Raw genomic sequence first — 57,671 nt, forward strand, 5'->3', positions numbered from 1 at the left:
AAGCGAGTACAACCGAGGAGCCGGATGAGGGAAAACTTCACGTCCGGATCTGTGTGGGGGGTATTGGGCAACCGGTATTCCTACCACGACTAAGACAAGGAAAGATATAGTGAGTAGACCATCTATTCCTGCGGAATTAAAACGTGCCATTTTGGTAGAGGCTGGTCACCGATGTGCAATACCGAGATGTGGACAAACTGAAATTGATATTCATCATATAGTACCTTGGGAGACATGCAAAAAGCATGAGTATGATAATTTAATCGCCTTATGCCCAGTTTGTCATAGGCGTGCACACAAAGGTGAGATTGATAGAAAGTCGTTACAACAATATAAATTTAAATTATCACAAGATTCACTTAAATTTGATCCAAACCAGTTTAGCGAGAAAATAATAGAAATTAAACGATGTATTTCAGAAGTCAATGAGGCACCTCCAGGTTATGACTTTAACTTCGAATTTCCAGATTTTAACGAGCCATCTGAACGTATTGCATCGAAAAATATAGAAGCATGGGGTAATGAGCTACTTGTCTCAATGCGTCAAGAGCATTTGAACCATATCGAAGAAAATAAGAAAGATTATATTTTATCTTCTTTAATAAGTTGGCTTAGAGGTAAATACGAAATTATCCGTCGTGATCCCGGTCTTATAAGTATAAAATATACAATTATTCGATATGTTACCGGCGCAGCTCACAGAGGGCAGAGCACGCGCGTACAAAACTTTCTGTTAAACCCTTTTACTCCAGTAACGTTAGACAATTTGATAATTCAAGGCAAATTGGTTAATTTATCGGATTTGGTAAGAGAAAAATTACTTTTAGACTCCGAAAAAGATGAAAGTTGTGTAAAAAGTGGTACACAACCAAATAATGAAAATTTTCAATACTTCAACTTACATAACTGGGGTGTAGTGTTTACGTTTCCAGAATATCAAATTGACTGTTATGCTGCTGGTGAACAGAATATTTTTGTTGGATATGATGAATTAGATGGAATTTTCACTCCAGAAATACTTAGTGCGGTTAAACAAAATATCTTATAACAATAAAATTGAGAGGGACTTTTTAAAGCTGCACTCGTTCCTCGCTTCACTTTAAAAAGTCCCTCATTTAGGCGTTAGAGGAATAGTCGTGAGAACAAGTTTACTCGAATCATTAAAAAAATATTGTCCACGTGAAGGAAAAGATTCTTTAGAAAATTTTATAACGGAGGCTTTTGCATGGCTATTGCAAAATTTTCCTGACTTTTCGGAATACTTTCTTGAAGTTCTAAAATCTTATCCTAATATGAAACTCGATAGTTTTGACCCAACGAATTGCGAATGGATAACACAATATAACTTTGAGGGTCTTTTTCCTGATATGGTATGCCTTTCAGGCGACAACGCAATCGTATTTGAGCATAAAGCTTGGAGTAACCTTCATGAACACCAATTAAAAAATTATGTTAATTATTCAGAAAATCATTTCAAAACCCATAAAATGGTTCTCATTACAGCCTCGCAGTACCAACATGAACAAGATCCAGACTTAGCTTTATGTTGGCATGATATTCACGATATTATTACGCGTTGGATTAACCGACAAAATGACAATTTACCCTTTATTTTTAAAGATTTCTTAGATCTACTAAATAGTGAGGGGATGGGGCCTCCTGCACCAATAAGTCATGAATCTATCAAGTACTATTATTCTTCAGTAAACTTGAAAAACGAAATTTCCAACTTAGTAAGAAATGTAGAATCAAGAAAATGGTCTTCGAATATCAAAAATGGTTATTCCCTTTTTATCGAAGAGAGAAAAGGTTCTGTTTACGGTGAAGCATGGGGAAGGATTGGACTAAACTTATTGGACAAATGGAGACCGGGTATTTTTGTGGGAATCTTAGTAGATGGGAATGACCATCATACAGATCCTATAAACCTAAACAAAGGACCTGACTTTTGTTTAATTATAAGTTTTCACAATGACTTACATAACCTTTACAGAACAAACGCATCATACATTGAGCTAATCAACAATTTATCCAAGAAAATTTCCAAATCAAATGAGGGTTGGCAGTTTTATGACCATTTATCCGATTCTAACCAAAAGTCTAAAAATAAATGGCATCCCATACACATACGAAAGCCAATGTTAGATGTTTTTTGGGGAACTTCCACAATAGAAGATCAATCTGAAAAGTTTTATCAAGAAGCAATTAAATTAATCAATCTCGTCACTGAGGAACCGAGTTTTTGGAAATTGAGAGAAGAATACAAATAATCCTCTAACAAGGCTATTTCAGCCGACGCAAAAAGCCGCGCGGCTGAATAGCAACGTTAAGCCCCTTTAAGGTATCGAAAAAAATGCGAGTATTACCCATTACTGCAACAGATACAGAGATAAAAAATTTGGTAGTTGAATGGAATGAACTTCTCTCAACAGAAAACTATGAGGAGGCACTTTCCATGTTTCCTTTTTCTGTTGAAGAGAATGAATGGTCACCAGAACTTTTAGAAAAATGCATCAATGGTTATGGGGTAATCGACGGAGATAAAGAGACCCTTGAATTCATGCTTGACGAATACGAAGTAACAGAGTTCAAAATTTCATCTCTGATAGGAAGAGATGATCGAGATATAATTAGCAATGATAGCATTGATGTAGATCGTGAAAATTTATACGGATTAGACCCAGATGAATATTTGGGAATGGTTCATTTTAATGATGTTCCATTGAGTGGTTATCTTAGTGATCTAACCGCAAGATTCCACATCAAAAGAATTAACGACCTGCAAATCACACTGGAATTTTTAGATATTCACGTTATGTAAAGGCTTAACAAAACGCTGCAAGGGACGCCAAAAAGCTGCGCTCGTTCCTCGCTCCACTTTTTGACGCCCCTGAGCGCAGCGTTATAACAAAGGTACATCATGAAGATTACACTCAAAAACAGTCTTATCTTGTTGTCGATTATCTTCTTGATTTCTTGCCAAAAACCAAAGAATCCACAAGAAATAATTGGCTTCAATATTCCAAGCAGTGGGTGGAATACAATCATTTATATAAATGATGATCCAATCCAAAGAACAAACGGGGATTCCATATTTTCAACATTTTCCACTTGGCTTGTTAGTGGTGAAAACAAGATAAGTTATCACGCTACAAAATCACAGGGTACCAACTTACTTCCAAGAAATTTTGATATTATATTTATCAAACAATTGTTAACAGGTAAGCAGGTTAAATCAGAACAGGTATATGGTTTTTCAGCTGACCATATAGCCGAGTTTTATACAGATAGATTTACCTTAAATTCAAACAACGCAAATGAAAATGCTCTTAAGCAAGCTGAATCGATCAAAGAATTCTCAGACACTGATAAAAACCAAATATATATTCTGATTGAAAAGTACTGTGCCCTCCTTAGAACAAAGCAAACTAATCAAGCTTTCGAATTCGGAGAGCCCCTTGACCCCAAATACAAAAACATAAAAATAAAGAAACTTGCATTAAAACAATTAAATGAGATTCTTAGTGTTGATAATTATATTGTAAAGCTATCAACTATTGATCAGTTAGAGTTTGTGGTAGGTAAAAGTGTTGTTCTTGTCTTTTTAAAAAATCCAGGTCCTATTTATTCAAGAGAATCTATTGTTTTTGCAGGTAAAAACCCAGAAAGCGTCAACAAAACAAACAATTGGAATCATGGTATATTCCTTGATAATGCCCATTTCATCAAAATTAATGGTAGCTGGGTTATGTTAAGAGTTTAAGGTTATAACAAATAAATTGTGTCGGACCGCCTTCCGCTGCGCTCCAGGTACCCTCGCTACGCTCGTGTGTCATGAACGAGAGACTGCGGTCTCTCCTGCTGTACTAACGATGAGGGTAGGCCCCTCGGACTCGATCACCAGAGATCGGGGCCAAACCGCCCTATGCGGCTTTCATTAAGAGTGATGGTCGTGAGCGATAGGGAAAAGGCAGAAAGAAACCTGTCAGGTGTGTTCTGAAGAGATGAATGCAAATGAACCACTGATGAGGTGTCGATATGAGTACAAACGCTGTCAAAACCGGGGACCGAGCGTATTTCCGGGATGAGCTTCGACGTGATCTGGAAAACGGGCGAAGTGGCAGCCGGCATTCAGGTGGCATGAATTCAGAACAGGCGTTGATACGGAACATGAGAACCTGTCGTCCTGATGTTAAGGGAGAACCGGTGTGGTATCAGCATCGTAAGAGTACCAATGCAGGGCACAGGGGGCGGACTGCCTCGTAGTAGTGTTGAAGCTTCTGTAATGGAGGTGGAGCGAAGGTGGCAGCCTGTCCAGTTGAGAAACGGAGGTCAATCAGGAAATGGGAGGAACCTTCGGATCAAGACAAAACCGTTTTACATTTCTAAGCAAGTCGTCTTTGAAGCATATCAACTAAAAGGGGACAGGCTCTTTATGAAAGATATCGCGAAGCATTTTGTGACATAGTATGCTGTATCGATATCATGGTTAAATGGCCGGTGATGAACCTGTCCCCAATCGATCATCGATCATCCATAGCGATAGCGGGCACGTTCTATTCGATCACTTCGATCCTGACGTTGATCACACCGGAAGCGGTGTTACCGATATTACTGAATGCCGATCGGGACAAATCAATGATGCGCCCTTTAACAAAGGGGCCTCTGTCATTGACTTTGACGATAACGCTTTTGCCGTTTTTAGTGTTTGTCACTTTGACCTTTGAGCCAAATGGAATCTTTTTATGGGCGGCTGTCTTGGATAACTGATTGAACCGTTCGCCACTTGCTGTTTTTCTGAATTGGTACTTCATGGCGTAAAAAGACGCTTTGCCTCGTTCGGTATAGCCAATCCATTTCGAAGGGCTTTTCTTGGGAAGGCTCGTGCAACCTACGGTGAAAGCCACTATCATACAAAAAAATAATTTATTACGTACTGCCAAAAAAACTCTCCTTCCAGGCTGTTTCTTTTATATAACCAATAATATCAAGGGCCGTGATTGATGTGGGGTATAACGAAAGTTCCCTTATTTATCACATTGACCAATCCTCTACCATGAAAAGGTGTGTGTGCTCTGTCAATCGCTGATCCGGCTGGTCTTTCGCCTGGTAATGTCGAAAAAGACCGAGATGGGCAGCCTCTGTGTGATCGATTGCGCATGAAAAGCCTGTTGCTTGGATCATTGTGATGAACGTCTGAAACGTTTACTTCAACATCAGTCTGGAGGGGTGGTCCTGGAAACGGGGTTATTCGCCAGGCTCGTTATATTACTTAAATTTTATCATTATCCCCCAAATGGGTGATGCTTTATTCCCGTCGCTTGAATTATAATCTTCCCTGTCAAAATCAATCTGAAAAACTAAGCGGAGGATCACGTATGGATTATTTTCACATGACTGCACCCTGTGGCCTTGATTGCTTTAATTGCCATTTCTATTTGGCCCTTGAAAATAAGGAAGCAAGAGCTGCTGTCGAAAAAATGTCCGAAGACTATAATGTGCCTGTTGACATAATGCTGTGCAAAGGATGCCGAAATCACAATGGTAAGATACCACTGCAAAAGCATATCTTCGGTGACTCGCATCGTTGTGCTGCTTATGAATGCTCTAAGAACAAGGGCTTTGATTTATGCGGAGATTGCAACGAATTTCCATGCGACAACTTACACCCTTATGCTGACAGGGCTGCTGAGCTGCCGCATAATATGAAAGTTTTCAATTTGTGTTTAATAAATAAGATGGGGCTGGAACATTGGGCAAAGTCAAAGGCATCTGTGGTTCGCGAAACCTACTTTACCAAACCTTGGACACTATCTGATTAATAATATCATCTCAGGTGAGATAACGCGCCATTGTGGCGGAGTAGATGTCGCTTGACAGGTGAGGGCCACGCTATGCCTCAGGTCATACAAGGAGATATTGTTATGGATCATAGTGACTTGAAGGAATCATATAAGAAGACATTTAATGCTGTTTCTGATGGATATGGACATTCAGCCATGCGGTTTTTTTCTGAGGCTCCCAAGAAAATCCCCTCATTTTTAAATTTGAGGGGAGATGAGCATGTCATTGATGTGGCCACAGGAACTGGCTATATGGCACTTGCTATTGCCAAAGATTTGCCGGATGGACACGTGACGGGTATCGATTTTTCACAGGGTATGCTCACACAGGCCATGAAACACAAAAATGAACTTGGAATACAAAATGTTGTCTTTGTTGAAATGGATATGCAGGCTATATCTTACAAAGATAATCATTTCGATGTTGCAGTAAGCGGCTTTAGTCTTTTTTTCGTCGAGGATATGGAAAAACAACTAATCCATATAGCCAGCAAAGTAAAAGCTGGAGGCACAGTCCTCATCACAACATTTTCCAATCATGCCTTTACTCCTCTTTCCGATCTGTTTTTCAATCGAATTATAAATTATGGAATTGAAGTGCCAACCATGACGTGGAAACGAGTTGCTACGAAAAAACAATGCACCTCTCTTTTTGAAGAAGCCGGATTGCAGGATATAAAATGTCAGCAGATAGAGTGTGGTTACTATTTAAGGGATCCCTCGGACTGGTGGTACATAATATGGAATGGAGGGTTTCGCGGATTGGTAAATCAACTTTCCAAAAATGATTTCACAAAATTCAAAAAAGAGCATTTGGCTGAAATAAAAGAGCTTGCATCAGAGAAAGGCATCTGGTTTGAAATGGGTGTGTTATATACAATGGGCGTCAAACAGTATAACAACTCAACTTAGTGGAAGAGGGACAGGTCGTTTTGATGATAGATTTGAACCGGGCTCTGTTCATGGTTTTTCGTATCCATATCATATCTGACGATATTACTGAAAAGGTTGTCCTGTTATGGCCGTTCTGACCGAAAGAAAGGGAAGGGTACTCACCGTAATTATTGATAGACCCGAAGTCAAAAATGCTGTTGATGGCCCAACCGCTACAGCTCTTGCGGATGTATTTCGTGAATTCGAACATGATGATTCCTGCTCCGTTGCTGTATTGTGTGGCGCAGGCGATACGTTTTGTGCCGGTGGGGATTTATCCACAAGCAAGGATGAGAGCCGAAGGCACCGTTTCGAGCCGGATGGCGATGCCCCTCTGGGACCCAGCAGGATGGTTCTTTCGAAACCGGTTATTGCTGCAGTTTCGGGTTATGCTGTTGCTGGTGGCTTGGAGCTGGCATTGTGGTGTGATATGCGGGTGGTGGAAGAGACGGCTGTGTTTGGCGTTTTTTGCAGGCGCTTTGGCGTTCCTCTGATAGATGGGGGGACTGTAAGGCTACCTCGGCTGATCGGGATGAGCCATGCCATGGATTTGATCTTGACTGGCCGACCCGTTGAGGCTGTTGAAGCAAAACAGATGGGGCTGGCCAACAGAATCGTGCCCCATGGTACATCCCGCGAAGCGGCAGAAGCCTTGGCGGATCAGATAGCACATTTCCCTCAGACATGTATGTTGAATGACCGCATGAGTGCCTATGAACAATGGGATAAAACCTTTGAGGAGGCCATGAAAAACGAATTTCAACGTGGCATGACTCCTATCAATAGCGGGGAGACACTTCAAGGTGCTACGATGTTCACTAAAGGCGTTGGAAAGCATGGGGCGTTTGAATAGTCCTGTTGGGATCCGAGAATCAGGAGTAACAGGATGCAACATGCAGTATTTTTGACCGTTTGTTATTCGGGGTTACTGTTGCCAATTAATCAAGGATATAAAAAGTTGTCGTCATATGAAAGAGATTGAACTCATTCGAGATACGATAAAACGGTTTGGGGAGAGAAAAGAATACCCGAAAAAAGCACGGCTTTTAAACGAGGGCGATGTGTCTGAATATGCGTTTTTCATTGAACGAGGCTGCATTAGATCTTGGTTTAATGATGACGGCAATGACATTACAGTCCAGTTTTTTTTTGACGGCGGTTTTATCTCTTCTTTTGAAAGTTTAAGGCTTTGCAAACCCAGCCTGTTCAATATCGAGACCATAGAACCCTCCATTTTGCATGCGGTGCATAAAGATGCACTATTTTCGGCGCTGAACGATTCTCCAGACTTGAAGGAGGCGGTCAATGAGCTTATCTATCATCGGTTTTACCACTATCAGAGGTTGTTTTTATCAAGAATAAAGAACAGCCCGAAGCGCCGCTATGAAGAGTTAATAAGGGAAAATCCTGAAATTTTCAGACGTGTGCCACATCATTACATTGCGTCTTACCTGGGGATAACCCCTGTCTCTTTGAGTCGGATTCGAAACAAAGATCGGCATTAACAATTGTTAATGCAGCCTGTTTGCTGTGTATGCCATTATTCGGCTCTCGGTAACCACATAAACAGCAAAACAGGATGCATGATGAAACAAGAATTCAGAATCGGGTTTATCGGTCTTGGGAAAATGGGTTCAGCAATATGTGCCCATATCCTAAAGGAAAAGTATCAGGTAAGCGTCTACAATCGCACATGCGCAAAGGCAGAGCCCTTTGTAAGAAAAGGGGCCGCAGTTGTAGGTTCCCCCCGTGAAGCTGCTGAAAAATCGGATATAGTCCTGACAAGCCTTATGGACGATGCTTCGGTTTTTGAGATGTGCGCAGGCGACGATGGTGCTATCGCCGGCCTTAAGCCCGGTGGTATTCATATTGGGTTGACAACCATTCTGCCGTCCACAGCAAACAAGCTTCGGGATCTTCATAAAGAAAACCACACCCATTATCTTGCAGCACCGGTGCTTGGAAGACCTGATGCCGCTGCCGCGGGATCACTTATCAGCATCTTGGGGGGGGATTCTGGCTCTATTGAAACTGTTCGCCCCATTGTCGACTGCTATTCGAAAAAAATCATCCCCATTCACGGAGCACCAGGTCGAGCCAATGCATTAAAAGTGTGCGTCAATTATTTTGCTATGACGCAAATGGTTATGTTTGGTGAAGTCTTTGCCTTTACAGAAAAAAGTGATCTTCATAAAGAGATTATTTTTGGGTTTGCCCAAATGATTTTGGTGAGTCCGGCCCGATGATTGAGTATGTCGAAAAAATCAAAAACAGAACCTTTGATGATGCCGGATTCGCGCTTACTGGCGGTTTGAAGGATTCGCTGCTGTTTGAAAAGGCCTTTGCAGATGTTGGCATAAGAGCCGGTGTGGCTTCACTTGCAAAAGAAAGCCTGATGGCAGCTGCAATGAACGGCTTAGGCGATAAGGACTGGAGTGCATTGACGGAAATGATTCGCTTGTCGGCGGGTTTGGATAGTCAGGCTGAAATGAAAAAGTCCGCCCTGTAAAAAAGAAAAGAAAAAAGGAAAAAAGGGGACAGGCTCTTTAGGGGCTTTGGTATCGCCCGGGCTGTTCGATTTCGGCGCGGAGGTTTCCTCGACGCGGCTCAGGACATACCATGCGTTCCGGTACAATGCCTGGGCGTATAAGATGCGAGGGCAAATCGAAGGTGTCTTTACCCGGATATTTCAGGATTCAACTTATTATTCCATTCGCCCACGCTGCATCCGGGTGCGCAGCCCATCAATCGCTCATATCAAGAGCCTGTCCCTTATCTTTTTATCCTCTTGAATATGGGCGCACTCGTCTCGTAAAATATCCGGGTTAAGGGAATAGGAGGGGGGTATTCTCTGAAGCGCTTTACAGAGACCTGACCGTACAAGTTGCTGTAAGTGTCGGCTGTCCACCCAGGGGCTTCCTCAGCACCCATGGTAAAATGTGCCCATTTTATTCCTTAATAGATGATTTTATCTTTGTCCTATCTGTCCTCCCTTTTTTAACTCGGTTGATCCTACTTTCTCCCCCCAAAAAACATGAGCCATTTCGTGGAATGTTTGAGAAGAGAGCGTTAAGGCCTTTTTATGTGTTGAGTCCGCAAAAAAGAGCCTTGCCCTATCTGAGTTTTCTGTTCTGCCGGCAGTGCGCCTATAAAAATGATTTGACATCTAACTATCAGTCGTCTAATTAAACTCTCCGTGATGTTGCACATGTACTGAAGGCAATGTCTGCACACCATATTAAAGACCTGCTTTCATGTTTTTGTTTTTGAATACCGCTTTGTTGGAGGACTTGGTTAAAGCACACCACAGATTGATTGCAGCTGTATCTTTTCACGAGCACCACCATTTGGCGACGCCCGTAACTCCAATGCCGCCCACCGATTTCGAAAGGCCCGAACACCCTTTCGGAAGGTAAATCTCCAAACCAAACAGGAAGGGTATTGGCAATGCCCTTCCTGTTTCAATTTGCCGGGATGGTCACAGTGCTTTTTTCGTGGCATTACGATAACTATACTCTGCCTGGTAAGGCGGCCAAACCCATACGAGGAATTTTAATCATGTCTGTTTCACCCATGGAGATCTCCTTTTGCGGCCTTTACTTTCCCCCCCTCCTTCCCATTGTTACCGGTGGTCTTGCAGGGGCGATGGTAACGCATCGTGTCCTTGAGGCATGTAACCTCATGCGCCGCTTTTGCCATCCGATGCTTGTCGTAACGGCCATGGCAGCAGGATACAGCGCCCTGTTGACCCTTATCACCACAACCCCGTAAGGAAAGAGCATGAAGTTCCATAAAAACAGCGCACATCGGTTGCTCGCCACAGGTGGACTAATTCTGGTAGCAGGACTGCTCATGCTGACGGCTTACCGCCGATATGAGCTTCGTCCATGGACCCGGCATGGCCTCGTCGAAGCGGATATTGTGGCCCTGGCCCCTCAGGTTCATGGCAAGATTTCTGAAGTAAAGGTCACAGACAACGTAGAGGTCCGCAATGGAGATGTGCTTTTTCGCATTGACGCAAGGCCTTACATCCTGGCACGGGACAGCGCAAAATCTGCTCTTCGGAAGGCCCGACAAGAGGCGGCAACCCTGAGGGCAACGGTGGACATCGCCACGGCTCGCGTTAAATCGGCCGAAGCAGCCTATGTGAATACCAAACGTAACAAAGAGCGGTTCATATTCCTTTTGGAGCATAATAGCATCAGCCAGAAGAGCCTGGATGATGCTGTGAGGGCCTTTGACGAATCTGCCTCTGCACTTGACGCTTCACGGGCCGCACTGAAGGAAGCAAAAATGCGCCTTGGTGCCACAGGGGAGGACAACGTGCTTATCGAAAGCGCACGCCTTCGCCTTGAGCAGGCGGAGCTGAACCTCTCGTACACAGAAGTGTGCTCTCCGGTGAACGGGCATGTTGTCAACGTAAGGATCAGCCCCGGAGATTATGCCGTGGCAGGCCAACCTGTGATGGCGGTTGTGGATGACCGGAGTATTCATGTGATGGCAGCGTTTAAGGAGACCCAGCTGAAATCCATTGAGATAGGGAGCCCTGCCACGGTGTCCCTCATGACCATGCCCGACACCCCCCTGACGGGTCAGGTTAAAAGCATTGGCTGTGCCATTTCTCCCAGTGAGTTTTCTGCCTCAGGTGGGCTCGTTCCAAGCCTTCCGGCTGTATTTGACTGGGTCCGCCTGGCCCAGAGGGTGCCGGTGGAGATAACTTTTTCATCAGCAATCAAGGGTCTGAGGGTCATTCCCGGAACTACGGCATCGGTCGCCATCCGCACCGGATCCTGACACATCGCAAGGAGAGTAACATGCATATGCATATAAGACAGGCGGGGTATGCGTTGCGTATGGGGCTTGCTGTGGCGGGGGCTCTGTATGCTTCGCTGTGGCTTAGACTGGACAATCCCTATTGGGCACTCACAACAATTCTCGTAGTTGAGGGGATGAATTATGGTGCCGTTTCAGACAAACTCTTTAAACGCCTCATTGGAAATATCGCGGGAACACTAGCCGGGCTTCTTCTCGTCGGTCTTCTCTCCCAGGCAGGCCTGGTCTACGCCCTGGCCTGCGGTTCACTGGCCATGTTCGGAACCTACGCCATGCTGGAAACACGGCATCCTCAGTTCTGGCGTTGGGCTGTTGTGGCCGCCGGGCTTGTGACCCTGACCCGAGTTGACACACCAATTATAGCGTTTTATCTGGGCATGGACCGTGTCTGCGGTGTGTCCATCGGTCTTGTGGCCGTGGTTATCTCCCATCAGGCGATTTTTCCCAGATATGCAGGCGAGGATTATCGGGACAACGTCATTCGTCTCATTGAAAAACTCTCCGAATTGTCCAGCCTACGAGCCAATCAGGCAATCCAGGATAGCATTGCCCCTTTGCTTCAACCTGGAGATTTTTCCGGCTCCATTGCTCTGCTGCGGGATGAACTGCGCCACGCCTGCCGTGACACGGAGGCATTCCGAAAAAAACGTATGGGGCATGAACGCGTTCTATCTATTTTGGACGATCTGGCCACTCACCTTACTCTGATCTGCACCGAACCGCCCTCAGCCTCATTTGACTTGAAGTCCCGAAGCCTTTCTGCATGCTATCTTCGCACTCTGGCAAACAGGCTGAACACTCTTCGTACGGCACTGCCTCATATGGGCGAGCCACCATGTCCGTTTCATGGTGACAACGATCCCGGGCCTTTGCCATCTACCGCATTCCAGGGCCCCTGGTGCGAATTAATTCCTTTGGCCCATGAGTGTCTGAACCGCCTTGAATATGAAGCCAGGCAATGTCCCTTTACTGAGGCTGCTTGCACGCAGACGGCACCCCAACCAAGAAGGGAGAATCCTTACGGAGGTCCCTTTCACAGCGCATTAAAAGCACTTCTTGCCGGAGCAGCAACAACCCTTGGTATGATTCTCTGGCGGTGTACGGGCTGGCCCGGAGGCTCCGGGATCCCCCTTCTTGGCACCCTTCAGATCATTTTCTGCACAGCAGGACCCGCACTGACATTGCCGTTTGTTGTTGTCATTCAGTTTGTTGCAATCGTTTTGAGTGCGTTGCTTCTTTTTTTCGTCCTCCCGGCCATCCACAGTACCGAGTTCTTTTTTATTGTGATCGCATCGATTTTTACGTTCTGGGGATGGGTCATGCACGCACCCAACCCCCGCATTCGGGGCTTAGGGATGCTGGTGGGGGTGCTTATGAACAGCTGCGTCTACAGCTATTCAGCGAGTATGGCTTCATTTGCCGTCGTCACAAGCTATGCCTGGTGTATGGTTGGAGGCACTTTGGTCTCCGGGCCTCTCATCGCGCTTTTTTACCCCTCGTCCCCCAAGCGTCGGTTCCACCGGTACGCATCCTGTTGCCTTGAACAGATCAGGCTGGCCCTTTCTACGTCATCATCGAAAGAAGCCCTTGAAAGCCTTGATACAGCTCGGCAACATGCCCGGCTCATGATGGCATGGGCCGGGCCCGCCAGCCGTGGGATGTGCCCCACCAAAGCAAACCATGCCGCCATGGCGGCGCTGGCTGCGGATAGCCTTTCAAGGTGCCTGGTCCATGGATTGGCTCTTGGGAAGGGGGATCACAAACGCAACGGAATTATGGGCGGTCCCTCTAATCAGGCCTCAACAGAACTGCGCCGGATTTATCGTGGTCATGCAGACCAGCTTGCCATGGGGCGTATGCAGCCATAAGTACCTTGGCCTGACTCGTCGTATACCTTTGCCAGAGATCAGCAAGGCGACCCGGACATCTTTCGTTGACACCGGTTGTTAAGATTTTTACATATAGGCACCTCAAGGCAAAGCTTCAATAAACTGTAACAGGCGGACGGTAACATGAAAAAAGAAGAGATGCTTCAAGCACAACTCTCTTATGTACGTGAACATCAAGATATTGATGAATCCCTCTTTGAGAGGACAATGAACTGGTTTCTGGAAGTGGAGCGACTCCACGAGATGCTGAAGCTGCTGACGGAGACCATCAGCGGCCAGCCAAAGGGTCGTTTCGATATGCTCAGGGGGCTTTTTCTTCACCACGAAGGCATCATGAGACCCGCTGAGCTTGCCATTGTGGCCGACATGACCCGGGCATCCTCTTCCCACAATCTCGACATTTTGGAACGGGACAACCTTATCCACCGAAAAACCGACCCCAACGACCGACGCTCAGCCATGGTCAGTCTGACGCCAAAAGGGCACAAGCTCATGTCCGAAATCCTGCCCAGTTACCTGAAAGCCATTGAAGCCGTTGCTCAAACCACCTCGTCTCCCTTAACCGACGCTTCGGTTCTAAGAATCAAAGGCTACAACGCCCACATTGAGTCCCTGGTCCAGTCCATTAAGGATTCCCAAAATAAATAGTCACATCGGGCTTTCGCCTTACCGGGAACATGTGATCTTAGATATGAATCAGATATAGCCCGGATATTTCACGAGTCGCGCGCACCCATATTCAATGTACCAGAGCCGTAGACGTAGTGATTTACCTCAACGTTCTGGCAACGCAGGAGATGGGTATACTCGACTCGCGCGAGGGGTGAGAAACTCGATCAGAAAACGGTGAATTACAATTTGCAGTTTTGAAGCATGGCGATTTTTTCTCCATAACCAGGCGTAATGACATTTATCTTTTTTAAGATCCTCGTTTTCTTATGAAATGAACGGGATAGGCTCTTTTTTGAGTATTCACTCAGGATATGAAGAGCCTGTCCCTTTTATTTTTTCCTTTGATAAATCTGATTTCCTGTGAGTTCAATTCTCGGTTGATAGTTCAGAGGGGTAATAGAAAGAGACAACATAGACTTGACCTCTCTTTCTCCTTGTGAAATGCTTCTCTTTCGCAAAGAAGAAAAATAGCTAGCATGAAGTCAAATCTTTTAGCGTGCACCCCAGTTGAGGCCCAGGTTTTGATATCCCGAACGAAGCGCCTTGAGTTTTCCCTGATGTTCTGGTCCGATTAAGTATTTGGTAGATGACGTCCCCCCTTTGTAGGCTTGCCTCCGCAGGGATGTGATAAAATCACATCCGATCATGTTGTCACGTCACGTTTTGATGCAAAGATAAGGGAATTCTTCAAGGTGTTCTTTCCGATTTGATCCAGGTCCTTTTAGCGGTTGTCGCGAGTAAATCATGGCCGATAATTCAAAGAAAAATGCTCTGCTTTACACCAAACTTCAAAGGCCCCCCGTTGCGCCCGATATTGTGCGGAGAAGCCGTTTGCTTTCTCTGCTGGAAGAGGGGCGACAGCGCCCTTTGACCTTAATATCGGCACCGGCCGGTTACGGAAAGAGTACCCTGGCCAGTCGCTGGGCTGCAGCCTGCGACTGGCGGGTCGCGTGGCTTTCGTTAGACGGGGAGGATGATGACCTTCGCCAGTTTCTTACTTATTTCCTTGCTGCTGTTCAAGAGGCGTTTCCGGAGTATCGTTTCAATACCGAAGTCCTTCTTGATGCCGGACAGCTTCCTTCCGGCACCGTCCTTGCCCGATACCTTCTGAACGATTTTAATGGGCTGCCCGAACCCTTGGGGCTTGTGCTTGATGACTACCATTACATTACGGAGCCATTGATCCATGAAGTGGTATCAGCCCTGCTGAAGCATCCGGCCAGGCCTTTGTCTCTTGTGGTTTTGTCGCGGAGCGAGCCTCCGCTACCCGTCGCCACCATGCGGGGACGCGGGCTTGTCACGGAGATCGGGGCGTCGGATCTGCGGTTGACCATGGCCGAAGCAGCCGCCTTTATGGAGCGTCTTCTCTCCGCTGGGGTGGATGAAAGCACTGTCTCCATTCTCGAAGCCAAAACCGAAGGCTGGGCTGCGGGGTTGCGTCTGGCCGGGCTCTATCTGGATGGCCGAAGTAAGCCCAGGGAGGATGCACAGAAACTGGGCGGCGGTACGTTACATATTGCCAAATACCTTCTTGCCGAGGTGGTTTCAAATCTTGACTCGGACACGATTTTCTATCTTCATGAAACCGCGATACTGGATCGGTTTTGCGCACCCCTTTGCTGGTACATGCATCAGCAGCGCTTTACCTCTCAAGGGAGAGAAAACGCAGAAGCTTTTATCGAAGGCCTCGTGGAAAATAATCTCTTTACCCTGGCTCTGGACGGGGAGGGATACTGGTTCCGATACCACCATCTCTTTCGTGATTTTCTGAACGGGATGCTCGAAAAAGATGTGTCCAGTGAAGAAATCTTCGCATTGCACCGGGCTGCGGGAAACTGGTTTGCCGAAAACAACCTTTTGGAAGAGGCCGTTCACCACCTGCTGGCATCCGGAGACATTTCCGGGGCCGTGGCGCTGGTGGTGGGCAAACGTCACGACTTGCTCAACAGCTCCCAGATAATCCGACTGGATCGCTTGCTGGGCATGCTGCCTGAGAGCGCCTGTGCGAAAGATCCGCTGGTTGCCACCACAAGGGCATTCATTTGCATTGAGCAGGGGAATTATGCAGGAGCCCAGGGTTGGATGGACGAGGCGGAAGACAGGCTGGAAGGTCACTTGCAGGGCTTGGGTGCCCATATCGAATTGACGAGCGAGGTACGCGTGCTTCACAACCTGATGGGGCTTTTTACAGCCTCGGCGGACAGAAGTCGGTTCTACGCCCGTGATGCCTTTGGGGAGTTACCAGCGCAGGCCATATTTATAAAGGCATATGAGGTGGGGATATCGGCTTGCTTTTACCAGATGCGGAGAGAACAAAGGCAAGTCGATTTTGTGATTAAAGAGGCCTTGGCCAATCCAAAGTGGCCAGCCAATATACAGGCACGGATCTATTTTCATCTTTGCATAGCGCTCTACATGAACGGGGACCTGCCGGGTGTCATGCGAACCGTGTCTGCGTGCCGGCGATTTGTCGGGGACGCCTCATTCCATCACACCAGGGCCTATGCACATTACTTTCAGGGAGTGGCCTCATATCTGCAAAACGACCTCAAGGAGGCGGAAACAGACCTGTTAAACGTTCTGGATGCACGCCACACGGCCAATGCCTCCTATGTGGCTGAGGCCGGTTTTATCCTTTCATGCATTTACCTCTCGGGTGGCGATGAGACGGCCGCCCAACTGGTTCGTGAGCAGATTATTACGCATTGCCGCCGGAATGGTCATGAACGGATAGCATCCATTGCTTTAGGGTTTGAAGCGGAGACCGAGGTTAGACAGGGAAACCTGGAAAAGGCCCGACGAATCAGTGCCCACACAGATTTTAACGGGCGCCCACCCTTGTGGTTTTTTTACGTTCCTCAGCTTACACCCATCAAATGCCTTATGGCCGAAGCCACCCAGGAGAGCCTGGATCAGGCATATACCCGACTCAGGGAACTGGAAGGTCGGATGCACAGCATCAATCGGGTCAACGTATACATCGAGGTTTCAGCGCTTTTAGCTCTTGTCTGCCACATGCAAGGGGATGGTGTTGCTGCCAAGGGGTACATGACGGTTGCTCTGGACCTGGCGGAACCCGGGGGATGGATTCGAAGTTTTGTGGATTTGGGACCTTCCATGACGGCTCTGTTGACATGCTTTGTAAGCGATCACAACGAGCATTTCTTTGGGCAACAGGTTCTGGCGGCCTGTCTGGAATCGGGGACCGTGGGGGAGGCATCGGCCAGGAGTTCGGCGATAAGGAAGCAGGCCTTTGTCCAAGGCCCTGTCAATTTGCTCACGCAACGCGAAACCGAAATCGTTCCGTTACTGGCCGAGGGAATGAGCAACAAAGAGATCGCCGAGATATTGAATGTCTCTGAGGGTACCGTCAAGACTCACCTGAAGAACATATTTAGAAAACTGGGGGCAAACAGCCGCATCGACGCACTGAACAGAGCTCGGGAATTGGGTCTGTTTATCGTAACATGAAGGTCCTCAGTTCATCTGGTGCGTCGCATATGCTGCCTCTGAACTACTTACTTTTTATTAGGATTCGATGGATCTACCCCGAATGGGGGAAACGGACCTGGGCAAAATACCCCATTCGGGGAATTTTCATGGCAGCGCAATGCTGTCTATGTTGTTGGTATTGTCTCCACTGCCAAAGGAAACCTGGTTGTCACCAATTCTCGATAACGAACTGTCGCTGATTGACGACTGGCACCCTGTGGATACCAGGGCGAAAGCTGTAAGGGTCATAAGAGCTTTTAATGCGGGCGTTTTCATTGTTGGTTTCCTTTCGCTTCAAAAGAATCAGGCTTTCTTGGCGTCATTGACGCTTGGGTTGATAAGTCGATCGGTCCACACAGGAATCTCCCCCACAGAAGCAAAAAAAATTTGACGACTGACATGTTGATGAAATCCCGGAGCTGGATTCATGTGAACCCGGCTCCGGGATGAGGACGTTTTTCAAAAGGCGCAGGCTAATCCTTTCCCGGATTTCAGGCGAGGTGCTGTTGAATTCGAACTCATCACCGAAAAAGGTGGCGTATGTTCGGATGCATAAAGGCCGGAAAACCGTGTTTACGAATTATCCATTGCCTGTTGTATTGTCCTCCGGTCAGCTCTCTGGGTCATTGTAATGCACAGTGTCCATAGTGAGTGAAATACGGGCATGCCTTATACTTTTGTCGAAGTGGTTCGTGTTATTGTATGATTTTGTGTAGAAGTAGTTAATCCCCTGGTGACCATAATAGTCTATAACTGCGGTTCGGGTCTCGTCGGCTTTGGCGTACCAGACGCATTCGGAATCGGGTTTGAGGAGCTGGGTGGAAAGGGACGGCCAGCCTCGGACCCGCTCCCCGTTGGGGAAATTAAAATAGAAAAATTTGGCCATGTCACTGTTCCAGTACTCTTCATCAAACAGGTTTAGGGCGTTGATCTCGGTGTCGCCCCCCACGATGTTGGCATTGTGATAGAAGATGATACCGTTGTCTCCTCTGGATTCTGTTAACGTTCTGAAGTCCTTGGATTCTTTGGTGTGGCTTGCGTTCTGGCCGTAGGAGAAGCTGAGGCTTCCTTCGGGCCCTTCGGGGCCGCCGCCCCCCGTGAAACCGATATCCCAACTGTAACCGGCACTGATGGTGACGCTATTCGCCTGATTGATGGGAACATAGTCCTGGATGAACCCTAACGCGTCGTCAACAGGGTTGAATTCGACGGCTGTCACGGATTGTGCCCAGCCCCTGTGTTTATGGTCGTTGCGGATCATCTGTTCTCCACCAGGCACAGGATCGAATCCGAATCCTCCCACCACCGTGTTGAGTATCTTGACCTTGGCTGGTTCGTCGGCTGCGAGCAGCTTGAAGGTAGTCGAGTACCTGAAACGAAGTTTTTGTGTCTTGTTTTGTTGTTCTTCAGACGGATCATTTTTGACGTTGTTGATCCAGTCACTTTCCCAGATGTGGGACCATTTACGGTTGTCCGGAATGTCGCTTTGCTGGAAAGGATCATTTTGCAATGTCTCGAGCTTTCGGTTCACGGATTCCATGTCACCAAGGTCCTCAACAAGGCGAGTCTCGAGCCTGTCGTCCGTGATTTCTGTTGTGGTGGCTGTCGGAAGGGGAGACTCCTGTTGTATCGCTTCCTCCTCGCCGTTGCCTCGTTGGTCCTCCGGGATTTCAGTTTGAACCACTCCACATTCTTTACTTGTTGCGGATGGATCCATGTAGGACACGGAGTAGAAGAATCGGCCTTTTCCCTGGACAATAAGTGCCGCTTCAACTTTTTCTGCGCCACAGCCGGTCAGCTCCGTGAGAAGCTGGGCTGTGGGGCTTTCAATGATGATGGGAACGCCCCTTTCAAGTGCATTTGCCACACGGTTGTCCTGGGTTACTTGGGATTCACCGAAAGACTCGGTATCGATGAACAAAAGGTTGTGGCCGTCGACCTGAGACGTCCGGGGGGGGGCGTTTTGACGAATTCACCAGAGACGCTGTTGTTTTTTTCAAGGGCGTCTCGGAGGGCGGAATGCTTGTTGCTCAAGATAACCAGGTTACGATTCATGACTTTTGACTCCTTTCACGTTATGGTGTTGATGAATTATCGCCCCGGATCAGGCATCGGGATTGATGGACCTAACCCTTAAAGCGAATGGGGCCTGTAGAAATCGTTGAATAATGAATTAAGGTGTGTTCTCTTTTTTTGAGACTTGAGTTCTAAAACGTTTGATTTTGTTTTCAGGTGCCTTTTATCTACTGGGCTGTATGAACCGCTTATGTCTTTTTCGCAAAAGGATAACGTAATTAACTTTCTGGAGGGCGATCAGAGGTGTTTGGTTCTCTTTTAACTCAGAGTCATTGATGGGTAAATCCCCCAAAAGGGAGGTTTTTTAGAATTTTTTCTACCTATTTGGGGGTAGGTTGTGCTGCAGTGGCTTGAAAATTAAAAATTTTTGTCTTGAATGGGTGGGGGGCGAAACGGAAATTTACTTTTCTATTAGCTCTTTACAAATAGATAAAAGATTTCTGGGTATGGCAAACTGAATTGCAGCGATGCAATAGAGATTCAGGTTTCCATGCCAAAGCCAAAAGGATTGTTAGTGTTGTGGAGTCTATCTCTTGGGGAGTGGTTTTTGCCTGCCGACGATAAAGTTGATAACGTATCGTGTATGAATAATTTATGTCTTTTTGAGTTTTTAGACTAAGCTACGGGATGGGTAATTCCCCCGAAAGGGGGAATGTTTGTGTATCTTCCACTTTTGGGGGAAAGAGCTTCTATCTATTCAGAAAAACGTTGTTTTTGGGGCGGGTAGGATCAGGTAGAGAAATGCGAATATAAACCAGCAAACTAGGGGACGGACAGTCTCTTTATCCATCAAGCTGCTTTCTTATTTTTTGAAGCAGGTTCCCCATCATGATGGGCTTTTGGATGTAATCTGCGATACCGGATTCCTGTAAATATTCAACAGACAGTGGCTCGATGTCACCGGAACACAAAATCACAGGGAGCTTCGGGCGACAGCGGAGGATTTCCCGGGTGAGTTCAGAACCCCTCATGCCCGGCATGGTCATGTCCGTAAGGATCAGGTCAACAGTATCCGGAGCATCCTGAAAGAATTCGATTGCTTTTGCTGCATCGGTAAATGCCTTGACCGTATAGCCATGTCGAGACAAAATCTGGGACAGACTCTCTGTGATTTTGATCTCATCATCGACAACAAGTATCGTTTCATCACCTCCGGTGATCGGCTCTCGGCTGATATCTTTCGGTGCGGAGCTGATGTCATGTTTCAAAACAGGCAGGTATACCCTAAAGGTCGTTCCTTTTCCTGGAAGGCTTTGGGCATGGATATGTCCCTTGTGGTCCTTTACAATTCCATGGACAACAGACAACCCAAGGCCTGTTCCTTTTCCTCTCTCCTTTGTCGTGAAATAAGGGTCGAAAATTTTTTCTATGATTTCCGGGTCAATTCCACAGCCGGTGTCGCTTACTTCAAGAAGAATGTAGTCGCCAGGTTTTGAGGGCGATTGAGCTGCACCCGTTTCGTTGTCCCTGATGTGGGTATCTGTCAGGGCTACGCGCAGGGTCCCTCCGTTTTTTTCCATGGCATGATAGGCATTTGTGCAGAGGTTCATGATGATCTGGTGAATCTGGGTCGGGTCTGCATGGATGGTGCTTTTTGAGGCAAGGACGCTTTCGATTTTGATTGTCGAAGGAAGGGCGGGCCTCAGCAGCGTGATTGTCTCTTTAACAATATGAAGAGGTTGCAGCGTCTGCTGTTTTGATTCTGACCTGCGACTGAACGTAAGGATCTGGCTGATGAGCTCTTTGGCTCTGAGCCCCCCTTTTGAGATTTGGTCCAAGGCGTCTTTTATTTTGTCGGGCTTGTCGAGGTAAAGCCTTGCCAGATCGGTATACCCAAAGATGATGGTAAGGATATTGTTGAAGTCATGGGCAATGCCTCCTGCCAGGGTCCCGATGGCTTCAATTTTCTGGGCGTGGGAAAGGCTGGCTTCCAGTTGGCGACGCTGGGTGATGTCCGTGCCGATGCATAAAATTTCATGGAAATGGCCTTGATGATCGTTTATGGCTCGGTTGCTCCACTGAATGGATACGGTTCTGCCGTCTTTGCAGATATTTTCATTTTCCATGAATTCATAATCTTCCGGAAGTTTGAAGGTTTTCTTATCTGCAGTGATGAAATGGTATGATTGCGCAGTTTCCGGGGAGAGAATCATGTCCAGTATGTTTCGGCCATAGATCTCGTCTCTGGTATATCCAAAGAGGTCCAGGCCGAACCGGTTGAGGAAAAGGACCCGGCCGCTTTTATCCATTCTGAGGATAATGCTGTTGGCATTCTCCACCAGATCTTTGTATTGTTTCTTTTGAGAACGTAACTCACGGGTTTTCTTCTTTACCTTGTTGTTAAGCGCTCGGCTTAGAGCCGCCAGCAGGGCTGAAATAATGATAATGGCTCCCACGGTATTGGTGAGCCAGCGTGGGATGACGGTTTTTTCATACGCAGCGTTTGCTCCCATCCAATAGAAAAGCCGCTCGTGGTAGTAGGAGTTGTAAACTTGTTTCCACCGATGCAGGTACGTATCAATGACTGTGAGCTTGTCACCATGGAACCCTTTCTTTGAAGCAAAAAAGAGAGAAAAAGGGGAAAATTGGATTGAGCTTGCAACCAATTTGAAATCTCGAGCATGTCTGAGGCCGAAGTGTTGCGAGGTCACTCCGGCTGCAACCGTACCTGCCTGGACCGCACGGAAGACATCTTCACGTGTGGGCATGATCACAATGTTGCAGTGGACCCCCATGGACTCCGTGGTTCTGATGAAGTTATGTCCATTCATGTCATTCTCTTCAACGGCGACATGCAACCCCTCCAGGTCCTGGATGCTTTCGATGGAAGTGCCCGGTTTTAAAAAGATCTGCCCCCATTCGTCAAAGACGGATTCATGATTGAAATCCATGGTCCGCTGACGTTTTTCTGAAAAGCCGATGTGGGCGATGAGATCTATCTCTTCCCGCTGCAACTGTTCTAACCCCTCTGACCAACTGCTGGAGGTAAACGTTACCTTCCAGTGTTCCTTTGACGCAATTTTGTTTATCAGGTCCGGATAGATACCCAGGGCCTCGCCGTCAGGGCCGGTAAAACAGAAAGGGGGGGTGTTGTAAATACCAACCCGGAGGGTGGGAGAAGGCTCTAGGCCACTTACAGCCTGAAAATTGGTAACATAGAGGATCAAAATGGCGCAGACAATTGAATATGTGTATTTCATGATTCTTGCTTTGTGTTCATCGGCGATGGACGCGGTGATGTTGAGTCTATGGCTCTCTGCGTGAATGTATCGAATAATTATCGCTGATGTTAATTTTTTAATTTCGACAGATTCGACAGAGAGGTTTTCCGGTAAGTTTCTATCACGATCGATCTTGTACCCCTATCAATCAAGGCGGATGACAATATACCCTGTTCGGTATCAAGTCAATGCATACTGGTGTAAAATGTAAGCCCCTTAAAACAGGCATGGGACGAAAATGGTGTATCCAATTATCAGTTTTTATCATTGTTGTTCAACTGCATGATTATAAAGGTTAATGGTTGATGCCAATCCATGTCAGGTAATTATAATGAAACAGGCTCGTTGCGATGGCCTGGGTTGCCTTTTTTGATTTTTTTTTCGGATCAATTCAATTTCAACATGTTTAAGCATTTGCAGGGACGCATTATCGATTTTGCACAATCGTTATCCCATGGAAGATCCGGGGGTAGAAGAAGGCTCCGTGTGCTGATTTCCAATGAGCCTGCCTTGCCCAACTCCACTTGGTTCCGGGGTATCATAAAGGCCAGGTTTTCAGGGGTTCCTTTTATAGGGCCCTGTGATGTTGCCCCTCGGGTTTTCCCGGTTGGGGATGACCCCGTAGTCGTAGTGGAAGTTGATAGCGCTAAACAAGATAGACTCAGATGGGTAAAGATGATGGTGATTCAGTTAAAACGCTGCATTCGTGTCTCCATGTCTGCGGTGATCCAGAGTCTGTGAGGACTCATATCCAAAAGGTGTTGTCTTTCTGGTGTGAAGGTTTTTTGAGCTGAAGAAAGCAAAATTGATGCCATAGGAGTACTGAAAAGGGGGGTATTCCGAAGACAGAGCAATGGCGGCTGCTTTGATAAAATGCGATGATAATGAATTACTTTTTCGTTGATAAATGATTTGTTTTTCGGCTGTTCAATTCCTATAAAACGAACTTTTTTTTATTTTTCAGTATGGCGTGATCGTAGAATAAAGGTTCAGCTCGTGGATTCTAAAGTAGTCCGTCATACCGGAAAGAGAAAAGGTCGAAAAAACGGACCGGTATTTTCTGATAGATTTCGAGATATCGTCTGTGACTTAATCTGTTGTGTTGGTATTATGACTGAATAGTGTTGAGATTCGCTATTGGGTATGGACATGGACATGGACAAAAAAGAAAAAAAGGGGACAGGCTCTTGAAGGGAGGGCGTTGCTATGATGTGCCCGGACTATTCGATTTGGGTGTGGAGGGCGCCTCGACGCGGCTCAGGGCATTCCTTGAACTCCAGATTATGCCTGGTCGTATATGATACGAGGGCAAATCGAAGGAGGCCTCACTCCGGAACTTCAGGCTCCGATTTATTATCCCAGGCGCCCACGGTACATCCCGGAGCGCAGTCCATTAATCCCTCATAGCAAGAGCCTGTCCCCCCCTACTGCTACTACTATTTGAGTCTGCCTTTACAATTTTTCAAAAATAGGGCACTCAATTGAGAGTTCCCAAGACTAATAGATTTTACCGTTTAAACGAAGGACTCGGAGATAACATTGAAAATTAATTTTACAAAAAAAGAATACAGACAGCTTCTTGATCTTGTTTATATTGCCAATTGGGTAATGAATGCTCGAAACATAGAAAAAGACACAAAAACAGAAAAATACGATGAACTTGTTCAAAAAGTATATTCGTTTGCCGGTGAGTTTAAATTTTCCGATTTAATTGAATTTAATAAACAGCTTGAAGGGTATTACCCAACAAATAAATATGAAATGGATGGGGATGTCCACCAATTCATCGATGAGTACGATGATGAGTGTTTTTGGGAATCATTATATCAGGAACTCGGTAAGCGTGATTTCATTGAAGAGGTTGGCATGGCAGAGGCAGAAAAAATGGAACCGATTGATCGATTTACAGCAATCAATGAACGCGCTGATAAATACTCACGTGAATTCGAAAAAAACGGGATTAAAAATCTTAAGATCATCTAACTGTGCCGTATGACCCCAAAGGGTTTTGTGGATTCAAAGGTGATAGACGGTTTTTGTTTGGGGCGTCTGGCCGGTTGCTACTTCAGCACCATAAGGACCAAGGAATGAAACCAATACATATCAAGGAATTCGTCCCCCAAGAGCGGGCCGAAGAGAAAATCAAATTGCTGCCGGTGTTCCTTGAGATCTGGAATGCCCCGGAAAATCTGCCCTGTTTGTCTCCGGCCCTGCTTCCCTTTGAATCGGAGATGGTGAGTATGTGGCTTGCTAACCATAAGGATCAAGGGGGGAGGTATTTTTGCGCACTGAACGATCAGGGCGAGATTCTCGGGGTGTTAGTGGCCAAGGTCAGCCCGTTGGAGGGGTTCGAAATCTATGGTGTCGGGGTATTTCCGCATCGCAAAGGTGAGGGAATCGGGCGCAGATTGGTTGAATACGCCGTTCAGGTTGCAAGGTCACTCCATTTCAAGGCTCTTCGGGCACTGGTGTTTGCCGATAACACGGTCATGCTGTGCCTGTTGCTCACGTCGGGCTTTGTGCCCACCGGCATGCATTATCATGTGAGAGCGGATGGTGCCGATGCGGTTGTTCTCACAACGTATGTTTAGCCCTGGCTTTCGAGGACCCATCATATCAACGAACAGGCACCGGTCCTTCCTGCCTGGGGATGGGCAACAGGCGAATGGTGAACTTTATGGACGGCGTGTTTTGAGGGCATTGCCTGTTCGTCACGAATAGGAATCTATCCGAGCCAAGACGAATTATACCCGGTTCATGAAGTCATTGGGGCCATGAATCGTGTGCCCATACCCACCTTTCATTGGCTGATCAGCCTTTCAAGTAAGGCAATTATCTGATTTGTTATCAAGGTCGTAATCACAAGAAGGAATTAGGTATGAGTGGGGTTGGAATTGTTCATTACACGAAAAATGATGAACCGGGGACATTAGTCGCTGAATGGTGCCATTCAGAATATGGGAACGGTACAGGCGTTGCAACCGGAGGCCCGTCCAAAGGGTTTGAGGGCCATTACCGCATCATTTATTATGACGATCAGGGGAACCTGCAAGCTGAGCGCGAACTGGACATTAAAAAAAGTGGCGCTCAGTATCAGGTCTCCTGGCTGAATAACGGGGACGTGAGCGCTGTAGGCATTGGCATTGAGACCTCAGGCGGTCTATCTGTGGGGTACCGGGATTAGCAGCACGCTTTGGTTGATCACCGACCCCTTGGCTTCATTATGCATTGGCCGTGTTCTATGGATTCATATTATTTACCCGAGGCCTAATGCTCCGGCCTACTGTACGATGGCCTATTACGTCGAAGCAGGAGATACCACCACATGAATTATCATGACCTGTTGATGAATCGAAGATCCGTCAGGGACTATGAAGACCGGCCCGTTCCACACGAACTTATTGAGTCGATGATCCGGGAGAGCACCCTCGCGCCCAGTGCGGGCAACGGGCAGCCCTGGGAGTTTATTGTGGTCCACAGAAAGGAGATGCTCAGGCGTATATCCGATGAGAGCAAAAAAAACATTTTAAGCCGCATCGCCGCCAACCCGGATGACTATGCCGGGAAATATCAGACGATGCTTGAGAATGACGCCTTCAATGTGTTTTACAACGCCCCCTGCCTTGTGATGGTCCTGGGACGATCCGGATTGAAGAATCTGCATGTGGACTGCGCCCTGGCCGCAAGTTATTTCATGATGGCGGCTACCCGCCGGGGCCTTGGGACATGCTGGGTCAATCTGGGTACCGAGATCAAGGCCCCGGATATGATCAGGGACCTGGGCATACCGGAAGACAGCCAAATCGTCGCTCCCATCATTATCGGTTATCCGACATCCATTCCTTCGGCTCCCAGGCGCAACGAACCCAACATCATTAAGGTTATTGTTTAGCCCGGATACTTCATGGGAAAACGCCGGTTCTGCGATAACAGGTAATTAACTATTAACTAACTGGGGACAGGCTCTTTTTTTTCTGTTGCACGGACTGCAACAGACGGTATGGAAACACAAAAAGGACGGTTGCGTATGAAACGTGTGTATGTGCTTGTGTTTGACGGGTATGCGGACTGGGAACTCGGGAACGTCCTTGCTGAAGTTCGGCGGTTGGGCAAGGCCGAGGTGGTGAGCGTGGGGTTTACCGACGACATCGTTGTCTCCATGGGGGGATTGCGGGTGATCCCGGATATGTCCCTCTCCCGGGTTGAGCCGGGTGATGTCTCCCTGTTCATCTTGCCGGGTGGCTACCTGTGGGAGCAGGGGTATCCCACGGATGAACTGGAGCCGTTTCTCAAGGGGTTGGAGGCGTCCGGCATACCCCTTGCCGCCATCTGTGCGGCCACCACGGTTCTGGCACGAGCCGGGATTCTGCGGGGGCGGCGTCATACCAGCAATTCGCCTGCGTACCTTGAGAAAATGGTCCCAGAGCACATCGAACCCGGGTTCTATGTGGAGACCCTTGCCGTACGGGACAGGCAGGTGATCACCGCAAGCGGGCTGGGCGCCGTGGAATTTACGGTGCAGGTATTGGAAGAGCTTGAGTTGTCGACACCGGAGACAAGGAAGATCTGGTTTGATGCTTTCAAGGAGGGAAATTTCCCCGACGATTTTGCCCACGACATGTAACCTTGTAAACACAAGGTCGCCGACAGGGCAGGCCATGGACGAAAACAATTTTTTCAGGGAAGGGTACCGTGGATTTGCCCGGCTTGATGTGACGCAACATCCTGCATTTTGTGATGAAAAACTATTGACATCCCCAGGGGATGAAATTATGGTGAACGGTAATAACTAGTTATTGTGCGTTTGTGGAGCGACCCGACAGGATGTTGGCCCATCCTGCCAGGCCTAACCAAAACAACCTTCAAAGGAGGTCGTCATGGCTAAGCGGTTTTTTACACCACCCCCCAATCCATTTCAAGTCGTATTTTCCTCATCATGCCCCACATTAAACCCTTTGACCACACCGGGTTGTCGCGTTACGCGGCCTGTGGGCGTATCTGCGCCTGATTAACGGAGGGGAAGACGCTTCTTCGGAACTCTGCGCGATCTCTCTATGCCCAGTCAACAGTGGCGATGCACCGGGGTTCTCCTTTCTGATCTCACCGAAGATGCGTTTTCTCATCCCTGGATACCTGAGCCTGCTCCCTTTCGTTTGGGGCATGGCCACCCTTACATAAAAAATTCGTCGGATTCACTGATTTGACTTCATTGCCGGCTCCCTGTGGCAGGATTGTTGTCGTCACGGGTGTGACATTGCATTGGCAGCAATGCACGCGACGCGTGAAAACGGCGTCGATTTGTTCAGGCATTTATCAAAACAAACGGTACGGGTGGGCGCCCTGTGGCCGTCACGTACCGAATAGGGAGTCCCGTCATGACATTACCCGAGACACAAACCACCCCCGGAATGTTTTCCGGTGCAGAAGTGTCCGAGCTCTGCGACGCCATCAAAGACATCCATCGCCTTCTGATCTCCGTGGGCGGGTTTTACTCCGAGCTGGACGGTGCCGAAGACCCGGGGGGCAACGGCCTTCAGATTGATTTTAAAAAGTGGGGCATCCGAACCATCACCGAAGACCTCCTCTCCCGCCAGTACCGGATGATCGATCGGATCGTTGAAATTTACAAGGCAGAGCAGGAGAGGATGAAAACATCGGGCAGGGTGCGTCATCGCGTATAGCACGTGGGAGCAAGGCCAAATCCTGGGCTCCGTGCAGGGGGCTGCGCGCTTTGTCTTACGGGCAACTCTGTGCGGTAAAACCCAGAATGGGTATCTGTTTTATGCGGTACATCAACGACCGTATGGGCGAAGCCGTCTTGTGTTTTCATGCTGAGTATGGTCTCATCCCAGGTTCAGACGTGACCACCACGGCCGGAGACGGCTATCGGACGTTTTTCCTCCGCCGAGGGGGTGTGTATTTTTACTTTCAGTAAGGACACCCATGAATCCCCGTACCATTTATCCCATGCCCCAGGACCCTCACACCTGTTTACTGAAAAATACAATCAAGAACAGCCATATAATTGTTGGGGATTATACCTACTACCATGATATGGTCGATCCGTTGAAATTTGAATCGTCCAATGTGCTGTACCATTACCCGGTCAACAACGATAAGCTGATCATCGGAAACTACTGCTCCATCGCATCCGGAGCGACGTTTCTGTTCAACGGCGGCAATCATAAAGCAGAGAGCTTTGTGAACTATCCCTTTGCGATATTCCGAGATATGTGGGAGCAGGATGTTGCCGTTCATGACTCCTGGGACAACAAGGGCGATATTGTCGTCGGCAACGATGTCTGGATCGGGTATGAAGCCGTCATCATGGCAGGTGTAACCATCGGAGACGGCGCACGAATCGGCACAAGGGCCGTTGTTACAAAAGATGTCGAGCCCTATGAAGTCGTGGGGGGCGTACCGGCAAGGCACATCTCCATGCGGTTTGAACCGGATGTCATAGAGCTTTTGCTTCGGCTGGCATGGTGGGATCTTGACATCGACACCTTAAAGCCACTTATCCCTGTGCTCATGAAGGCTGACAGGGCGGCGTTGAAGCAGCTTGTTCACCGGCTCTGCCCAGAGGACTGACGTGATGGTTGAGATTGTGCCATATGAAAATTGCTATCTGTCCGGAATCGTGGACATGATCCTTTCTATCCAACGCGACGAATTTCAGATCGACATAACCCTGGATGATCAGCCCGATTTACTCGATATCCCAGCGTTTTACCAAAAAGGTTCAGGGAATTTCTGGATGGCATTGAAGGGCTCGGAGGTCATTGGGACCGTTTCTCTGCTTGATATCGGTGGGGGGAAGGCTGCCTTGCGGAAAATGTTTGTTAAGCAATCCTTTCGGGGTGCGCAGCGCGGTGTTGCAGGGTGTTTGCTAAAGACCCTTTTGACCTGGAGTGCGTCCATCGGCATAAGTGACGTGTACCTTGGAACGACGACGGCGTTTTTAGCCGCCCACCGGTTCTACGAAAAAAACGGCTTCCTGGAGATTCTGGAAACGGAGCTGCCTCCATCGTTTCCTAAAATGTCCGTGGATACGAAATTTTACAGGCAGATGATCAAACCGAGCTATGTTTTGCCGAAAAGGGCGGATCTCGAAGGGAAAAAATGATACCCATGAACTCATTGACGGACTTTATCCTGGAACTTGATGCCTTAAAGCTCGTAAACCGGCGCACCTATATCGCCGGTGGTGAGCGCCTTGAAAATTCAGCGGAACACTCCTGGCATCTGGCCATGGCATGCTGGCTCTTTGCCACCCATTTGAAGCGGGATGTGTCCATGGAAAAACTCATCAAGCTTGCCCTCATCCATGATCTGGGTGAGATCGATCCGGGGGATACGTTTTTATACGACACAGCGCGCTCTTCAGCCCCAGCCCGGGAACGCGAATGCGTAACGAGGCTGGCGGGCCATAAAGGAAACGCAATCCGGGACCTTTCGGCGCTGTGGGATGAGCAGGAGCTCGGGCAGTCCGGGGAGGCTGCCCTGTTGAAGGTGGTGGATCGGTTGCTTCCTTTTTTGCATAACCTCACAAGCCGGGGGCAGGCGTGGAAGGATCACGGGATTTCCAAAAGCCAGGTTTTGGAAGCGCACGCGTTTATTGAAAATGCAGAACCGGATATCTACGCATGGTTCCTTGAAAATCTGGAAACAGCCGTGAGTAATGGCTGGCTGAAAAATACCTGATACGGATTTCGTGAGGAAGAGTATATTTCGGGCAGGCAATGCAATGGTTTTTTATTGCTTCTTTTTTTTGGATTGAGTAGAACGTATTGTTTGAATTTTGTTTATCTTTACGAAAAACACAAAGGCCTTTTTGCTATGCCCACTGCCCTGAAGTCGAAACAATTCAAGGAACCCTGGTACTCTGCCTATTATTTTCTGAAACAGGATATTGATATCCAGTGCCCTGAATGCGGCGGGCACGCCGTTTCTTCGGGCACGTCCGAATATCTGCTGCCCTGGTATCCAACGAACACGCGGGTGGTCTGTACCAAGTGCCGGTACACGAAAAAATCTTCGAGTTTTTCCTGGTCGGGCCCTGTGAAAGGGTTCGGGCGACGTCCCTGCGGGGCGTGTGGCCACAAATGGGTGAACGCCCGGGTTTGCTGCGATGCGCCGCCGGCAAAACCCTTCAACACGGTGGAGGCCCGCTGCCCGGTATGCGATAAACCCAATGTGGTCGATATCTCATGGTCCATTGATTTTTTCAGCGGCAGGCCCCTGGACCCGTATAACGGGGAACGGCTCTGGTATGTTGATTCTGTCAAAGGCAATGAGATATGGGCTTACAATACAGCCCATTTGACGTACCTGAGAGAGTATATCTCTTCGTCCCTGAGGGAACGGGGGGAGCATGCCGGTAAATATTCGATCATTACCAACCTGCCTGGGTGGATGAAGACAAAAAAGAACCGGGATGATGTGCTGAAGGCGCTGGACAGGTTGATGAAAAAGTAGGGTGAACAGGGCGGGTAAACGGTTCGCCTTTTTTGTCTCGCCTTGTTTGAGTTTACCCTGTCCCGGATATTTTATGGGCAAACGATCAAGCCAAAGCAATATAGCGCTATTACACGTGGTTGATCTGAAAATACAAGCTGTGATTCGAAGTTTTCTGTTTGATTTTTTCACCCTTCGGGCGAGACGCGTGTACCCATCTTCTGCGTTATCCGAACGTTGAGGTAAGCCACGACATCTGCATCTCTGATACCTTGAACATGGATGCACTCAACTCGTGAAATATCCGGTGTCGCTTTTTTGCTTCTGTTTTTCTACGTTTTTCCTGCGCCTCCCCATGCCGATTCTGCATGGGATAATTGAGTAAAAAACAATCTTGCGTTGTATGGCTGATATGGGTAGTATATTGCCGATAAATGAACGTCGTTCCGGTAAAGTAAACAAGGTATTGTTGCTGGCTGTCGCGGGGGGGGAGAGGCATGCACGAATCCGATTTTACTCATAACGGCCCTCTTTGTTTTGTCGCGAGAAGGGGGCTGGGCCACTTTTGGTCACTCTTTCGTGCAATACGGTCATGTCGGCATGCCATGGCGCCGGTTAGCTTCCCAAGGAGTGCGCCGCACCATGATCGAACGGATTCTTGAAAACAGGCTCTGCGTTTTGGCCCTTGCCTTGATGGGGGACTCGTCAGCGATTCTCCTGCTTGCCGTTTTACTCGGGGGGGGGCACGGGAGATGTGTACAAGGGCTATCTGGAAACGCCCAACTGGTTCCTCTTTCCTTTGTTCTGGATTCCGGCGGTGTATCTTTACGGGACGACCTGGAGTCAATTATACTCGTCGATTCGCGAATTCGGTCTGGAGCGGTGGAACCAGACGTTGAACATGATCTACTGGCCCTTTCTCCGGCCCTTGTCATTCCCATTGTCTCTAAGGCCTCTCAAGGGGAAAGCGGGGCAGGGGACACGGGGCAGAAAATGATCCAATGGCTGGTGCCGTTGCTGTTTATATCGCCCATGCTCTTTACCATCATCGTCAGGCAGAAGAAGGTCATGAAACTCTGGGCGATTATTCGTCAGGAAGAAGACAGGGATAAGGTTGAGGCGTACCACAAGCAGCTGCTCTGGCCCCTGGACAGGAACTGGGCGTCCAAGCTCGGCATCATCATCGCCTTTTCCCTGTTAATTTTTCTTGTGGGAGACATGTTGACGGAGATCGGCGTCGACAAACTGATAAAGTAGCATTCTGAAATCCGGCAGAAATAAGGTACGACAATCTGAGATCTCTTACCACTGACTATTAAGGAGAGGGTATGAACGAACTTGTCTATCCGCGCGAACGCTTCCTTGGAACACTCACACTGATACTGGGTATCCTGGTGTGGGGGGGCTTGGTCATCGGCACCTTCGGCGTCGCGCTCATAGCGCTGCTTGTGGGTTTTGTGGTTTACCTTTTTGCTCAATCAGCCCTCATCGCCTATATCAAGGGCAACGGCATCGAGTTGTCCGAGAACCAGTTCCCGGATATTTATGCCCAGTTTACCTATTGCTGCGATCTCCTGAAATTCAATGAATACCCGAAAGCCTACGTCTTAAACGGCAACGGCAGTCTTAACGCCTTTGCCACTAGGTTTCTGGGGGCACATTTTGTGGTGCTCTTTTCCGATGTCGTGGATGCCATGGCGGCCCATGACGACGGCGTCAAATTTTACATCGGCCATGAACTCGGACACATCCGGATGAAACACCTGAGCGGGTTGATGCTTCGCTGGCCGGTTCTCTGGCTTCCCCTCATCGGCGCGGCCTACTCACGGGCCCGGGAGACCACCTGTGACCGTCACGGCCTGGCCTGCTGCAAGACTCCCCAGGGCGCGGGGCGGGCCCTGGCCGCCCTGTCCGCGGGGGCCGAGCGCTGGAAGAACATTGATATCCCGGCTTACCTCCGGCAGAACCAGCAGACGTCGAGTTTCTGGATGTCCTTTCATGAGCTTATTTCCGGGTATCCCTGGGTCACAAAACGTGTCGCCCGCGTGGTCTCGCCCGAAGCCAAGGAGCCGCCGCGAAATGCCTTTGCTTACCTGTTTGCTGCATTTCTGCCCTACTCAGGGCGCATGGGCTCCGGGTTCGGGCTGGTTATCCTGATTTATATCGTGGTCTCGATTTCCGCCGTGGCCATTCCACAGTTCTCCAGCTATCAGGTCAAGGCCCACACGACCTCCGTGATGCACGAAACCCAGTCGGTCCGCGATGCCATGGCAGCGTACTATTCGGCAACGGAGGAGATTCCCACCCTGGAGGATATCGCGGCACCCGAGGTCCTGTCGGACGGCAGCAGCCTTGCGGTGGACTCCTCCAACATGACCCTGACCGTGAGTCTGGAGGAGGGAGATCTCCTGTTCGTTCCCTCCAAGGACGACGAGGGGCATATCTTATGGGAGTGCGCCCCGGGCGAGGGCTTGTTGCCCAATCAGGTGCCTGCGTACTGCCCGTAACTGTGCAGCCGTGTAACGGCTCAGGGTAAAACAGCCACCGGCGCCTATGACCGGGCGGCCCGGATTCCTGAGGACCTGCCCGTCGGGCGATGCCGTCGTCCCTTTATCGCGTCTTAACCCGGATATTTCATGGAAAAACAGACCGGTTGAGATAATGATGAATTATTACAAAATGTTATTGTGATAAAATTAGGCATTTCAAAAACACAAAATGTAATCCGCGGCTTCCTGCTCGATTTTCTCACCCTTCGGGCGAGCCGAGTACACCCATCTTCTGCGTTATCAGAGTCTTGAGGTAAACGACTACATCTGCAACTCTGATGCCTTGACTATGGGTGCACTCGACTCGTGAAATAGCCGGGTTAAGGAGAGCGTTTATGCGTACCTTTTCACGCCATGCAAAAGAGGCACAGGAATCGGGGCCGGTTCTGGCTTCAACCAGGCCGCGCGGACATTCTGGCCCGGGTCGGGGCATGGGATCGGTCCACAGCCTGCAGCGGGCCGTGGGGAACAACGGCATGCAGCAATGGGTGCAACGTGGAGGGGAGACGATGCCCCTGCCCACGGTGACCGTCGGAGGCCCCGGTGGGGAGAAGGCTGAGGAGGAGGCCCATCGTGTGGCCCGGCAGGTGACATCCATGCCGTCATCGGGACCCCATGGGCGGGCCCTGGACGGGACACCGGATATCTCTCCAGCGGGTCCATCCCTGGGGGTGTTGGGCCTTAACACCCCGGGGCGTCCCCTGGAGCCTTCCACCCGGGCTTTTATGGAGCCCCGTTTCGGCCGGGATTTTTCTGGGGTTCGGGTCCACGGGGATTCCGAATCCGCCCACATGGCATCGGCCCTTCACGCCCGGGCGTTTGCCTTCGGGAATCACATCGTGCTGGGGGAGGGGATGCCCTCGGCGGCGTCCGATGAAGGCAGGCAGGTAATGGCCCATGAGCTGACCCATGTGGTGCAGCAGAAGGGTGCTGCCCCGGTCATTGCACGCCTCAGCCCCAAGGATTGCGCCACGAACTGCGGCAAACCGGACCCTGTCAAGCGTCCGGCCACGGGGAAGTATTCCATTACCGCCTTTGCGGATAAAGAGGGGAGCCTTTTCCTGCTCCCCCTGACCCACAAGGTGGGGCACTCCTGGATTCGGCTGGAAGATGACAAGGGGAACTCCTGGACCTACGGGTTCTGGCCCCAGAGCGGGTACAATGCGTCCAACGTCACCGCTGATGTCAAAGGCTGCGTGCATCATCCCGATACAAGTCATACACCCACGGCTTCCCAGCGTTTTGTCATCACCGCCGCCCAGTTTGCCGCCGCCATGAAAGTGGCACGGAAAACCTGCCGCGACAAACCCAGTTACAACCTCTTCGGTCTGCAGTGCACCACCTTTGTCAAGCGTGTCATGGCCGCCGCAGGGCAGGGGGCTTTCGGTGGTTTCGGCCTGATCTGGGACAGTCCCAACGCCCTGAACACCTGGATACGCACCCACGCGTTGCAGCTGGGCACCAGTGTTACGGGGGGAACCTCGGCCCCCGGCAAATCCGGAGCCGGGACCTTCGGCCTGGATCTTTCGTATCGCCATCAGTTTTACTCTCTTCTGGGCACCAAGCTGCGATTGTACGGCCTGGGCCGAGCCGAGGTGAGCAAGCCGGTGACCTCCTTCACCGCCGGTGCCGGTATAGAACTCAACCCGCAGAAGGTCTGGCTGCCGACGCCTTTTCTTGAAGCCGGGGGGATTTTTGGGGATCTGAACCCGGAGCCGGGCCAGTCCGACATCGGGGCGGGGGCCACGGGGTCGGCCGGTCTGCGCTTTAACCTGGACGAGGTGGGGTATGTGGGCGTTGAGTACAATGTGGTGAAGGACTTTGCCCGCGACGATCCGACCCTGCATCGGTTCATGGTGACCGCAGGGTTTCGGCTTTTTTAAATGACAGCCCATGGAGAGCCTCACTGCAGGCCGTGTCGTACGCATGTTGCGCTTGACTATCCCTGCTTGTGGGCTTAGGAAGAGTTTTGCCGCCGGCAGCCAAGTTAAAGATGCCTCCGGCGGCTCAACTTTTAAGAAGTTGTAACTATTCAGCTCAAACAAGCCTCCGGCGGACCTGCCGGGGGCCAAACTTTTAAAAAAGTTTGACAAACAGGTCTTAAGCAAGCCTTTCCAGGCTCCGCCGAAATAATTTCCACTTTTTCGCGTTAGAAACGTTTTTTGCGGAGCTTTTTTCCCAAAAAGCGACCCGCCGGAGGCAAGCTGAGTCGTTACAAAAAGTTTAATAAACAGGTTTGGAAAAAATAAGTTAAATAGAAAGCTCGTTTGCCGGTATGAATTTAACAGTAGCCTTTTTTTACATGCATTAGGTGAATGTAAGCCATGGGATATTCCATAGAACTGTACTTTGATCCGGACTTTGAGGCGACTATCCGGCGGGCATGGGATGCCCTTGCTGCATCCGGGGTGCCCTCCGTTCTCCAGCAAATCGGCGGTCGGCCCCACCTGAGCCTGGCGGTCCTCGCCTCCATCGATGAGACGATGATCCTTGATTTAGTGGAAACGTATTCGAAGGATTTTATCCAATTTCCCATCACATTTCCCGCCATCTCCCTGATCCCCGGGGAGCAGCACACCGTGATTCTTTCCCCGGTTCCGACCCGGTCCCTCCTTGAAATGCAGCAGGCGCTTTACAGGCTTCTGGACGCTTGCGGGCATCCTCCCTTTGGGCGGTATGCACCGGAACGATGGCTTCCCCACTGCACCCTTTCCAAAGAACTCTCCGGCCCGGACGCCATGAAGACCATGGCGTTGTGTCGCCAAAGCCTCGTCACCGGGGCTGCTGAGGTCCGTGAGGTGGGTGTGATCGAGTTCAGGCCGAGGCGAGAGCTCGGTACCTTTTCGTTGCTGACCCCTTAAAGGGGCCACATCCTTCCCGGAATTCCAGATATTTCCGCAGGATGTCCCGGTGCGGGCTTCCTTTTGCGGGCTGCTGTTGTTTTTTACGGCAGCCCGGACATCGCCCTTTTCTGCGTCAGGGTTTGCGGATGATGGTGACGGGGAGGGGCGACAGACTTGACAATATAAGTCAGCGCCCGGCATCAGCGGTTGACTTTTTCATGTCAAGCCCTGTAAACCCAATTGAAGAAATGGTTCGGGTACGACACAGTTTCCTGCTGTGTGATGCCTGGCCGTTTTAAGTAGATGATTTTCGTATCGGCACAAGGTCTCAAGGGAGCCTGGGCGTGTTGTGAGGTACGATGTGTTTTTGAGTGAGCCCTGTCGGTACCTGTCATTGCTATTTTGGAGTTGAAATGTTTCGTTTTTCAGATATGCGGATCCGGTTCAAGCTTATTTTGATTTTTATCATTTCCGGTGCCATTCCGTTGGTGGTCATCGGTTATTTCGGAGCCCGGCTGTCCACGGACTCGCTTCTGGACAAGTCGTTTAATCAGCTCAGCACGGTGCAGGTGATCCGGAAAGGGCAGATCGAGGAGTATTTCGCCGATCGTCATGCCGGGATAGCGTTCATGGCCGAGTCCAAGCGAACCCGTGAGCTGCTGGCGATTCTAAAGTCCAGAAGAGACCTCTCACAGAAAGGGGCGGCCGTGGGACTGGACAGCCGGTCCGCCGACTACTGGCGCCAGGTGGAGCCCTACAGCAAAATGATGGATTCGTATGCCCGGAACTACGGCTATCACGATATTTTTGTGGTGGATGCCGAAGAAGGGGACGTGCTCTTCACCGTGGCCGGCGAAGATGACCTGGGTACCAACCTCAGGTATGGCGCCTACAAGGAGACAGGCCTGGCCGAGGTGTGGCGGGAGGTGGTGGCCACGGGGGAGACGGCTGTTTCCGATTTCGCATCCTTTGCGCCCAGCGACGGACTGCAGGCCCTGTTTCTCGCCCAACCCATCCGGTATGACAACGACACCGTCAAAGGGGTGCTGATTTTTCAGTTCTCTCCGGATCAGGTGACCCACATCGTGGATGCCCGGCAGGGAATGGGCAGCACCGGCGAGTCTTACCTCATCGGAAGTATACCAAATACAGAGCGATTCGAGCTGCGGAGCAATGTTAAAACCATCGGCAGCGGGAAATTCGTGGTGGGTTCCACCCTCAAGAATCCGCCTGAGTATTGGACGCATGCGTCCCGGAGTGGGGCAGAGGGCGGTCACGATACCTATATGGACAGCATCGGACAGGCTGTTCTGGTGGCCTACAACAAGTTGGAAATCCCAGGCCTTGACTGGTACCTTATTTCCAAAATCGACAGGCACGAGGTCACCTTGCCGGTGAGGGCCATCAATCGCATGATCGGGCTGGTGGCCGGACTGCTCCTTGCCTGCATCGGCATCGGGGCGCTGTTTTTTTCCCGTGCCATCACCCGGCCCCTTATTGCCGACATCCGTTTTGCCAAGGCCATCTCCAACGGGGAGCTGGATGCCGTTCTGGACTTAGACCAGAAGGATGAGCTCGGAGGGTTGGCCAAGGCCCTGAACAGCATGGCCCGGAACCTCCAGGAGCTGGACTGGCTCAAATCAGGAAAAGAGGGGCTGGACGACAAGCTGCGCGGGGAACACGACAGCGGGCAGCTGGCACGTCGTTTCACCTCGTTCATGACCCGGCATATGGATGCCCAGATCGGGGCCCTCTACCTTTTGACCGACAACGTCCTTGAGCTCAAGGCAAGTTATGCCTTCACCGACCGCAGCGGTAATTTCAACCGCATCGCCCTTGGCGAGGGCATGGTGGGCCAGGCGGCCATGGAAGACGAGGTCCTTGTGTTCACCGACATGACAACCGATGCCCCTGCCATCAACTTCGGGGCCGGCGAAACCATCCCCTCCAATTTTATTGCGGCGCCTATCTCCTTTGAAGGGATGACCGTGGGCGTGCTGCTGTTGGGCTCGGTGAATCGTTTTACCCCTCTTCAGCGCCGCTTTATCGATCAGAATGTCGAAAACGCCGCCATCTTGTTCAACGCCGCCAAGTCCCGCCAGGTGATCCACGATCTCCTGGAAAAGGCACAGGAACAGCAGGAGGCGCTCCGGGTGTCCAACGAGGAGTTGGAGGAACAGGCCAGGGCCCTGAAGGAGTCCGAGGCCGAACTCCAGGCCCAGCAGGAGGAGTTGCGGGTCACCAACGAGGAACTGGAAGAGCAGACCAAGGCCTTGAAGGAGTCCGAATCCGAACTCCAGGCCCAGCAGGAGGAGTTGCGCGTCACCAACGAAGAGCTGGAAGAGCGCACCCGGGCCCTTGAGGAACAGAAAGACGCCATCTCCGTCAAGAATGCCGACCTTGAAGAGGCCCAGGAGGTGGTGAAACAGAAAGCCCGGGACCTTGAAATCGCCAGCAAGTACAAATCTGAGTTTCTGGCCAACATGTCCCATGAACTGCGGACGCCCCTGAACAGCATCCTGATCCTTTCCCAGCTGCTGTCTCGAAACAAGGACAACAACCTGACGGCACGGCAGGTGGAATCCGCCAAGGCCGTTCACGCCTCCGGCGCAGACCTTCTGGCCCTGATCAACGAAATCCTCGATCTTTCCAAGATCGAAGCGGGCAAGGTGGAGCTGGTCATCGAAGACGTGACCATGGACGGGCTCATGGGCGATATCCGGCGGCTCTTTAAGGATGTGGCCGAAGACAAAAAGATTGCCCTGGACTTACGTGTTGACCCGGGCTGTCCGGACGGGGTCCGGACAGACTCCCAGAGGCTTCAGCAGATCCTGCGGAACCTGTTGACCAACGCCTTTAAGTTTACCCAGCAGGGCACTGTTTCCCTTGCTGTTTCCCGGCCTGATCCCGCACTGCTCGGCAGGACTGAGATCGGCCCCGAAGGGGTTCTCGCCTTTACGGTAAAAGACGACGGCATCGGCATCGCAAAAGAGAAACAGGCCGCCATTTTCCAAGCTTTTCAACAGGCCGACGGCAGCACGAGTCGAAAGTACGGCGGCACCGGCCTGGGGCTCTCCATCTCCCGGGAGCTGGCCAAGCTGCTGGGGGGCACGATCCTTCTGGACAGCGAAGAAGGGCAGGGCAGCACCTTTACCGTGCTTCTCCCCGAGGCGTACCAGGGAACGGTCCCGGCTGGGCTTCCTGAGCCTGAGGCCGCTCCTGAGTCAACGCCTCCCAGGACGGAGAACACCCCTGCGGCGGCTCCGATGTCTTCAGCTTCCGCGAGCGCAGGCGCGCCGCCGGAGTTTTCTTCCATATCACCGGCATCTCCCCCTTGCGACAGCGATTACGTGGAAGACGACCGCAAAGCGCTCTCCCCGGAGTCAAAGAGCCTCCTGGTGATCGAAGACGACCTGAACTCGGCCAGGATCATGCGGGACTTCGCTCGGGAGCGGGGCTTTAAGTGCGTGGTGGCCGAAGACGGGGAAACCGGGCTCCACTTTGCCGACTACTACAAGCCCAGCGCCATTATCCTCGACATCGGCCTTCCCGGCATCGACGGGTGGACCGTCATGGAACGCCTGAAGGGCAACTCGGAGCTGAGGCACATTCCGGTTCACTTTATGTCGGCCAACGACAGCTCCCTGGATGCCATGCGCATGGGAGCGGTGGGCTATCTGACCAAGCCGGTGAGCATGGAGAAGGTGGAAGACGCCCTGAGCAAGCTCGAGGACATCGCCTCCAAGCCGGTGAGCAGGCTCCTTCTGGTGGAAGACGACAAAATTCACAGGGAGAGCATCGAAACCCTCATCGGAACCGGCGACGTGGAGACCACGGCCGTCAGCTCAGGTGAGGAAGCCCTGGTGGAGCTTGATAAGGGGGGCTACGACTGCATGGTCCTGGACCTCGGCCTGGAGGACATGACAGGTTTCGAGCTTCTGGAGAAGATTCGCCTGAGCCCCACCTCGGCCCGGGTACCGATCATCATCTACACGGGGCGGGACCTGACCCGGGATGAGGAAAAAGAGCTCAACCGCTATGCCGAAAGCATCATCGTCAAGGGGGTGAAATCTCCCGAACGACTCCTGGATGAGTCCGCCCTGTTCCTTCACCGCGTGGAGGCCAACCTGCCGGAAGAGAAGCGGAACATGCTCAAGATGGTCCACGACAAAGAGGCGGTTTTAAGCGGCAAGACCATTTTGCTTGTGGACGATGACATGCGCAACGTGTTTGCCCTGTCCAGCGTCCTTGAAGAGCGCAATATGGAGGTGGTCATTGCCAGAAACGGCATTGAATGCCTGGACAAGCTCAAGGAGGTTGAAGGGGTGGATGCGGTCCTTATGGACATCATGATGCCGGAGATGGACGGGTACGAAGCCATGGGAGAGATCCGCAAGCAGAAGGCTTTTTCCAGGCTGCCCATCATCGCCCTGACCGCCAAGGCCATGAAGGGGGACAGGAGCAAATGCATCGAAGCCGGTGCCAGCGACTACCTTGCCAAACCGGTGAACGCCGAAAAACTTCTCTCCATGCTGAGGGTCTGGTTGTACTGATATGAATGATTCCACACGCATTGAAAACGAGCGCCTTGAGATCCAGCTTCTCCTTGAGGCCATCTACCGCAAATACGGCTACGATTTCAGGAGCTACGCCTTTACCCACACCAAACGCCGGCTGGAGCATCGCCGCGCCATTGAAAACCTGGACAATTTTTCGGAAATGCAGCATCGGGTGATCCACGATGAGGGTTTTTTCAACACCCTGCTCCTGGACCTTTCCATCAATGTCACGGAGATGTTCCGGGATCCGTGGTTTTACAAGCGGGTGCGTGAGGTGGTGTTCCCCCACCTTCGGACCTACCCCTTTGCCAAGATCTGGCATGCCGGGTGTTCGGCGGGGCAGGAGGTTTACTCCATGTGCATTCTCCTGGAGGAGGAGGGCATGGACGATCGCGTGCAGGTGTACGCCACGGATTTCAACGAGCTGATCCTGCAACGGGCCAAAGAGGGGATCTACCCAATGGACCTGGTGCGGGAGTACACGGCAAATTACCAGAAGGCAGGGGGCGACTGCTCTTTTTCAGATTACTACACCGCCGATTATGATAACGTGATCATGAAGCGGTCCCTGAAGGAAAATGTGCTCTTTTCCTCCCACAACCTGGTCACCGACGGGGTGTTCGGGGAGATGAACCTCATCTTTTGCCGGAATGTGCTCATCTACTTCAACCGGGAACTTCAGAATCGGGTGCTGAATCTTTTCTACGACAGCCTGTGCCCCGGCGGGTTTCTCTGCCTGGGGTCCAAGGAGAGCATTCGATTCTCAAGCGTGGCCGACCAGTTTGAGGTCGTGTCCGAGCGCGAAAAGATATACAGAAAAAAGCGTGGTCCATCAGCCCCGTGAACCGTCGGCCGGGGGACCGCAGTAAAGGATGAAACGCATGAAGCCATTTGAAGCAGTTGTCATCGGCGTTTCAGCCGGAGGACTCGCCGCGTTGGAGGCGATCCTGCCGGTCTTGGATGAATCGTTCGGCCTGCCGGTGCTTGTGGTTCAGCACCTCAGCCCCGACGCGGAGAGCTATCTTCCGCAGCACCTCGATATCCGATGCGTGCTGCGCGCCAAGGAGGCCGAAGACAAAGAACCCTTGAAGCCGGGCACCGTGTATGTCGCACCTCCCAATTATCACCTCATGGTGGAGGCGGACAAAACCATTGCCCTGTCCACGGAGCAGCGGGTTAATTTTTCCAGGCCGTCGGTGGATGTGTTGTTTGAGACGGCCGCCGAGGTGTTCTGCCAGGGGCTGGTGGGGGTGATCCTCACCGGGGCCAATTCCGACGGTGCAGCCGGGGTGGTGAAGGTCAAGCAGTACGGTGGGATGGTGGTGGTTCAGGACCCTGAAACCGCTGCGGCCGATGCCATGCCAAGGGCCGCCATACAGGCGGTGACTCCGGACCATGTGCTCCCGTTGGAGCGCATCGGGCCTTTTTTGAAAACACTGGCCCCATAGGGATATCGGGGTGATTCCGTCCATGATGCACGGGCACACCCTCCCTTTTACGGGCTGTTGATATTTTATGTGCCATCAATCCATATAAGGTTTGTCATGGGAATTGCCAAGATACTTATTGTTGATGATCGTCCGGAAAACCTTCTGACGCTGGAAAGCCTGCTGGATGAGCCGGACATAGAGCTCGTCCGGGCCACATCCGGCGTGGAGGCCCTCGGGTTGACCCTGGACCACGATTTCGCCCTGGTCCTCCTGGACGTTCAGATGCCCGGCATGGACGGGTACGAAGTGGCGGAGTTGATGCGTGGCAACAAAAAGACAAAGCACATCCCCATCATCTTCATCACGGCGGCGTTCCGGGCCGATGCCCAGGTGTTCAAAGGGTATGAGAGCGGGGCGGTGGATTATCTGTTCAAGCCCCTGGACGAGCGGGTCTTCAAGAGCAAGGTCGGGGTGTTCATCGAGTTGTTTCGTCACAAGGACGCCCTGAGCAAGAAGACACTGGAACTCGACCGGAAACTCGTGGAACTCGAAGAGCTGCAGCAGCAGCTTGAAGAGACCAACGAGCAGCTGCGCCTTTTGTCCACCACGGACGGTTTGACCGGGCTCCTCAACAAGCGGGAGTTCGAGACCGTGTTCGAAAAAGAGTGGAAACGGGGCATAAGAACCCAGTCCCCCCTTTCCCTGGTGATGCTGGATATCGATTTTTTTAAAGCCTACAACGACACCTGCGGGCATGCCGAAGGCGATGACTGCCTGAAAAAAGTGGCCAAGGCCATCTCTGACGCAGCCAGAAGGCATACGGACATGGTGGCGCGGGTGGGCGGCGAAGAGTTTGCCGTGCTTCTGCCCGAGACCGAGCCCGAAGGGGCAGAGCATGTGGCCAAGCGTTTGCTCAAGGCCGTGTACGACCTTGCCATCCCTCACAAGAGATCCACCACCTCGGAATTTGTCACCACCAGCATCGGCGTGGCCACCATGGTCCCCGACCAGGGGTGTATCCAGCGGGATCTCTTCGAAGCGGCCGACGACGGGTTGTACCGGGCAAAAGAGAAAGGCAGGAACTGCTGGTGCATCGGCACGTCGATCCTGAACGTGGCCTGACGGAGCCGGGTGTTGCCTGCAGCATGTGAGAGACTGAAACAAAAAAGGATAGTACCATGAAAAATATTTGTGTGTTCTGCGGGGCAAGCCCCGGATCCAACCCTGTGTACCTGGAAGCGGCAAGGGAACTTGGAAAAACCATGGCCGCCAACGACATCCGTCTTGTGTACGGGGGCGGCAGCCTGGGGATGATGGGGACCATTGCCAAAACCGTAAAAGAGCACGGCGGCAAGGTCACAGGGGTCATCACCCGTCATCTCGTGGACATGGAGGTGGCCCTCACCGATCTGGATGATTTGCGGGTCGTGAACACCATGCACGAACGAAAGGGCCTCATGGCCGAGCTGTCCGACGGGTTCATCGCTCTGCCCGGCGGGTTCGGGACCATGGAAGAGATCTTTGAGATCATCACCTGGTCCCAGTTGGGCATTCACAAAAAACCCTGCGGTTTTTTGAATGTGGAGGCCTACTATGACAAGCTGATGGACTTTTTCAACCACATGGCCGGGCAGTCCTTTATTGAAAAGAACTACGACCACATCGTGTTGATGGACGAAAAACCCGCGGACTTGATTTCAAGTCTGAGGGCGTACACCCCGGTTGATTCGGACAAGGGCAAGTGGGCCAAAGAGCTCACGGAAAACAGCCTGGCCTGAGCAACTAGTCAGCTTATGCCTCCGGCGGCCCTGCCGGGGGCCAAACTTTTGCCTGATTTATATAAAGCGGGTTTGATAAACAGGTCTTGCTCAATTTTCCAGAAACCTTCGCGAATGTACTCACCCTGAGGAACGACGGGGGAGGGCATTCGCAGCCTGGGGTTCAGGGGATCATCCCCTGGCCGCCGGAGGCAGGCTTTTTTTTGCCCATCTTAGGCGTAGGGGGGTGTTTTTTTAGCTTTACAGCTACTGGTCTGATTCCAGGCCGTGAGCCTATATACCCCGCCGTGCAAAGGAGCCCGTTGCCATGGCCATCGTCTACAGACCGGAACGCATCCGGGGCCTCAAGGTGCTCTCCTGCACCGACCCTTTTGAGTTCCGGCCCCATATCCACGACCGCTACGTGGTGTGGCTGAACACGGCCGGGGGCGAGCATTACAGCCTGGGCGGGACCTCGGATATCCTGGCGCCCGGCAGCATCAGCGTCATCGAACCGGGTACGGTTCACGCCAACCGCCCCTGCACGGAGACGGCCCGGCACCTGCGCAGTTTTTACGTGGACGCCGGGTTTTTTAAACGGATCGGCGAGCAGATCGGCGTGTCCCGTTCCGGCGACCTCGGTGTCAGGGGGGAGCCCCTGAACGACAAACCCCTCTGGACAGAGCTGGCCCGGCTCCATGAGATGATGCTGGGGGATACACCGGATCTTGAGCTGAGTACCCGGGTAACCCGGGTTTTCGGTGACCTTTTAACGCGCCACGCCCGATTGGGAACCCTGCCTCGATGCCCGGGACCGGGGGATATCCGCATCGACCGGGTCCTGGCCTTTCTCCATGACGGCCTTGCCGAACCGGTCTCCCTGGAGACCCTGGCCGAACTTGCCGGGTGCACCCCATACCACCTGATCCGTCTTTTCAAGGAGTCCAGGGGCATGACGCCCCATGCCTACCTGATGCAACTTCGTCTTGAACACGCCCGTCGCATGCTGGAAAAGGGCGCGCCCATCGCTGAAAGCGCCCTTGCCTCCGGTTTTTCCGACCAAAGCCACCTCACCCGGGCCTTCCGGGCGCGATACGGCCTGCCCCCCGGCGCCTACCAAAAATCCGCCTGATAAGCATGCGTGCATAAATTGTCAGAATAAACCTGTTTAGCCGCATGCCGTGTATCTTATTAATACCGCAGGCATATGAGTCGGGTGTTTTGCAAAATAAGTTATACGTATATATGCCTGCATGCTTATCCCCTCCGCCCTTCCCTCCCCTCATCCATGTCAATTTTATTCAAGAAAAGAGTGCGGGTTCTGCCGTATCGTCCCTTTGAAGGGCCGATGAACACGTGTTGCCGATGTGAATGAATTCCACTTTTAAGGCGAATGTGATTTTCCCTGAGGAACGAAGGGGAAAGCGCATTCGCAACCTGCTTTCGAGGTGGCACACCTCGCCGCCGGAGGCATCGCTTTTGTTTTTTTCTGAGCCCTTTTGCCCCTGCGATTCATCCGAACTTTAACCATAGAAGGCTTTCAGGTACCAAGGAGACTGATGTGACATCTTATCTGTACGCCCTTGGGGCGATTTTATGTTGGGCGAGCCTGCCCGCTGCCGTGGGGTCGGGCCTCAGCGGTCTGTCCACCGAATCCCTTATGTTTTACAGCTTTGTGCCGGCGGCACTCTATCTGTACCTCCAGAATGTGGCCCTGACCCGCTCCCTGCGGCTTTATGTGCCCGGGCTTACCGCCAGTCTCTGGGGTGTGGCGGGGATTTTCGGCTATCACTGGGTCTATTACATGGCCATGAACAACGCCCCTCTGGCTGAAGCCGCCATCCTGGCCACCACATGGTCATTCTGGATCGTGGTCTTCTCCTCGGTGCTGGTCTTCAGGCGGATCAAAGGGAGCGTTCTGGCCACGGCGCTCATGGGTATGGCCGGTGCCGCCCTGGTCATCTCGGCGGGGAAGGCCCTCTCCTTTGATGCCGCGTACATGAAAGGCTACCTCCAGGCCCTGCTTTGCGGCCTGATCTGGAGCAGCTTTTCCATGGCTCTGCCCCGGTTGGACACCCGGCACTCTCCCATGGCCGCCTTTACGGTGTATGCTGCAGCGCTCTCAACAGCCCTTTTTCTGCTTACAGGCCCCCATCCGGTACCAGATGCCCGGTCCTTAGCCTCGGCGGTTTATGTGGGGCTGGTCCCGCTGGGCCTCTCCTTTTTCCTGTGGAACCGTGCCCTGGCCACAGGGAACCTGTCCATCATTGGGTTTTTGAGTTACCTCACCCCGCCCCTTGCCGTGCTTCTGGTGGCACTGATTCACGGCCAGCACGTCCCTGGCCGGGTTCTCCTGGGCATGGGGGTGATCATCGCTGCATCCATTCTCGGGAAGGTGGCCGTGGGTGGGGGCGGGGCCAGGGAGTCGTTAAACGGCTCCGACAAGGCTTCGGCCTGATGGCAATCCTGTAATTTCCCAGGATAAAGGTGTGCAAAACCAAAACGAGCCCGCTTGTGATTCCTTGAAAATCACAAAACGGGCTCGGTTTTTGGCTATGTAAGGGGCGTCCGTGTCTTGCTTACGGGAGCCAGCTTTTCACCCGATCCGGGTGCTCGGCGGTCCATTTTTTCGCGTTATCATAGACGTCGGAGCCATCCACGGTATTCATCGCCATCACCTCGCCGATCTCTGCTGCGGTCCAGGAGAAGGTATCCAGGACGTGGTAGACTTTGGGGTGGTCGGCCTTGAGTCCGTTTCGCACAAAGGTGTTGATGGTCTCGGACTCGCCGAAGACTTTGTCCGGGTCTTTGAGGAATTTCAGGTCGAATTTGGCGAATTTCCAGTGGGGGACCCAGCCGGTGACGGCGATCCATTTCTTTTGCCGGTAGCGGTTGGCAAGGGAGGCGGTCATGCCAGCGCCGCTGGAGGAGACGAGCTCGATATCGGAGAGATTGTAGTGATCGATGGCGTCTTCGGCCTTGATCATCACCCCGGCACCGGGGTCGATGCCGATGATCTCCCCGTCAAACTCTTTGGCGTGGGCGTTCATCTCGGCGATGGTGTCGATGGTCACGTAGGTGGGGACGATGAGCCCGATTTTAGCCCCTTCGAAGTTGGGGCCGAGGTCCTCGATTTTTCCCTTGTAGCGTTTGATCATGTCCCCGTGGGTCACGGGGAGCCACGAGGTGGTCAGGGCGTCCTGGTCACCGGCGGCCAGGGCGGCGTACATGGCCGGTGCCGAGACCGGGGTGAGTTCCACATCAAGGCCCAGGTTCTCTTCGATGACGGCTTTCATGACGTTGGCGCTGGCCGTGGCACAGGCCCATTCCACGTAAACAATCTTGATTTTTTCTTTGGCCAGGGCCGGGGTTGCGATCAGGGCTGCAACGGCCAGGGCGAGACAAAGAGACGCGATACGGCGAATCATGCATTTCCTCCTTCAGGTTTTCCGTTCTTGGCTCCCAACTGCTGAAGAATGCGGTCGAGGAGCATGGCGACTATGACAATTCCTATTCCTGCTTCAAATCCCTTGCCCGGCTGGAGCCGCTGGATGGCTTTCCACACCTCGCCCCCCAAGCCCTTGGCACCGATCATGGCGGCGACCACCACCATGGAGAGGGCCAGCATCACCGTCTGGTTGACACCCGCCATGATGGTGGGGGTGGCCAGGGGAAGCTGCAGCTTGAAGAGTTTCTGGCGCGGTGACGAGCCAAAGGCGTCCGCCGCCTCAATGAGTTCTTCCGGGACCTGGCGGATGCCGAGGCAGGTGAGGCGGATGGCCGGTGGCACCGAGAAGATCACGGTGGAGAAGATGGCCGAGACCTTTCCCAGTCCGAAGAAGGGAATGGCCGGGATCAGGTAAACAAAGGCCGGCATGGTCTGCATAAAATCCAGGATCGGCATGACCAGGCGGTAGGCGGTCCGGTTCAAGGCCGCCAGGATCCCCGTGGGGATGGCAATGAGAATGGAGACCAGGGTGGCGATGAGCACCAGGGCCAGGGTGCTGATGGTGGCCTTCCACAGGCCCATGTTCACGATGAGGGCCAGGCCCAGAATTGCCAGGGCGGCCACGGATGTTTTTCGGGTGATGGCAAAGGCCATGGCTCCGATGCCCAGGATGAACAGCCAGGGGGGCATGAACAGCATGCCGTCCACCATGATGTCGATGACCGCTTCCATCAGGTCCGAGAACACATTGGTGGCACCCGAGCAGTGGGCCACGAGAAAATCGATGATGGCCTCGATGGCCTTACCGATGGGGATTCGCGGGATATCAAAGTCAAACATTTCGTCCTCCTTCGGCCAGGGCGGCCAAGAGGGTGCCGCGGACAATCACGCCGGCGAGTTTTTCGGTCTCTGTTACCACGGCCAGGGGGTAGGGGAGATCCTTGAGGATTTCGAACAGTTCGGAGGCCGGGGTGTCGGGGGGCACCGTGGTGAGGTCCCGCTGGAGAATGGATTCGAGGTTGTCGTCCCCGCGTTCTGCGGCCTCTTTGGCATCGGCTGCTGAGATGATGCCCAGAAGGGAGTGGTCACGCTTGGTGACGAAGAGGCTGGAGATTCCCTCGTTTTTCATTTTACGAAGGGCCGCGCGGGGCCCGTCGTTTCGGACATGGCCAACGGCAAAGGGGCGCTTCATGACGGATTCGGCGGTGAGGACCTTGGTGATGTCCACGTCCTCCACGAATTTTTCCACGTAGCGGGTGGCCGGTTCCATGAGGATCTCGTCCGGGGTACCCACCTGAACCACCTTGCCGTCTTTCATCAGCACGATGCGATCGCCGATTTTCAAGGCTTCGTCCAGGTCGTGGCTGATGAAGACAATGGTCTTCTGGAGACGGTCCTGCAGATCCAGAAGTTCGTCCTGCATGTCCCGTCGGATGAGGGGGTCCAGGGCGCTGAATGCCTCGTCCATGAGCAGGATATCCGGGTCCACGGCCAGGGCGCGGGCAAGGCCCACCCGCTGCTGCATGCCCCCGGAGAGCTGGGACGGGTAACTCTGCTCCCAGCCGGACAGGCCCACCTGGGACAGGACCTCATGGGCTTTTTCCAGACGGGTCTCCCGCTCCACCCCCTGGATTTCGAGGCCGAAGGCGGCATTTTCCGCCACGGTGCGGTGGGGAAACAGGGCAAAGTTCTGGAACACCATGCCGAATTTCTTCTGCCGTATATCAAGGAGCTCTTCGCTGCTTACCTTGGCGATGTCGACACCATCCACCATGATGGAGCCCGCCGTCGGATCGATGAGCCGGTTCAGGCAGCGCACGAGGGTGGACTTGCCACTCCCGGAGAGCCCCATGATCACAATGATCTCCCCGGACTTGACGTCGAATGTCACCCCGCCCACGCCAACGCCGTGACCGGTTTTTGCAAGTATCTCATCCTTGTCGGCCCCGTCCCGCAACATGGAAAGTGCACGGTTCGGAGAGGGCCCGAAGATCTTTACAAGATCTTTTACTTCAATTTTCGTCATCTGGTTCCACCTTCAAGATTTTATTCAAAACGATGACTACCATAGAGGCGGTGAATGCTTGTGTCAAATTGCTTCAGCGGTTTTTGGGCAAGCAATCCTCTGTGGCAGGGATGTGATTGAAAGATATTTTGAGTTGTTATGATTTTTTGTCATCGTTCGTAAAAAAAGACAATGATCTTCTTTTAAATCGATCTTTATTTCGGATTATTATTGATGGTTCCGAATTTGGATGGATGCGGCAGGGCGCAGGGATTTAGTTAGAGCTGTATGCTATTTTACGGGAATTTTTTCTTCGAAGGGAACTGTTGGGTACGGGATTTACGATATCTAACCGATTGGCGAGGGTGAACACGTGTTTTACTGGTGACGCCAAATGAATGGGGGGCGGGGAAGAGAGCCTCGGGCTGCACCGCCTTGTGACGCAGTGCAGCCGGAGGTGATGGCGCTTTGTGACCAGGTTGCTGGAAATAATCGATAATACGATGCTCTGTCAACCCACCGCTGGGCTTTGACCTATGAAGCGAAGGGCAAAGCTCAGCGGTATGCTGTTTTCAAGACGGCATCGCTTGCCGAAGGAAGCCTCTTTTTTGGAGTCTTTTTACCTGCATCCCTACCGGATTTGTTTTCCTTCCGCAAAAACCATCGTGGGAACCGCTCCCAGATGGAAGGGGTGCCTGTCCCAGACCAGGAGGCTGGCGAGTTTGCCTGCCTCAACGGTGCCGAGCTGGTCGTCGATACCCAGTACCGTGGCGCTTTTGCCGGTGAGGAGGCTGATGGCCTCGGCTTCGTCCATGCCGTGCATCAGAAAGAACTTCAGGCCGTCCCTGAGGGAGGCGGCAAGGGTCACCGGGTGGTCGCTCATGAGGGTGTAAAAGGCGTCGGAGGCCATGATTTTGGCGGTGTTTTTGTAGACGGCGTGCTTGAGCTCCACCTTGTACCCCACGGAGCCGATGGGGCCGTAGACCACGGGGATCTCTTTTTCAGCGAGTTTGTTGAAGATCTCGGTGTGGAAGACATCGCAGGCGTGGTCGCAGGTGACGGAGAGGCCGTATTTCTCCACGAGCTTGATGAGGTAAAGAATGTCGTCTTCTTTGTGGACGTGGACCTTGGCGATTTTTTCACCGCTGAGCAGCTCCAGCAGAGCGGTGTCCTCCGGGCCGAAGGAGAGATGGTACTCGCGCTCGATGACGTCGGCCTCAAAGGCGTGGTCGGTTTCGTTGATCTCGCCTTTGGCCTGCTTGTCCGAGAGCTCGTTGAGTTTTTTCTCCTTGGCAAGGGCGGCCTTCTCTTTTTTGAGGAGCACCTCGTCAAAGCGCTTTTCAAGCATGGCGTAGATTCCCATGCGGGTGGTGGGGCGATCGCCCTTCCAGTCCGTGGTGGACCGGGGATTGTAGCCCAGGGCCATCTTGTAGCCGTAGTCCTTGATTACCGCCTCGTCCCTGTACCTGGCAAAGTTTCGGATTACCTTGGCCTTGCCGCCGATGAGGTTGCCACTTCCCGGTACCACGCAGCTGTACAGAACGCCGAAGTCCACGGCATCGGAGAAGGCGCGGTCATCGAAGTAGAGGCTGTCCACCGGGTCCACCAGGGGCAGGATCTGGCCGATTTCGTCGTTGGCTTCACCTTCCCGGCCGGGTTCGCCTTCGCGCTCCATGCCGATATGGGAGTGGGGGTCGATGAAGGCGGGGGTCACTATCCCTTCGGAGTCCCAGTGGGAGGCTGTCTCCGAGACCTCTGCGATGCGGTCGTTTTCTATGGTGATGTATCGGTCGGTTGAGGTGCCTCCGTTGCCGTCAAAAAGGAGGGTGGCCTTGATAATGTGTGTCATGGTGGGTTGTTTCCCGGTTCAGTGTGTGGTTTTTTTCTCGATTCCATTGCATGGAATCATCCATTGAAACTATCGCCACTATACATCCGTTGACGGGCGATTGAAACGGACGAGCCATTTGCTTCATGATTTTGTCATCTGTTTGTAATATAAACCACATGATCGCCCCCCATGATCTGCCCATGGGCTCCGACCCGTCTTGTTCGGGCCCTGACCCTAATATAAAGGATGCCGTCCCATGAACAACGGAAGACTGGTTTACGTCACAGGCGCTTCGGGCGCCGGGAAAGACACCCTGTGCAGCGAGGCAAGGGCTGTGCTCAACGGCACGGCACCCGTGCTGTTCGCCCACCGGTACATCACCCGCCCTGCGGATGCGGGTGGGGAGAACCATGTGGCCCTGACCCGGGAGGAGTTTTACCAGAGGCGTGAGCTTGGCCTGTTTGCCATGTCCTGGGAGAGCCACGGCAACGGCTACGGCATCGGGGCGGAGATCGATCGGTGGCTGGAGAAAGGGGTGAGCGTGGTGGTGAACGGATCCCGGGGATACCTTGCCGAAGCCGCCCGGCGGTATCCCGAGATGGTTGTGATTCATATCGAAGTGGACCGCGAGGTTCTCAAAGAGAGGCTGCTGGTGAGAAACAGGGAAACCGAAGTCGAGATCGAGGCCCGGCTCAACCGCTCCGACAGACTCCCCGCCGTGCGGCATAAGAACCTCTGCACCCTGTACAACAACGACTCCCTGGAAGCCTCGGTCTCCTGTTTTGTTGAGGTGCTGGAGAGCCTTCTTCCCGAACCGTATGTGCTGTTGGAGGCGTGATGTGTTCGGGGAGGGTGTTTCCTAAGCGGTACACCTTGAAAGCTCATTTCCGCAGCGTTTTAACCCTCGTTCCTCGGGTCAAAACGCTGCGGCATCTTGCGAGAAAATTGTGCCTTTATTTGGCCTTGATCATCGTGTGGGCCGCGACCTTTAAAGAGCCGATTCGTCGGCTTTTTGGGATGATGTCATCAAGAACACCCTGGTGGCCAAACGATGACCAAGGCCATTTATTTTTCGCGCGAGCCCTTATTTAGATCAACCTCAAGCCAGCATCGTGTTTATAGAAGAGTGAAACAGGCTTCTGCTGCAGAGTCGTTTGCCGCATGTTACACGTCACGCGAATGCCTTAAGAACACCGGAATAACCATGGACGCCATGCCTTCGCCATAGGGTTTCAAGGTGCCCCCACCTTGCCGCGGGAGCCCGTCCCGTTAAAAATGCCTCCGGCGGCCCTGCCGGGGGCCAAACTTTTGAAAAGTGTGATAAACAGCTGTCTGGCAAGGTTTTCTAAACATACCCTGAATGAAAGGCGAATGTGATTTTCCCCGAGGAACGAGGGGGAAAGCGCATTTGCAACCTGCTTTCAAGGTGGCTCACCTTGCCGCCGGAGGCTTTTTTTCCTCACGTTGTCCATAAACACCCTGTTTAACAAAGTACTAACCATTTCTTGGTCATTCCCCAATATTTCCCCGTTATTTTCCTTGAACATAAGAGAACGGAAGGCCGGCAGGGGCCGTGTCCATGTCAGGGGCCCGTGCCCCCTTGCCCGGAAGACCATGGAGATCACAACAGGAGTTGATTATGGACAGCACGATATGCCTCACCGGTGGTGCGGTGTTTGACGGAGAGCACCTGCTGGAGCGTGGGTCGGTTCTATTCAGCGAGGAGGGGATCCTCGAGGTGGTTGAAGGGGACCGGGTCCCCCGGGGCACCGTGACCCTGGATGCCGGGGGGCGGCTGATCATGCCGGGCCTGGTGGACCTTCACTCCGACGCCCTGGAGCAGAGCATCGAGATGCGCCCCGGGGTCTACTTCGACTTTGAGTTTGCCCTGCGCAATCTGGATTGCCGCATCGCCTCCTGCGGCATTACCACCTACTGTCATGCCCTGAGCTTTGCTGACAACGAGCTGGGCTTAAGGTCCCCGGGGGAGGTCGAGCGCATCATTCGCATGGTGAAAGCTTTTGATCGCTCCTCCGGGGCCATGGCCCGTCACCTGGTCCATGCCAGGTACGAGATCGGGGCCGAAGAGGGGCTAAAGGTTCTGACGGGGCTTCTGGACGAGGGGCTTATCGACATGGTGTCGGTGATGGATCACACCCCCGGCCAGGGGCAGTTCACCACCCTGGGAGCCTTTGTGGATTATTACGCCGGAACCTGCGGGGATGCCTATGAGGAGATCGTGGGCATGGCCCACCGCAAGGTGACATGTCAAGAGGCCGGGTGGAAGGCCCTCTCTTCTTTGTCTTCACGGGTGAGCGCCGAGGGCCTTCCTTTTTTGAGCCACGACGACGACACACCCGAGAAGATCGGCCTGGTGAAGGTCCTCGGAGCCGGGGCCAGCGAGTTTCCCCTCTCCATCGACGCGGCGGAGCGGGCCGTGGAAGAGGGGCTGAAGGTGTTCATGGGCGCGCCCAACCTGGTCAGGGGCCGCTCCTCCGGCGGACACCTGAAGGCGGCGGAGACCGTCTCCCGCGGGATCTGCGACGGTCTGCTCAGCGACTACTACCCCGAGTGCATGCTCCAGGCGCCCTTTACGGCCATGGAGTCCTTAAACACCCTGCCCGAATACGCCCTCTCCCTTGTGACCTCCGGGCCGGGGCGTTTTATCAGGCCGGGGCTGGGGACCCTGACGCCCGGGGAGGTGGCGGACCTTCTGGTGGTGGATCACACAGAGCCCTGGGCGCGGATTGTTCAGAGCTGGGTGGGGGGGCGCATGGTGCACTACGCAGCACCCGGGATCAAGGGCGGGGAAGGGGTCCCCGACTGTGTCACCGAAACCGTCGAGGGAGGAGGGCCGCGCCATGAGCGACATCATCCGGCCGCTTGATGCGGCACCCGGCACCACGGTGCTGGAAACCCGGAATCTGGGCAAGGTGTATCCCAACGGGACCCGGGCCCTCAGCGGGGTCTCCCTTGCGGTGCGCCACGACGATTTCATCGTGATCATCGGTTCCTCCGGTGCCGGTAAATCCACCTTCCTGAGGTGTCTCAACCGGCTTGTGACCCCCTCCTGCGGGGAGATCCGCCTGGACGGCGAGGAGATCACCCGGGCAACGGGACGGGAGCTCCGGCGCGTCAGGCAGCAGGTGGGCATGATTTTTCAGCAGTTCAACCTCGTGCGGCGCCTGACGGTCCTTGAGAACGTTCTGGTGGGACGGCTCCGGTTCTGTGCCACGCCATTGACCTACACCGGCTCCCTGCTGCGGTATTTTTCTGAAGCCGAGCGGGAGCTGGCCTTCAGCCTCCTGAAGCAGGTGGGTATTGAGAACCTTGCCTATCAGCGCGCCGATTCCCTCTCCGGCGGCCAGCAGCAGCGGGTGGCCATCGCCCGCACCCTGGCCCAGCACCCGGCCCTTTTCCTGGCCGACGAACCCATCGCCAGCCTAGACCCAAAAAGCTCTGAGATCATCATGGGCCTGCTTCGACGGATTCATGAGGAACGGGGGATCCCGGTGGTGGTCAACCTTCACCACATCGATTTTGCAAAGCGCTACGCCAAGCGCATCATCGGCATCTCCGGAGGCGGCGTGGTCTTTGACGGTCCTCCGGGGGAGCTCACCGATGAGATCATCGAGGGCATTTATGGCCCCCATGCCGATGAGCCCTCTCTGGCGGCGTGCGCTTAAAGGGAAATGCCTCCGGCGGCAAGGTGGGGGCACCTTGAAACCCTAGGGCGAATGCATGGGGGTTGTCGTTCGGCAACCGTCTTTGCAGGAGAGCCCCTTTCGGCCCTGGTCATCGTTTGAGTCACCAGGGTGTTATTTGTGACACCGTCCCAAAAGGCCGACAGCCCGTAGGGTGCACTCTGTGCACCATGTCCGGGCCACCCAAGATTGTTATTTTACAGAGGTGTTCGGGGCATGATGGGCTTTGATTTTGGTGGGTGGCTAAGCGTTAGAAACGTTTTTTGCGGTGCTTTTTTTAAAAAAAGCGACCCGCCGGAGGCGCGCTGAATAGTGACCCGTTTTTGAAAGATAACGAACACAATAAAGGAGACGAGATGTTTCAGAAAGCAAGACAATTGACCGCTGTGTGTGTGGTTTTCATCGCCCTGATCCTCTCCGGAACGGCCATGGCAACCCCGGCCAAGTGGCCGGCAAAGATCCGTATCGGTTTTATCCCCACGGAAGGGGGATCGGCCGTGGAATCGCGCTTTCAGCCCCTGGCCGATCATGTGAAAGAGAGCCTGGGGGTGGAGGTGGAGATCATCAGCGCCAGTGACTATTCGGGCGTGATCACCGCCATGGCCCACAAGCACCTCGACTTTGCCTACTTCGGCCCCAAGAGCTATGTGGAGGCCGCCAAGAAGGCCAACGCCCAGGCCATCGCCCTGGAGCTCAACAAAGAGGGGGAGCCCGGATACTACGGGGTGGTCATCACCCGCAAGGACTCGTCCGTCACCACCCTGGCCCAGATCAAGGGAAAGGTTTTCGCCTTTACCGACCCCAACTCCACCTCCGGCTACCTGGTGCCCAATATTTTGTTTGCGCGGGACCTGAAGGTCAAGCCCGAGAACTACTTTCGGCAGGTGAAGTTCTCCGGTTCCCATGGGGCCTCCATCCTTTCAGTGAAAAACGGGGCCGTGGACGTGGCCGCCACCAACAATATCGATCTCGACCGCATGATCCAGAAGGGCCAGGCGACCTTAGATGACTTCCGGATCCTCTGGACCTCCGAGCTGATCCCCGGGGCTCCCATGGCGGCCCGGCGGGATCTTCCCGAAAGCCTGAAGGCGGCCTTTGCAGGGGCTCTCCTGACCTTCAACGGGGACAAGGAAGGCATGGCGCACCTCCAGAACGGAGGGTATGGCTTTGCCGACGACAGCACCTACGACACCATCCGGTACCTGAAATACTTAAAAAAGAAGATGGCGGCAAAATGAACGAGACCCAGGCCATAACACTCGGCAGCCTGAAGCCCGCAAAGCCCCCCCTTAAGGTGATCACCCAGGGCGTGCTGGCCTTCCTGGCGGCGGTTGTTCTCATCACCTCGTACCGGTTCGTGGGCATCGATCCCATGGCCTTTATCGAGAAACGGGAGAACGCCTTCACCTACCTCTTCGGACGCGAGCTCACCGATTTCGACCGGAAAGACGCCAGGATCCAGGCGGAGAACCTGTTGAAGATCGTGGCCATGGAAGAGGCCGGAGAGGAACTCAGGCAGCGGGTCGCACGTTCCGGTGAGGCCGCACCCCTGGGCATGACCATGCATCGGGAGACCGAAGCCCTGGCCGAAGAGATCCTCTCGAAACAGCCCGAGGCCCGGCGCGCAGCCTTTGTGGATCGTGAATACCGGCAGATCCTCCGGGATAAGAAGGGGGGCTTTTTCCCGCCGGAGACCTCGCCTTCGGCCCTTTCCGAGTACGGCCACGGCCTGGTGGAGACGGTGGCCATGGCGGTGTGGGGCACCCTTATTGCCGTGGTCCTGGCCATCCCGGCGGCCGTGCTGGCCGCCACCAACACCCTTGCCCTGTTGGTACAGGGGGAGGGGCGGCGGCATCGGGCTTTTCGCTGGGGGTGTCACTTCGGGGTCCGGCGGTTTCTGGATTTCTGCCGGGGGTTCAATGAATTTGTCATGGCTCTGATCTTTGTGGCCGTCATCGGCCTGGGGCCCTTTGCCGGGGTCCTGGCCCTTGCGGTGCATACCTTCGGCATCCTGGGCAAGGTGGTCAGCGAAGCCATAGAGGCCATCGAACCGGGACAGATGGAGGCCCTGGTGGCAGGCGGAGCCGGGAACATGCAGGTGATCTCCTTTTCCGTACTGCCCCAGGTGA

At 52.3% G+C, this 57,671-nt stretch carries 47 protein-coding genes and 1 pseudogene (1 of these 48 running past the window's edge); 41 read left to right on the top strand and 7 right to left on the bottom strand.

Annotation, left to right across the window (positions count from 1 at the left end; all coding sequences use genetic code 11):
* Positions 1 to 109 precede the first annotated feature (109 nt).
* The 4 genes from BLQ12_RS27755 to BLQ12_RS08310 all read left to right on the top strand — a co-directional run bounded on the left by BLQ12_RS27755 (position 110) and on the right by BLQ12_RS08310 (position 3,763).
* Positions 110 to 1,048 (top strand): HNH endonuclease, encoded by a 939-nt coding sequence (locus tag BLQ12_RS27755; RefSeq protein WP_139163911.1) that lies wholly within the window; start codon positions 110 to 112, stop codon positions 1,046 to 1,048.
* 88 nt (positions 1,049 to 1,136) lie between these two features.
* Positions 1,137 to 2,270, top strand: coding sequence for a PD-(D/E)XK nuclease family protein (locus tag BLQ12_RS08300; protein WP_175469587.1), 1,134 nt, complete (start codon positions 1,137 to 1,139; stop codon positions 2,268 to 2,270).
* 83 nt (positions 2,271 to 2,353) lie between these two features.
* Complete coding sequence (locus BLQ12_RS08305) at positions 2,354 to 2,821, top strand: hypothetical protein (RefSeq protein WP_092210146.1); 468 nt, start codon at positions 2,354 to 2,356, stop codon at positions 2,819 to 2,821.
* A 99-nt stretch (positions 2,822 to 2,920) separates the two neighbouring features.
* Complete coding sequence (locus BLQ12_RS08310) at positions 2,921 to 3,763, top strand: hypothetical protein (protein WP_092210149.1); 843 nt, start codon at positions 2,921 to 2,923, stop codon at positions 3,761 to 3,763.
* 793 nt (positions 3,764 to 4,556) lie between these two features.
* On the opposite strand, the gene BLQ12_RS08320 is transcribed toward BLQ12_RS08310, so the two are convergent.
* A complete protein-coding gene (locus BLQ12_RS08320; RefSeq protein WP_226859990.1) occupies positions 4,557 to 4,943 on the bottom strand; it encodes a septal ring lytic transglycosylase RlpA family protein in 387 nt (128 codons plus the stop codon).
* A 435-nt stretch (positions 4,944 to 5,378) separates the two neighbouring features.
* Here BLQ12_RS08320 and BLQ12_RS08325 point away from each other — a divergent pair, with 435 nt between their 5' ends.
* The 11 genes from BLQ12_RS08325 (at position 5,379) to BLQ12_RS08375 (ending at position 17,641) form a co-directional block, all read left to right on the top strand.
* On the top strand, positions 5,379 to 5,822 hold the full coding sequence (locus BLQ12_RS08325) for a DUF3795 domain-containing protein (RefSeq protein ID WP_092210154.1): 444 nt from the start codon (positions 5,379 to 5,381) through the stop codon (positions 5,820 to 5,822).
* A gap of 102 nt (positions 5,823 to 5,924) precedes the next feature.
* The gene (locus tag BLQ12_RS08330; RefSeq protein ID WP_092210156.1) at positions 5,925 to 6,755 is read left to right on the top strand and encodes a class I SAM-dependent methyltransferase; all 831 of its coding nucleotides are present in this window, start codon (positions 5,925 to 5,927) and stop codon (positions 6,753 to 6,755) included.
* Between the two features lie 106 nt (positions 6,756 to 6,861).
* Positions 6,862 to 7,629, top strand: a complete 768-nt coding sequence (locus tag BLQ12_RS08335) for a crotonase/enoyl-CoA hydratase family protein (protein ID WP_092210158.1) — start codon at positions 6,862 to 6,864, stop codon at positions 7,627 to 7,629.
* 115 nt (positions 7,630 to 7,744) lie between these two features.
* Positions 7,745 to 8,281 (top strand): Crp/Fnr family transcriptional regulator, encoded by a 537-nt coding sequence (locus tag BLQ12_RS08340; protein ID WP_092210160.1) that lies wholly within the window; start codon positions 7,745 to 7,747, stop codon positions 8,279 to 8,281.
* Between the two features lie 78 nt (positions 8,282 to 8,359).
* Positions 8,360 to 9,022, top strand: coding sequence for an NAD(P)-dependent oxidoreductase (locus tag BLQ12_RS08345; RefSeq protein WP_175469588.1), 663 nt, complete (start codon positions 8,360 to 8,362; stop codon positions 9,020 to 9,022).
* Positions 9,019 to 9,285, top strand: a complete 267-nt coding sequence (locus BLQ12_RS08350) for an NAD(P)-binding domain-containing protein (RefSeq protein WP_092210164.1) — start codon at positions 9,019 to 9,021, stop codon at positions 9,283 to 9,285. The genes BLQ12_RS08345 and BLQ12_RS08350 overlap by 4 nt, the downstream gene beginning before the upstream one ends.
* Before the next feature lie 1,049 nt (positions 9,286 to 10,334).
* Complete coding sequence (locus BLQ12_RS08355; RefSeq protein WP_152004414.1) at positions 10,335 to 10,547, top strand: DUF1656 domain-containing protein; 213 nt, start codon at positions 10,335 to 10,337, stop codon at positions 10,545 to 10,547.
* A gap of 81 nt (positions 10,548 to 10,628) precedes the next feature.
* On the top strand, positions 10,629 to 11,570 hold the full coding sequence (locus BLQ12_RS08360; protein WP_175469589.1) for an HlyD family secretion protein: 942 nt from the start codon (positions 10,629 to 10,631) through the stop codon (positions 11,568 to 11,570).
* A gap of 20 nt (positions 11,571 to 11,590) precedes the next feature.
* The gene (locus BLQ12_RS08365; RefSeq protein ID WP_092210171.1) at positions 11,591 to 13,477 is read left to right on the top strand and encodes an FUSC family protein; all 1,887 of its coding nucleotides are present in this window, start codon (positions 11,591 to 11,593) and stop codon (positions 13,475 to 13,477) included.
* A 228-nt stretch (positions 13,478 to 13,705) separates the two neighbouring features.
* Positions 13,706 to 14,146: a MarR family winged helix-turn-helix transcriptional regulator gene (locus tag BLQ12_RS08370; RefSeq protein WP_175469590.1), complete on the top strand. Its 441-nt coding sequence runs from the start codon at positions 13,706 to 13,708 to the stop codon at positions 14,144 to 14,146.
* 768 nt (positions 14,147 to 14,914) lie between these two features.
* Complete coding sequence (locus tag BLQ12_RS08375) at positions 14,915 to 17,641, top strand: LuxR C-terminal-related transcriptional regulator (RefSeq protein WP_092210174.1); 2,727 nt, start codon at positions 14,915 to 14,917, stop codon at positions 17,639 to 17,641.
* Between the two features lie 631 nt (positions 17,642 to 18,272).
* Here BLQ12_RS08375 and BLQ12_RS08385 read toward each other — a convergent pair.
* Positions 18,273 to 19,529: a hypothetical protein gene (locus tag BLQ12_RS08385; protein ID WP_092210178.1), complete on the bottom strand. Its 1,257-nt coding sequence runs from the start codon at positions 19,527 to 19,529 to the stop codon at positions 18,273 to 18,275.
* A 991-nt stretch (positions 19,530 to 20,520) separates the two neighbouring features.
* Positions 20,521 to 22,938 (bottom strand): ATP-binding protein, encoded by a 2,418-nt coding sequence (locus tag BLQ12_RS08390; protein WP_092210180.1) that lies wholly within the window; start codon positions 22,936 to 22,938, stop codon positions 20,521 to 20,523.
* A gap of 1,560 nt (positions 22,939 to 24,498) precedes the next feature.
* Between BLQ12_RS08390 and BLQ12_RS08395 the strand changes: the two genes are divergently transcribed.
* From BLQ12_RS08395 to BLQ12_RS08500, 21 genes and pseudogenes are all read left to right on the top strand, one after another.
* Complete coding sequence (locus BLQ12_RS08395) at positions 24,499 to 24,942, top strand: hypothetical protein (RefSeq protein ID WP_092210182.1); 444 nt, start codon at positions 24,499 to 24,501, stop codon at positions 24,940 to 24,942.
* Between the two features lie 104 nt (positions 24,943 to 25,046).
* Entirely contained in the window at positions 25,047 to 25,550 is a 504-nt protein-coding gene (locus BLQ12_RS08400; RefSeq protein ID WP_092210184.1) for a GNAT family N-acetyltransferase, read from the top strand.
* A 287-nt stretch (positions 25,551 to 25,837) separates the two neighbouring features.
* On the top strand, positions 25,838 to 26,143 hold the full coding sequence (locus BLQ12_RS08405) for a hypothetical protein (protein WP_092210186.1): 306 nt from the start codon (positions 25,838 to 25,840) through the stop codon (positions 26,141 to 26,143).
* A 141-nt stretch (positions 26,144 to 26,284) separates the two neighbouring features.
* On the top strand, positions 26,285 to 26,851 hold the full coding sequence (locus tag BLQ12_RS08410; RefSeq protein WP_092210188.1) for a nitroreductase family protein: 567 nt from the start codon (positions 26,285 to 26,287) through the stop codon (positions 26,849 to 26,851).
* Between the two features lie 135 nt (positions 26,852 to 26,986).
* Positions 26,987 to 27,583 carry a DJ-1/PfpI family protein gene (locus tag BLQ12_RS08415; RefSeq protein ID WP_092210190.1) on the top strand — a complete coding sequence of 199 codons (597 nt, stop codon included), beginning with the start codon at positions 26,987 to 26,989 and terminating at the stop codon, positions 27,581 to 27,583.
* A gap of 751 nt (positions 27,584 to 28,334) precedes the next feature.
* Complete coding sequence (locus BLQ12_RS08420) at positions 28,335 to 28,640, top strand: hypothetical protein (RefSeq protein WP_092210192.1); 306 nt, start codon at positions 28,335 to 28,337, stop codon at positions 28,638 to 28,640.
* A 595-nt stretch (positions 28,641 to 29,235) separates the two neighbouring features.
* A pseudogene (locus BLQ12_RS28490) lies at positions 29,236 to 29,455 on the top strand (CatB-related O-acetyltransferase); the annotation flags it as partial.
* A 99-nt stretch (positions 29,456 to 29,554) separates the two neighbouring features.
* The gene (locus BLQ12_RS08430) at positions 29,555 to 30,085 is read left to right on the top strand and encodes a GNAT family N-acetyltransferase (RefSeq protein WP_092210196.1); all 531 of its coding nucleotides are present in this window, start codon (positions 29,555 to 29,557) and stop codon (positions 30,083 to 30,085) included.
* A 5-nt stretch (positions 30,086 to 30,090) separates the two neighbouring features.
* Positions 30,091 to 30,663: an HD domain-containing protein gene (locus BLQ12_RS08435; protein ID WP_217640269.1), complete on the top strand. Its 573-nt coding sequence runs from the start codon at positions 30,091 to 30,093 to the stop codon at positions 30,661 to 30,663.
* 135 nt (positions 30,664 to 30,798) lie between these two features.
* Entirely contained in the window at positions 30,799 to 31,437 is a 639-nt protein-coding gene (locus tag BLQ12_RS08440; RefSeq protein WP_139163912.1) for a hypothetical protein, read from the top strand.
* A gap of 861 nt (positions 31,438 to 32,298) precedes the next feature.
* Complete coding sequence (locus BLQ12_RS26945) at positions 32,299 to 32,673, top strand: hypothetical protein (protein ID WP_139163913.1); 375 nt, start codon at positions 32,299 to 32,301, stop codon at positions 32,671 to 32,673.
* Between the two features lie 71 nt (positions 32,674 to 32,744).
* A complete protein-coding gene (locus tag BLQ12_RS08455) occupies positions 32,745 to 33,923 on the top strand; it encodes a M48 family metallopeptidase (protein ID WP_092210207.1) in 1,179 nt (392 codons plus the stop codon).
* 473 nt (positions 33,924 to 34,396) lie between these two features.
* On the top strand, positions 34,397 to 35,848 hold the full coding sequence (locus BLQ12_RS08460) for an eCIS core domain-containing protein (protein ID WP_175469591.1): 1,452 nt from the start codon (positions 34,397 to 34,399) through the stop codon (positions 35,846 to 35,848).
* A 441-nt stretch (positions 35,849 to 36,289) separates the two neighbouring features.
* Positions 36,290 to 36,826 carry a 2'-5' RNA ligase family protein gene (locus BLQ12_RS08465; protein ID WP_092210211.1) on the top strand — a complete coding sequence of 179 codons (537 nt, stop codon included), beginning with the start codon at positions 36,290 to 36,292 and terminating at the stop codon, positions 36,824 to 36,826.
* Positions 36,827 to 37,221: 395 nt separating this feature from the next.
* Positions 37,222 to 41,361: a response regulator gene (locus tag BLQ12_RS08470; protein ID WP_092210212.1), complete on the top strand. Its 4,140-nt coding sequence runs from the start codon at positions 37,222 to 37,224 to the stop codon at positions 41,359 to 41,361.
* A gap of 1 nt (position 41,362) precedes the next feature.
* Complete coding sequence (locus BLQ12_RS08475) at positions 41,363 to 42,211, top strand: CheR family methyltransferase (protein ID WP_092210213.1); 849 nt, start codon at positions 41,363 to 41,365, stop codon at positions 42,209 to 42,211.
* A gap of 37 nt (positions 42,212 to 42,248) precedes the next feature.
* A complete protein-coding gene (locus BLQ12_RS08480; protein ID WP_217640270.1) occupies positions 42,249 to 42,815 on the top strand; it encodes a chemotaxis protein CheB in 567 nt (188 codons plus the stop codon).
* A 96-nt stretch (positions 42,816 to 42,911) separates the two neighbouring features.
* The gene (locus tag BLQ12_RS08485) at positions 42,912 to 43,919 is read left to right on the top strand and encodes a GGDEF domain-containing response regulator (RefSeq protein WP_092210215.1); all 1,008 of its coding nucleotides are present in this window, start codon (positions 42,912 to 42,914) and stop codon (positions 43,917 to 43,919) included.
* A gap of 56 nt (positions 43,920 to 43,975) precedes the next feature.
* Complete coding sequence (locus BLQ12_RS08490) at positions 43,976 to 44,575, top strand: LOG family protein (protein ID WP_092210216.1); 600 nt, start codon at positions 43,976 to 43,978, stop codon at positions 44,573 to 44,575.
* A gap of 307 nt (positions 44,576 to 44,882) precedes the next feature.
* Positions 44,883 to 45,686, top strand: a complete 804-nt coding sequence (locus BLQ12_RS08495; protein WP_092210217.1) for a helix-turn-helix domain-containing protein — start codon at positions 44,883 to 44,885, stop codon at positions 45,684 to 45,686.
* Positions 45,687 to 46,115: 429 nt separating this feature from the next.
* Complete coding sequence (locus BLQ12_RS08500; RefSeq protein ID WP_092210218.1) at positions 46,116 to 47,012, top strand: DMT family transporter; 897 nt, start codon at positions 46,116 to 46,118, stop codon at positions 47,010 to 47,012.
* 121 nt (positions 47,013 to 47,133) lie between these two features.
* Here BLQ12_RS08500 and BLQ12_RS08505 read toward each other — a convergent pair whose 3' ends face one another.
* The 4 genes from BLQ12_RS08505 to BLQ12_RS08520 all read right to left on the bottom strand — a co-directional run bounded on the left by BLQ12_RS08505 (position 47,134) and on the right by BLQ12_RS08520 (position 51,856).
* Positions 47,134 to 47,982, bottom strand: a complete 849-nt coding sequence (locus BLQ12_RS08505; RefSeq protein ID WP_092210219.1) for a glycine betaine ABC transporter substrate-binding protein — start codon at positions 47,980 to 47,982, stop codon at positions 47,134 to 47,136.
* Positions 47,979 to 48,842 (bottom strand): ABC transporter permease, encoded by an 864-nt coding sequence (locus tag BLQ12_RS08510; protein ID WP_092210220.1) that lies wholly within the window; start codon positions 48,840 to 48,842, stop codon positions 47,979 to 47,981. The genes BLQ12_RS08505 and BLQ12_RS08510 overlap by 4 nt, the downstream gene beginning before the upstream one ends.
* The gene (locus BLQ12_RS08515) at positions 48,835 to 50,028 is read right to left on the bottom strand and encodes a quaternary amine ABC transporter ATP-binding protein (RefSeq protein WP_092210221.1); all 1,194 of its coding nucleotides are present in this window, start codon (positions 50,026 to 50,028) and stop codon (positions 48,835 to 48,837) included. The genes BLQ12_RS08510 and BLQ12_RS08515 overlap by 8 nt, the downstream gene beginning before the upstream one ends.
* 610 nt (positions 50,029 to 50,638) lie before the next feature.
* Positions 50,639 to 51,856 (bottom strand): amidohydrolase family protein, encoded by a 1,218-nt coding sequence (locus BLQ12_RS08520; protein ID WP_092210222.1) that lies wholly within the window; start codon positions 51,854 to 51,856, stop codon positions 50,639 to 50,641.
* A gap of 238 nt (positions 51,857 to 52,094) precedes the next feature.
* Here BLQ12_RS08520 and phnN point away from each other — a divergent pair, with 238 nt between their 5' ends.
* The 5 genes from phnN to phnE form a co-directional block, all read left to right on the top strand.
* Complete coding sequence (gene phnN, locus BLQ12_RS08525) at positions 52,095 to 52,676, top strand: phosphonate metabolism protein/1,5-bisphosphokinase (PRPP-forming) PhnN (protein WP_092210223.1); 582 nt, start codon at positions 52,095 to 52,097, stop codon at positions 52,674 to 52,676.
* A gap of 801 nt (positions 52,677 to 53,477) precedes the next feature.
* Complete coding sequence (locus tag BLQ12_RS08530; RefSeq protein ID WP_092210224.1) at positions 53,478 to 54,725, top strand: alpha-D-ribose 1-methylphosphonate 5-triphosphate diphosphatase; 1,248 nt, start codon at positions 53,478 to 53,480, stop codon at positions 54,723 to 54,725.
* Positions 54,700 to 55,524: a phosphonate ABC transporter ATP-binding protein gene (gene phnC / locus BLQ12_RS08535; protein ID WP_092210225.1), complete on the top strand. Its 825-nt coding sequence runs from the start codon at positions 54,700 to 54,702 to the stop codon at positions 55,522 to 55,524. The genes BLQ12_RS08530 and phnC overlap by 26 nt, the downstream gene beginning before the upstream one ends.
* Positions 55,525 to 55,898: 374 nt before the next feature.
* Positions 55,899 to 56,780, top strand: a complete 882-nt coding sequence (gene phnD / locus BLQ12_RS08540) for a phosphonate ABC transporter substrate-binding protein (protein ID WP_092210226.1) — start codon at positions 55,899 to 55,901, stop codon at positions 56,778 to 56,780.
* Positions 56,777 to 57,671, top strand: partial view of a phosphonate ABC transporter, permease protein PhnE gene (phnE, locus tag BLQ12_RS08545; RefSeq protein WP_092210227.1) — the 5' portion only. 218 nt of this gene lie beyond the right edge of the window; the window shows 895 of its 1,113 coding nt (coding positions 1-895); it begins with the start codon at positions 56,777 to 56,779; its stop codon lies off the right edge, out of view. Before phnD ends, phnE begins: the two co-directional genes overlap by 4 nt.

Source organism: Desulfoluna spongiiphila, from assembly GCF_900101345.1.
Taxonomy (GTDB): Bacteria; Desulfobacterota; Desulfobacteria; order Desulfobacterales; family Desulfolunaceae; genus Desulfoluna; species Desulfoluna spongiiphila.

Excerpts from the sequence above, each read along its gene's own strand:
- BLQ12_RS08305 (WP_092210146.1), top strand. The coding sequence starts at position 2,354 with ATGCGAGTATTACCCATTACTGCAACAGATACAGAGATAAAAAATTTG.
- BLQ12_RS08310 (WP_092210149.1), top strand. The coding sequence starts at position 2,921 with ATGAAGATTACACTCAAAAACAGTCTTATCTTGTTGTCGATTATCTTC.
- BLQ12_RS08325 (WP_092210154.1), top strand. The coding sequence starts at position 5,379 with ATGGATTATTTTCACATGACTGCACCCTGTGGCCTTGATTGCTTTAAT.
- BLQ12_RS08330 (WP_092210156.1), top strand. The coding sequence starts at position 5,925 with ATGGATCATAGTGACTTGAAGGAATCATATAAGAAGACATTTAATGCT.
- BLQ12_RS08335 (WP_092210158.1), top strand. The coding sequence starts at position 6,862 with ATGGCCGTTCTGACCGAAAGAAAGGGAAGGGTACTCACCGTAATTATT.
- BLQ12_RS08340 (WP_092210160.1), top strand. The coding sequence starts at position 7,745 with ATGAAAGAGATTGAACTCATTCGAGATACGATAAAACGGTTTGGGGAG.
- BLQ12_RS08345 (WP_175469588.1), top strand. The coding sequence starts at position 8,360 with ATGATGAAACAAGAATTCAGAATCGGGTTTATCGGTCTTGGGAAAATG.
- BLQ12_RS08350 (WP_092210164.1), top strand. The coding sequence starts at position 9,019 with ATGATTGAGTATGTCGAAAAAATCAAAAACAGAACCTTTGATGATGCC.
- BLQ12_RS08355 (WP_152004414.1), top strand. The coding sequence starts at position 10,335 with ATGTCTGTTTCACCCATGGAGATCTCCTTTTGCGGCCTTTACTTTCCC.
- BLQ12_RS08360 (WP_175469589.1), top strand. The coding sequence starts at position 10,629 with ATGCTGACGGCTTACCGCCGATATGAGCTTCGTCCATGGACCCGGCAT.
- BLQ12_RS08365 (WP_092210171.1), top strand. The coding sequence starts at position 11,591 with ATGCATATGCATATAAGACAGGCGGGGTATGCGTTGCGTATGGGGCTT.
- BLQ12_RS08370 (WP_175469590.1), top strand. The coding sequence starts at position 13,706 with ATGAACTGGTTTCTGGAAGTGGAGCGACTCCACGAGATGCTGAAGCTG.
- BLQ12_RS08375 (WP_092210174.1), top strand. The coding sequence starts at position 14,915 with ATGGCCGATAATTCAAAGAAAAATGCTCTGCTTTACACCAAACTTCAA.
- BLQ12_RS08390 (WP_092210180.1), bottom strand. The coding sequence starts at position 22,938 with ATGAAATACACATATTCAATTGTCTGCGCCATTTTGATCCTCTATGTT.
- BLQ12_RS08400 (WP_092210184.1), top strand. The coding sequence starts at position 25,047 with ATGAAACCAATACATATCAAGGAATTCGTCCCCCAAGAGCGGGCCGAA.
- BLQ12_RS08405 (WP_092210186.1), top strand. The coding sequence starts at position 25,838 with ATGAGTGGGGTTGGAATTGTTCATTACACGAAAAATGATGAACCGGGG.
- BLQ12_RS08410 (WP_092210188.1), top strand. The coding sequence starts at position 26,285 with ATGAATTATCATGACCTGTTGATGAATCGAAGATCCGTCAGGGACTAT.
- BLQ12_RS08415 (WP_092210190.1), top strand. The coding sequence starts at position 26,987 with ATGAAACGTGTGTATGTGCTTGTGTTTGACGGGTATGCGGACTGGGAA.
- BLQ12_RS08420 (WP_092210192.1), top strand. The coding sequence starts at position 28,335 with ATGACATTACCCGAGACACAAACCACCCCCGGAATGTTTTCCGGTGCA.
- BLQ12_RS08430 (WP_092210196.1), top strand. The coding sequence starts at position 29,555 with ATGGTTGAGATTGTGCCATATGAAAATTGCTATCTGTCCGGAATCGTG.
- BLQ12_RS08435 (WP_217640269.1), top strand. The coding sequence starts at position 30,091 with ATGAACTCATTGACGGACTTTATCCTGGAACTTGATGCCTTAAAGCTC.
- BLQ12_RS08440 (WP_139163912.1), top strand. The coding sequence starts at position 30,799 with ATGCCCACTGCCCTGAAGTCGAAACAATTCAAGGAACCCTGGTACTCT.
- BLQ12_RS08455 (WP_092210207.1), top strand. The coding sequence starts at position 32,745 with ATGAACGAACTTGTCTATCCGCGCGAACGCTTCCTTGGAACACTCACA.
- BLQ12_RS08460 (WP_175469591.1), top strand. The coding sequence starts at position 34,397 with ATGGGATCGGTCCACAGCCTGCAGCGGGCCGTGGGGAACAACGGCATG.
- BLQ12_RS08465 (WP_092210211.1), top strand. The coding sequence starts at position 36,290 with ATGGGATATTCCATAGAACTGTACTTTGATCCGGACTTTGAGGCGACT.
- BLQ12_RS08470 (WP_092210212.1), top strand. The coding sequence starts at position 37,222 with ATGTTTCGTTTTTCAGATATGCGGATCCGGTTCAAGCTTATTTTGATT.
- BLQ12_RS08475 (WP_092210213.1), top strand. The coding sequence starts at position 41,363 with ATGAATGATTCCACACGCATTGAAAACGAGCGCCTTGAGATCCAGCTT.
- BLQ12_RS08480 (WP_217640270.1), top strand. The coding sequence starts at position 42,249 with ATGAAGCCATTTGAAGCAGTTGTCATCGGCGTTTCAGCCGGAGGACTC.
- BLQ12_RS08485 (WP_092210215.1), top strand. The coding sequence starts at position 42,912 with ATGGGAATTGCCAAGATACTTATTGTTGATGATCGTCCGGAAAACCTT.
- BLQ12_RS08490 (WP_092210216.1), top strand. The coding sequence starts at position 43,976 with ATGAAAAATATTTGTGTGTTCTGCGGGGCAAGCCCCGGATCCAACCCT.
- BLQ12_RS08495 (WP_092210217.1), top strand. The coding sequence starts at position 44,883 with ATGGCCATCGTCTACAGACCGGAACGCATCCGGGGCCTCAAGGTGCTC.
- BLQ12_RS08505 (WP_092210219.1), bottom strand. The coding sequence starts at position 47,982 with ATGATTCGCCGTATCGCGTCTCTTTGTCTCGCCCTGGCCGTTGCAGCC.
- BLQ12_RS08510 (WP_092210220.1), bottom strand. The coding sequence starts at position 48,842 with ATGTTTGACTTTGATATCCCGCGAATCCCCATCGGTAAGGCCATCGAG.
- BLQ12_RS08515 (WP_092210221.1), bottom strand. The coding sequence starts at position 50,028 with ATGACGAAAATTGAAGTAAAAGATCTTGTAAAGATCTTCGGGCCCTCT.
- BLQ12_RS08520 (WP_092210222.1), bottom strand. The coding sequence starts at position 51,856 with ATGACACACATTATCAAGGCCACCCTCCTTTTTGACGGCAACGGAGGC.
- phnN (WP_092210223.1), top strand. The coding sequence starts at position 52,095 with ATGAACAACGGAAGACTGGTTTACGTCACAGGCGCTTCGGGCGCCGGG.
- BLQ12_RS08530 (WP_092210224.1), top strand. The coding sequence starts at position 53,478 with ATGGACAGCACGATATGCCTCACCGGTGGTGCGGTGTTTGACGGAGAG.
- phnC (WP_092210225.1), top strand. The coding sequence starts at position 54,700 with ATGAGCGACATCATCCGGCCGCTTGATGCGGCACCCGGCACCACGGTG.
- phnD (WP_092210226.1), top strand. The coding sequence starts at position 55,899 with ATGTTTCAGAAAGCAAGACAATTGACCGCTGTGTGTGTGGTTTTCATC.